Here is a 41125-nt window from a genome sequence, read left to right as displayed (position 1 = left end):
AATGGGACGGAGCGCTTTCCTGAGAAGTACCGGATCACTGGACGCTAAAGTGGACTCCTCGCACATTCACGAGTCCAACTTTTGGGGACCAGTTCAATCGTGGGAGCCGGCCCTTCCGGCATGTTTCGCCCGGCGCTGCTGCTAGGCAAGCAGCGACGGCTTCAGCTGCTGCAGGCGGCCCAGGAGTCCGTTGATGAACTGGGGCGACTCGTCGGTGGACAGCGTCTTGGCAAGCGCCACGGCTTCGCTGACCGCCACGCCATCCGGCACGTCGTCGTTGTAGAGCAGCTCCCAGGTGCCGATCCGCAGGATGGCCCGGTCCACGGACGGCATCCGTTCCAGGCTCCAGCCCTGGGAATAGGTCTCCAGGAACTCATCGATCGCGGCCTGCTGGGACACCACGCCCTCGACGATTTCCACGGTGTACGGATTGACGATCTGGTCCGTCTTTTCCCGGCGCGCCCGCAGGACGTCGAAGGGTGAGACAGAGCGCTGCTCGGCCTCGAAAAGAACATCCAGTGCCCTGCTGCGGGCTTTACCGCGTGCGCTCACTACTCAGTGACCCGGCCGAGGTAGCTGCCGTCGCGGGTGTCCACCTTGACCTTGGTGTTGTTCTCGATGAAGAGCGGGACCTGGATCTCGTAGCCGGTTTCCAGCGTGGCGGGCTTGGTGCCTGCCGAGGAGCGGTCGCCCTGCAGGCCCGGCTCGGTGTAGGTGATTTCCAGCACGACGCTCGGCGGCAGTTCGATGTACAGCGGGGTGCCGTCGTGGATGGCGATGTTGACCATCTGGTTTTCGAGCATGAAGTTGGTGGCGTCGCCCACGGTGGCACCGGAGACCGTGATCTGGTCGTAGTCGGAGGTGTCCATGAACACGAAGTCAGCACCGTCCTGGTAGAGGTACTGGTAATCGCGGCGGTCCACGGTGGCGGTCTCGATCTTGAGGCCGGCGTTGAACGTCTTGTCCACAACCTTGCCGGACATCACGTTCCGCATCTTGGTCCGCACGAAGGCGCCACCCTTGCCCGGCTTGACGTGCTGGAATTCGATGACGTTCCAGAGCTGGCCCTCGAGCTTAAGGACCGTTCCGTTCTTGATGTCGTTAGTGGTTGCCACTGGTTTCCTCTGGTTTCTCTGTCTGGCTGGATGGTCAGACGTTCTATGCCGGCCGGGCAAGCCAGGTGGCCCGCCGGCGCGTGTTTGTCAAAAATCGCGCGGTTCGGAAAAATCCAAGAACCATTCTACCGGTAATCCGCTGGCCGGTTTCCCGGAGCAGGGCGGGGGCAGTTCAGCAGGCCAGTTCCAGGACGTCCCGTGCCCGCTGGAGGGCCACCGTGGACGAGTAGATCAGGGCCGCGTCAGCCGACTCCGCCACCCGCAGGTCGAGTGCACGGGCAAAGGATTCCACCGCCGCGGACGTCTGGCCGGCGCTGTACTGGGTCTTGCCCAGGAACTGCAGCACGAGGGCTTCGCGCGGTGTTCCCTGCACCTCGCTGAGGAGCTGGCGGAAGAGTTCCACCGCACGGTCCGGGCGGTTGGAGACCCGGAGCACTTCAGCTTCGAACGCGCGCAGCCGGAAGGACTCCGGATCCCGGAACCGTGCTTCGGCCAGGAGTTCGGCAGCCTCGGCGGCGTGGCCTTCCACCAGCAGGACGAAGATATGGTCCGCGGGGTCGGTGGACGCGGCCAGTGCTTCGCGGCAGGCATCCTCGTTCACGATGGCAGGCAGCAGTGTTTCCGGATCGATCCTGATCCCCGGAAAGCCGGTCTCCGGCCAGTCGGATGTTCCCGTCATGTCGCCCGCCATCAGGAAGCAATCTCCTGGTAGGCGGCGAACAGGAGGGAGGTATCCGGCACGTCCAGGATCCCCGGCTTCGCCACGCCGTCGAGCACGACGAACCGCAGCAGGTCACCGCGCGATTTCTTGTCCCGGCGCATGCCGTCCAGCAGGCCCTGCCAACGGTCGCGGCGGTAGGTAACGGGCAGGCCCAGCCCTTCCAGGATGGTGCGGTGCCGGTCGGCGTCGGCGTCACTGAGGCGTCCCACGCTGCGGGCCAGTTCGGCGGCGAACATCATGCCCACGGACACGGCCGCGCCGTGCCGCCAGGAGTAGCGTTCCACCAGTTCGATGGCGTGGCCCAGGGTATGCCCGTAGTTGAGGATTTCACGCAGCCCGGACTCCTTCAGGTCCTCCGACACCACTTTTGCCTTGACGGTAATGGCCCGTTCGATCAGTTCCCGGATGGCCTCGGAGTGCGGGTCGGTAACAGCCGCGGTGTCCTTTTCCACCAGATCCAGGATTGCGGGGTCGGCGATGAAACCGCATTTGATGACCTCAGCCATGCCCGAAATGATTTCGTTCCTGGGCAGGGTGTCCAGCGTGTCCAGGTCGGCCAGGACCGCTGCCGGCGGGTGGAAGGCGCCCACCAGGTTCTTGCCTTCCGCGGTGTTGATGCCGGTCTTTCCACCCACGGCGGCGTCCACCATACCCAGCAGGCTGGTGGGCATGTGGATGACCTTCACACCGCGCAGCCAGGTGGCAGCCACAAAGCCGGCCAAGTCCGTCACCGCACCGCCCCCGACGGCGACAATGGCGTCGGAGCGCGTGAAATCGTTCTGCCCAAGGACCTGCCAGCAGAAAGCGGCAACCTGGATGTGCTTGCCCTCTTCCGCGTCCGGGATCTCGGCCGTCAGGGCGGTGAAACCGGCGGCGGCCAGTTCGTCACGCACCGTGTCGCCGGTGAGCCGCAGGGCACGCGGATGGATGACCAGCACGCGGCGGACCCGCTCACCCAGCCGCCCGGGAAGTTCACCGAGCAGGCCCCGCCCCACGACGACGTCGTAATTGTTGGCGGCGGACTCACCGGTGACTTTGATCACTGTTGATGAAGCGTTCACTGTTCAACTTCCTGTTTGGCAGCTGCGTAGTTCCGCAGTGCTGCTTCGAGCCGTTCGCCAAGCTCGGCAACAGTGCCGTGACGAACGTCCAGGGTGATATCTGCAAGCCGTTCGTAAACAGGCTTGCGGGTGGCGAACAGGGCCGTCCAGCGGCCCAGGGCGTCCCCGGCCAGCAGCGGACGCCCGGAGTTTCGGGCAATGCGGCTGGCGACAGTTTCGGCGTCGCACTCGAGGTACACCACGGTGCAGCGGCCGATCAGCTGCTGGGTTCCGGAATCCAGGACTGCACCGCCGCCGAGCGAAATCACCGTTGCGGTCCCTTCCGCCGCTTCTACGGCGGAGGCGACAGTCCGGGCTTCGATTTCCCTGAAGGCATGCTCGCCGCGGCCGGCGAAGATCTCGGCGATGGAGCCGTGCCCGGCAACGATGACGGCGTCGGTGTCGACGAACGGGACATGGAGCTGCTGCGCCAGTTGCTGCCCGATCGCGGATTTGCCCACGGCCATGGGACCGATCAGGACAATCGGCCGGTCGCCGACAGGACCTGTATTGCTACGCTGCGGCACTACTGGCCGATCGAGTCCAGGGACGCCGGAATGCTGTCCAGGTAACCCTTGATGTTGCGGGCGGTCTCAGCAACAGAGTCGCCGCCGAACTTCTCCGTGACGGCTTCAGCGAGGACCAGGGCCACCATGGCCTCGGCCACCACGCCGGCTGCGGGGACGGCACAGACGTCGGAGCGCTGGTGGTGCGCCTTCGCGGGCTCGCCGGTGCTGACGTCGATGGTCTTCAGGGCACGGGGTACGGTTGCAATCGGCTTCATGGCAGCGCGGACGCGCAGGACGTCGCCGATGCTCATGCCGCCCTCAATACCCCCGGCGCGGTTGCTCGCACGGACGATGCGGCCGGCATCGTCGCGGACGATCTCGTCGTGGGCGGCAGAACCGCGGCGCGCAGCGGTGCGGAATCCGTCACCGACCTCCACTCCCTTGATGGCCTGGATGCCCATCAGGGCGGCGGCGAGCCGGGAGTCGAGGCGGCGGTCCCAGTGCACGTAGCTGCCCAGTCCCGGGGGAAGGCCGTAGGCAAGCACCTCCACTACGCCGCCAAGGGTTTCGCCTTCCTTGTGGGCGGCGTCCACCTCGGCCACCATGGCGTCCGACGTTTCGCGGTCGAAGCAGCGCAGCGGATCGGCGTCAAGGGCAATGACGTCGGCGGGGACAGGCAGCGGCCGGCCTTCCGGAACGGTCACGCTGGCGATGGACACGGTGTGGCTGACCAGTTCGATCCCGAGGTGCTTGAGGAACCTTGCGGCCACGGTGCCCATGGCAACACGCGTGGCGGTTTCGCGGGCACTTGCGCGCTCCAGCACGGGACGCGCCTCGTCGAAGCCGTACTTCTGCATGCCGGTGAAGTCGGCGTGCCCCGGGCGGGGGCGGGTGAGGGGGGCGTTGCGGGCCTGGTCGGCGAGCAGTTCGGGGTCCACGGGGTCCGCGGACATGATCTGCTCCCACTTGGGCCATTCGGTGTTCCCCACCTGGATGGCAACGGGACCGCCCTGGGTGATGCCGTGGCGGACGCCGCCGAGGATGGTCACAACGTCCTGCTCGAACTTCATGCGCGCGCCGCGGCCGTAGCCCAGGCGGCGGCGTGCCAAGGAGTCTGCGATGTGCCCGCTGGTGATTTCCACACCGGCGGGGACGCCTTCAATAATTCCCATCAGAGCCGGACCATGGGATTCACCGGCAGTCAACCAACGCAACATATCTTCCATCCTGCCACGGGGGGCGGTTACAAAGCCCGTCGGGGAAGGCCGACTGAGGCGCACATCACATCTATGACGGCCGCATTGACGTCATCGCCGCGGCGGGTGAAAAGGCGTACCTGTTCCACCGCCTGGTACAGCAGCATCTCCAGGCCGGGCACCACAGCGCCGCCGCCCGCCTGCCACACGGAGGCCACCAGGCTGGGCCAGGGGTCGTAGGCAACATCCAGCAGCACGCCGGGGGTGGTTGTTTTCAGCTCCGCTATTTCGGCTGCCAGCCCGTCCGCGGCCCGCGGCGGCAGGGTGGAGATGACGACGTCGGCGGCGGCCGTGGGGTGCGCCGCGTCCGCCAGGCGGCGGATGTCCAGGTCCACGCCCAGGCTTGCGGCGGCGGAGCGGACCTCCCCGGTCCTGGAGGTGTCACGGACGAAGAGCTGGACGTGGTCCGTCCCGAGTTCCTTCAGCGCCGCGATGGCAGAGGCCGCTGTTCCCCCGCCGCCGAGGACGACGGCGGCGGGAGCTGTCCCCGTCCCGGCGTGCCGCAGGGCGTTGACGATCCCGGCAACATCGGTGTTGAATCCCACCATCTTCCGGCCGGCGTCGTGCTCCTCAAAGGACACCGTGTTGACCACGCCGAGCGTCCGGGCCACGCCGCGGACCTCGTCCACCTCGTTGAGCATGGCTGTCTTGAGCGGCATGGTGACCGACAGCCCGCGCCAGCCCGGCTGGTCGCGGATCTGCCGCATCAGCGATGGCAGCAGCTCTTCCGTGACGTCGATGGCCGTGTAGCTGATCCCGATCCCCAGCCGGGTGTAGGCCGCGTGGTGCAGCGCCGGTGATTTCGAGTGGTTGATCGGGTGGCCGAGGACGGCAGCCCGCAGGCTCATGCGCAGCGGCCCACGTTGGCCATGCACCACGCGTTGTACTGCTCAACGAAGACGTTGTGCTCCGCCAGCGTGCGGGAGAACTTGGTCTCCTTGGTGTCCAGGTTGATGGTCACCCAGTACAGGTAGTCATTGGTCTTAGGCTTCGCTGCGGCGTCGATGGCAGTCTTGCCCGGCGAACCGATAGGGCCTGGGGGCAGTCCCGGGTTGGCGTAGGTGTTGTAGGGGTTGGACTTGTCCTGGCGCTGTTCGTCGGTGAAGTTGTAGCTCTTGGTGCCCAGGCCGTAGGTAACGGCGGAGTCCACCTGGAGGTAGCCGTTGGTCTGGTCGTTGGGCTTCAGCCGGTTGTAGATGGCACCGGCCACGTCGCCGTACTCGGCCTGGCCGCCCTCGGCCTGGACGATGCTGGCCACAATCACGGCTTCGTACTGTTTCGCCGGATCGGTGATTCCCTGGGACTTCAGTTCATCGACGGTGATGTTGACGAGCGCCTGGAGGATGTCCTTCGCCGGGGTGCCAAGGGGGAAACGGTGCTCTCCCGGCGCCAGGTAGCCTTCCAGGTTCTTGGCATTGGCGGGGAGGCCGAACTGCGCGGGCTGGTTGCTGAGTGCCTGCAGATCCTGGATAGAGATCCCCGACCCCTCGGAGATCGCCTCCAGGGATTCGTTGACGCGCAGCCCCGCGCTCAGGGCGAAGTAAATGACCTTGGCCTTGTCCTGGCCGAGGAGGACGTCCACGGCGTCGCTGTTCTTCATTTCGGACCTGAAGGTGTAGTCACCGGGCGACAGGGTTCCCCCCGAGGACGCGAACGCCTGCAGGAAGGTGTCTGCGTTGGCCACCACTCCCTTGTTTTCAAGGTCCGCCGCGACGGAGCGGGTGCCTTCGCCGTTCTCCACGGTTACCTGGACTTCTCCCGTTCCCGGGCCAGGGAAGTCGCTGGGCTTGCCGCTGCCGAGGAGCGGTTTGAGGAACTGTGCACCGACAGCCACGGCCGTAACGAAAACGGCAAGGGTGAGGAAGAGTGCCAGCAGCCTGCGCCGGCGCCGGACCTTCTTGGAGGGCCTGGCCACTACCTGCGCCGCCGTGGAGCCGGCCAGGAGTCCATGGTGGCCGCCGTCGTCGTGGTGCGCGTCGTGGTGATGCCCGGCGTCGTGGTGGATTCCGTGGTGGGCGTCGTCGGGGTGGACCCCATGGTGGTAAGCCTCGTCGTGGTAGGCCTGCCCGTGGTCCAGGTCGTCCCGGTAGCCCTGCTCTTCCCGGTAGGTGTGCGCGGGAAGATGGACCTGGTTCAGGTGCTGGGTTGCAGGGGCATGCTGCTGGCCCACCAGCGCGGGCTCCTCATGGACGGCGTGCACCCCGTCCTCGTGCTGAACAGCGTCATTGTGCTCAGCTGGACCGGCATCCTGGATGGACGGGGGCATCATGGGAGGAGCCGGGACCGGCTCGTTAACCGGGGCAGGGTCCGCTGTTTGCACCGGAGCGGCCGGCGCAGGAACCGCGGGCGGCCCGGCGGGTGGTGGCGGAACGTCATGCCCGGTCTCATAAGCCTGCTCGGGAACAATGCCCTGGCCGCCGGTGTTGAGGCTCTTTTCCCGCGCCCGGATTTCCTTGCGCGTCAGGGGCCTCCCCGTCCCGCCGTCAAGCGGGCCGGAAGCATCGTCAATGTTGGCAGGGCTCACTGTTGCCTTCCATTATCTGAAAATCGGGCCGTGTCCCCCGGAGTGCCGGGGACGGACTCGTCCACCCCGCCGGCACTCTGGTCCACGGACAGGGATGGCGCTGTCACGCGTGAGCCGACATCCGCTCCCCTGGCTTTCTGCATGTCGATGGCGTGCTGGAGAATCCCTGCCGCCGCGACCTGATCCACTACTTTACGGTGATTCCTGCTGCTCATGCCAGCTTCGTGCAGGTTGCGGTGGGCCGTCACGCTGCTGAGCCGCTCATCCACGAGGTTGACCGGCACCTCCAGGCTGCGGGCTGCCAGCTCGGCAACCAGCAGTTCCGCGTAGTCGCCGGCCATCCGTGCGGACGAGTGTTCCTCGCCTTTCATGGTCCTGGGCAGCCCGACGATGACCTGGACGGCACCGAGCTCCTCAACCAGCCTGGCGATGAACTTGACGTCGGAGTTCTTTTTCGGGTTCCGGTCCAGCGTCTTGTAGGGCGTGGCGAGGATCGAGTCGCGGTCGCAGATGGCCACCCCGACCCGGACGGTGCCGACGTCCACCCCCAGTTTCACGCCCTGGGGGTAGCCGCCGGCAGCTGCAGGATTGGTCATGGCAGGGTTAGCGCCGTTCGACGGCGTCGACGACGGCTGCCAGGGCGGCACCCACCTTGCCGGCGTCCGTTCCGCCGCCCTGGGCGACGTCGTCCTTGCCGCCGCCGCCACCGCCAAGGATCCCGGCAGCGAGGCGCACCAGGGCACCTGCTTTCACGCCGGCGTCGCGCGCTGCTTCATTGGTGGCCACCAGGATGACGGGGCGGTCGTTGGCCACGCCCGCCACGGCCACGGTGGCCGCTGCGGAGCCCAGGCGGTTCCGCAGGTCCAGGGCCAGGCCGCGCAGGTCGTCCGCGCCGCTGACCGTGCCAGCATCGTGGGCGATCACGCTGACACCGGCGGCGTCCCGGGCGCTGCCGACCAGCTGGGCTGCGGCTGCCGCCAGCTGCTCCTTGCGCAGGCGCTCCAGTTCCTTCTCGGTCGCCTTGAGCTTGGCGAGGGTGGCGGCGATCCGGTCAGCCAGCTGCCCGGAGGGCACCTTCAGCATTTCGGTGAGTTCCGTCACCAGCGCCCGCTCTGCGGCGAGGTGCCGGAACGCGTCCATGCCCACGAAAGCCTCCACGCGGCGGTTTCCCGAACCCACGGACTGTTCGCCGAGCAGGGAGAGGCTGCCAATCAGCGAGGTGTTGGCAACGTGGGTGCCGCCGCAGAGTTCGCGGGACCAGGCGCCGTCGATCTCCACCACGCGGACTTCACTGCCGTAGTTCTCGCCGAAGAGCGCCATGGCACCCATGGCCTTGGCTTCTGCCAGCGCCATCACCTTGGTTTCCACCGCATAGTTGTTGCGGATGGCGAGGTTGGAAACTTCCTCGACTTCGGACCGGGTGGCGGGGCTCAGGCCTTCGCCCCAGGCGAAGTCGAAGCGCAGGTAGCCGGCCTTGTTGAAGGATCCGCGCTGGGTGGCTTCGGGCCCCAGGATCTGGTGCAGGGCGGCGTGCACGATGTGCGTTGCCGTGTGCGCCTGCTCTGCTGCATGGCGGCGTTCACGGTCGACGGCGGCGCGCACCAGCGCGTCAGCCGGAATCTCGCCCTCGCGGACGATCGCCTTGTGCACGCTCAGTCCCTTGACGGGGCGCTGGACATCGAGGACCTCGACGACGAAACCGTCACCGGTGATCAGGCCGGTATCGGCGGCCTGGCCGCCGGCTTCGGCGTAGAAGGGCGTCTCGCTGAGCACGAGCTCGATCTCGTCGCCGGTGGCTGCGTGGGCCACCCGCTGCCCGCCATGGATGATGCCGCGGACCCGGGACTCGCCGTCGAGCTCGGTGTAGCCGGTGAACACCGTTTCGCCTTCGCCCAGCAGTTCCTGGAACGCGGAGATGTCCGCGTGCCCGCCCTTCTTGGCCTTGGCGTCCGCCTGGGCGCGCTTGCGCTGTTCCTGCATGAGGCTGCGGAATTCGGCCTCGTCAACCTTCAGCCCGGCTTCCTCGGCCATTTCCAGCGTCAGGTCGATCGGGAAGCCATAGGTGTCGTGCAGGGTGAAGGCGTCCTCGCCGGACAGCGGCTTGCCGGCGGCCTTGGAAGCCACCACGGCTTCCTCAAGCCGAGCGGTGCCGGAGGCGATGGTGCGCAGGAAGGCCTTCTCTTCGGCGTAAGCGATCCGGCTGATCCGGTCGAAGTCGGTCTCCACCACCGGGTAGACGCCCTTCATCGCGTCGCGGGACGCGGGCAGGAGGTCAGGCAGGCAGGCCTGCTCAACGCCGAGGAGCCGCATGGCACGCACGGCGCGGCGGATGAGACGGCGCAGGACATAGCCGCGTCCCTCGTTGGACGGGACCACGCCGTCGGCGATCAGCATGAGGGCTGACCGGATGTGGTCGGCCACCACGCGCATGCGGACGTCGTCCGTGTGGTGCGGATCGTCGTCGGACTCGGCGGAGGTGTATTCCTTGCCGGACAGCCCGGCAGCCTTGTCGATGACGGGACGGACCTGGTCGGTCTCGTACATGTTCTCGACGCCCTGCAGGATCATCGACAGGCGTTCCATGCCCAGGCCGGTGTCAATGTTCTTCTTCGGCAGGTCGGCAACGATGTCGAAATCCACCTTCGAGCGGACGTTATCGATCTGGTACTGCATGAACACGAGGTTCCAGATCTCGACGTAGCGGTTGTCGTCCGCTTCGGGACCGCCCTCCACCCCGTAGGCGGGGCCGCGGTCGTAGTAGATCTCCGAGCAGGGGCCTGCGGGGCCCGGCTGGCCGGTGTGCCAGTAGTTGTCCGACTTGCCCATCTTCTGGATGCGCTCGGCGGGGACACCCGTGTTCTTCAGCCACAGGTCCTTCGCTTCGTCGTCCTCCTCGTAGACCGTGACCCAGAGACGCTCGGCCTCGAGGCCGTATCCGCCGTCGGCAACGCTGCTGGTGAGCAGTTCCCAGGCGTACTTGATGGCGTCTTCCTTGAAGTAGTCGCCGAAGGAGAAGTTGCCGCACATCTGGAAGAACGTGCCGTGCCGGGCGGTCTTGCCCACTTCCTCGATATCGCCGGTGCGGATGCACTTCTGCACGCTGGTGGCGCGGGAATAGGGGGCTTCTTCCCGGGCAGTGAGGTAGGGAATGAACGGCACCATGCCGGCAACCGTGAACAGCAGCGAGGGGTCGCTGGAGACCAGCGACGCGGAGGGAACCGCCGTGTGGCCCTTGCTGACAAAAAAGTCCACCCAGCGCTTTGTGATCTCCTGCGACTTCATGAGCTGTTTACTTACCCTTCTTGGTCCGCGCACCCGCGCGGATAGTTCGTTCAGTTGGCAGGAGTCCGGGGACGGATCCTGCCGGTGTTGTTCCGGCCGGCAAAGGCTGGGGGCCTGCCGGTCAGTGGCGGGCGGCTTCCGCCTCGACGCCCAGGGCGGCGCGAAGGTCCGTTTCCCGTTCGCGCATGCCGTCCCGGACGGCGTCGGCGAATTCGTACACGCCGTCAGCGAGCCGGCCCACCGCCCGGTTGAGGCCTTCCGGCCCCAGGCTGGACTGCGCCTCGCTTACTTTGCGGAAGGCGATGATTCCGATCGCCACGCCGATTCCCATCCAGACAAGTCGTTTCATTTTGGTTCTTTCGGGACTTAGCGGCTGCGGCGGCCGGCTGCGGGCTTCTTGCGGTTGGCCAGCGCGGTGCGCACGCCGTAGCTGAACGCCGCCACCTTGATGAGCGGTGACCCTACCGTGGCGGCAACCAGGGAGGACAGCGCGGAGAGGTTCGCGGACGCGTCGGAGACGTTGGAGGAAATCCCGTCAACCTTCTTGAGCTGCTGGTTGGTGGTGGAAACCGTGGCGGTGACCTCGTCCATCAGGGGCGTGGCGCCGTCGCTGATGGACCTGATGGCCGTCCGCACCTCGTCAAACACCTTCCCCAGCTTCAGGATGGGCACGGCGAGCAGCAGCACCAGGAGCGCAAATACCCCGGCAGCGATCAGGCCGGCGATATCGCCACCAGACATAGACGTTCATCTCCTCGAATTCTGTGGTTTGGTCCATCCTGCGCGCGCCCAGGAAGCGCGTTCTTGCAGATGTCCCCCAAGTACCTTACATACAAAGAAGCCCGCGGCGCTTGCCACGGGCTTCTTTGGATACGCTGCTGGGATTAGCGTGCGTAGAATTCGACGACGAGCTGCTCTTCGCAGGTCACCGGGATTTCGGAGCGCTTGGGGCGGCGGACCAGGCGGGCCTGCAGTGCCTCGAGCTTGACGTCCAGGTAAGCGGGGACGGCAGGCAGGACGTCGCGGTGGGCGCCGGCTGCTGCAACCTGGAGCGGAACCATGGTTTCGCTGCGGCTGTGGACGTGGACCAGCTGGCCCTCGCCGACGCGGAACGACGGACGGTCCACGCGGATGCCGTCAACCATGATGTGGCGGTGCACAACCAGCTGGCGGGCCTGGGCGATGGTGCGGGCGAAGCCGGCACGCAGGACCAGGGCGTCAAGGCGCATTTCGAGCAGTTCGATGAGGTTCTCACCGGTCAGGCCCTTGGTGCGGCGGGCTTCTTCGAAGGCACGGGTCATCTGTGCTTCGCGGATGCCGTACTGGGCGCGCAGGCGCTGCTTTTCGCGCAGACGTACGGCGTAGTCGGAGTCCTGCTTCTTGCGGGCACGGCCATGCTCACCGGGGCCGTACGGGCGGCGCTCCATGTACTTGGCGGCCTTGGGGGTCAGAGCGATGCCGAGGGACCGCGAGAGGCGGGCCTGACGGCGAGCACGAGTGTTGTTAGCCACTTGTGTCCTTCCAATATCTGCGGTGTGTCAGTGTTACTGGCCTCCACGATGGAGAGCATCGGCCAACCGCTGCCTTTTGCTACTGGGCACAGGGCATAACCAGCTCGAAGGAAATTCAAGGGGATTGTGCGTCCGTGCCTTGCCAGACAAACATCCATCCTACCATGGGGCTACTTCCCCCGGACAATCCTCCGCAGGCGCTCCAGCCGCACCGCGATGTCCCGCTCGGCGCCGTTGCCCGTAGGCCGGTAGTAGTCCTTCCCCACCAGGTCGTCCGGCGGGTACTGCTGGGTTGCTACCGCATGCGGGGCATCATGGGCGTATTTGTAGCCCAGGCCGTGGCCCAGCTGCTTGGAACCGGGGTAGTGCGAGTCGCGCAGGTGCGCCGGGATGCCGTTGCCCATGCCGGCACGGACGTCGGCGATGGCCTGGTTGATGCCCATGTAGGCGGCGTTGGACTTCGGCGCCGTGGCCAGGTGCACCACCGCCTCCGCCAGGATGATCCTGCCTTCGGGCATGCCGATGAGCTGGACCGCCTGCGCCGCGGCGACGGCTGTCTGCAGCGCGGTGGGATCGGCCATGCCCACGTCCTCGGCAGCGGAGATCACGATCCGGCGGGCCACGAAGCGCGGGTCCTCCCCCGCCTCGAGCATCCGGGCCAGGTAGTGCAGCGCGGCGTCGACGTCGGACCCCCTGATGGATTTGATGAAGGCGCTGGCGACGTCGTAGTGCTGGTCCCCGGCACGGTCGTAGCGGACGGCTGCCACGTCCAGGGCCCGCTCGGTGTGCTTGAGTTCCACCCTCACCGGGCCGGCATCGGCACCTGCGGCGTCATCGGCGTCCCCGAAAGCCACGCCTGCAGCCGCTTCCAGGGCGGTCAGTGCGCGCCGGGCGTCGCCGCCGGAAAGCCGGACCAGGTGGGCCAGCGACTCGTCATCGAGTTCGGCCTTGCCGTCGAGGCCGCGCGCATCCTGCACCGCCCGGACCAGGAGCCCTTCGATGTCCGCGTCAGTGAGCGGTTTGAGGGTCAGCAGCAGGGAGCGTGACAGCAGCGGGGACACTACCGAGAACGACGGGTTTTCCGTGGTGGCGGCCACCAGGACCACCCAGCGGTTTTCGACGCCGGGAAGCAGCGCGTCCTGCTGGGCCTTGTTGAAGCGGTGGATCTCGTCCAGGAACAGGACAGTGGTGGTCTTGTAGAGGTCGCGGGCGGTGAGGGCCTCGTCCATCACCCGGCGGACGTCCTTGACTCCGGCGGTGATGGCTGACAGCTCAACGAACTTCCGGCCCGGACCGCGGGCGATGACGTGCGCCAGGGTGGTTTTTCCCGTGCCCGGCGGCCCCCAAAGTATTAATGAACTGGGTCCGGCGGGGCCGGACGTGTCCGCTCCGGCTCCGGCAGCGAGCTGGCGGAGGGGTGAGCCCTGGCCCAGGAGGTGCTGCTGGCCAACCACCTCATCGAGGGTGCGCGGACGCATCCGGACCGCGAGCGGACCGCGCGGGGAGGCACTGCCCGCTCCCCCGGCACTCCGGCGGGCGGCTGGCGCACCGTCGTCGCCGTCGTCGTCATTGCCCGGCCCGTGCCCGAAGAGATCTTCCACATAGATAGGCTACTTGGACTCGTCCGGCTTTCCCGCCGCCAGCCAGCTTCCGAAGGATGCCGCCATGACCCAACCGAAATCCCCCGGCGTCCGGCCACAGTCTGTCCGGACGGCATTCGTGCCGGGCAGCCGCCTTGCCGGCTGGGCCGAGCGGTTTGCTGCCTCGCACGGCGGGTACGGCCTCTCGGATGACGACGACGGGCTGCGGCTGGTCGCCGGCGACGGCGCCTCCGCGCTGCTGCAGGCACCCTGGCCGGCGGACGGGCGGCCCGGCCGGGGCACCGACGCCCTCGAACGGCTGGCCAGCCTCGCGGCCCAGCCGCGGCGGCTTGGCCTGCTCCTGGTCAGGCGCGGCGGCTACGGCATCGGCGTCGCCGCGGAAGGGGAACTGCTGGCCGCCAAGGCGGGAACGCGGTACGTCCAGGGCAAGACGGCCGCCGGGGGCCAGTCCCAGCAGAGGTTTGCCCGGCGCCGGGCCAACCAGGCGGATGCGCTGGTGGAAGCGGTGGCGCATCAGGCGGCGGAGGTGTTCAGCCGGGAAGCCTTCGAGTACGTGGTCCCCGGCGGTGACCGGGCCCTGGCTGACCTGGTCCTCGGGCATCCGGCTTTGAAGGACTATGCGCGCCTGCCCCGGCTGCCCTACCTCGACGTCCCCGAACCGCGGCTGGCTGTACTGAAGAAAGCTGCCGCGGACGCCTGCTCTGTCCGGGTGCAGGTAGCCGACACCCCGTCCTCCTAGCGGATCCCTGCTCAGCAGCCCGTCGGTGCGCGCCGCGGCCGTTCCTGCCGGTACAGGTAGCGGCCGGCCTCCCGGAAACCGGCCCGGGCGTAAAGCTCCTGGGCGGACCGGTTTGCGGCGGTCACCAGCAGCCAGTAGCCATCCAGCCCCTGTGCGGAACCGGCGTTGAGCAGCGCGCGCAGGACGCTGGTGCCATAGCCGCGCCGGCGTGCGTCCGGCAGCGTGGCCATGCAGTAGATGCCGCCCCGCTGCGCTGTGTCCCCGCCCCGCTGCGCTGCGTCCCCGCCGGGAATGGCGAGGCGTCCGACGGCGGCCGGCCGGCCGGCGTCGTCCCTCACCAGCGCGTACAGGGAAGGGCAGCCCTTGAGGATGTCCCTGGCGGTCGCGAGGGCATCCGCGCCGCCCCGTCCGTCCACCGCCCACCACACCTTCAGCCAGTCGGCCGACGGCTCGTTGCGGATCTCCACCGAAGCATCCGCCGTGGCGGCATCGGGCAGGGGACCGCGGGTCATGACCAGCGTCTCGGACTGCCGGGTGAACCCTTCGGAGTCGAGGAGCTCGTTGAGCGTGGCCGTCCGGGCGCCGGCGGGCACCTGGAAGATCACCGGCAGCCGCCGTGAGCGGTACCAGGCGCGCGCGTCCCGCAACAGCACCGGCGGCGCTTCAGTACCGCCAGGATTCCGCGGCCAGATTGAGTTTGCCCGCTGGGTGACCCCGCCGGCGGCACGGAACACCCAGCCGCCGGCCTGGTGCCGTTCCGGGGCAGGCCAGGCGGCGTCCATTGCTGCCTCAACGTCCCAGGCAGCATCACCTACTGCCGGCGCTGGTTTTATGCCGGTCCCGCCAGTGGCCACCGGACCTCCTTCATCAACGGCAGGAGGCTCCCCGGCACGGCCGGGAAGCCTCCTGTCATGCAGCTTGTTCCTGCTTACTTCGCGATTGCTTCGGCCTTCTTGGCCTCAACCGGCTTAACCGCCTCGGGCTTGAAGTCCACGCCGGCTTCCTTGCGCTGCTGCGGCGTGATCGGGGCCGGTGCGTCGGTCAGCGGATCGTGGCCGCCGCCGGACTTCGGGAACGCGATGACGTCGCGGATCGAATCCACGCCCGCCAGGAGGGAGACAACGCGGTCCCAGCCGAAGGCAATGCCGCCGTGCGGAGGGGCGCCGTACTTGAAGCCCTCGAGCAGGAAGCCGAACTTGGTCTGCGCGTCCTCCTTGTCCAGGCCCATCAGTTCGAAGACGCGTTCCTGCACGTCACGCTGGTGGATACGGATGGAACCGCCGCCGATCTCGTTGCCGTTGCACACGATGTCGTACGCGTAGGACAGCGCGGACTCCGGGTCTTTGTCGAAGGTGTCAAGGAACTCGGGCTTGGGCGAGGTGAAGGCGTGGTGCACGGCGGTCCACTGTCCGGCGCCGACTGCCACGTCGCCGGAAGCAACCGCGGCGGCTGCCGGTTCGAACATGGGGGCGTCGACAACCCAGCAGAAGGCCCAGTCGGTGGGGTTGATCAGGCCGGTGCGGTGGCCGATCTCCACCCGTGCCGCGCCGAGGAGCGCGCGGGACGGGGTCTTCTCGCCGGCGGCGAAGAAGATGCAGTCGCCCGGCTTGGCGCCGACGGCGTCGGCCAGGCCGGCGCGCTCGGTGTCCGTCAGGTTCTTGGCCACCGGACCTGCCAGTTCGCCGTCCTCCTTGTACAGGACGTAGGCCAGGCCCTTGGCGCCGCGCTGCTTGGCCCATTCCTGCCAGGCGTCCAGGGCGCGGCGGGCCTGCGAGGCGCCGCCCGGCATGACGACGGCGCCGACGTACGGTGCCTTGAACACGCCGAAGTTGGTGTCCTTGAAGAACTCGGTGAGCTCGGTCAGTTCCTGGCCGAACCGCAGGTCCGGCTTGTCCGAGCCGTACCGGGCCATGGCGTCCGCGTAGGTGATCCGCTGGATGGGCGTGGGGATTTCGACGTCGATGAGGCGCCATACGGCCTGGACGATGTTTTCGCCGAGGGTGATGATGTCGTCCTGGTCAACGAAGCTCGCCTCGATGTCCAGCTGGGTGAACTCCGGCTGGCGGTCGGCGCGGAAGTCCTCGTCCCGGTAGCAGCGGGCAATCTGGTAGTACTTCTCGAAGCCGCCCACCTGCAGCAGCTGCTTGAACAGCTGCGGGGACTGCGGCAGCGCATACCAGGAACCGGGCGCCAGGCGGGCCGGAACCAGGAAGTCGCGGGCGCCTTCCGGCGTCGAACGCGTCAGGGTAGGGGTCTCAATCTCCACGAAGCCGTCCCGGTGGAGCAGTTCGCGGGCCACCCGGTTGGCTTCGGAGCGCAGCCGCAGGTTGCGGCTGGGGCCGGGGCGGCGGAGGTCCAGGTAGCGGTGCTTGAGGCGCGCTTCCTCGCCCACTTCCACGTGCTCGTCGATCTGGAACGGCAGGGGGTCCGAGGTGTTCAGGATGACCACCTTGTCCGCCATGACCTCAATGTCGCCGGTGGCCAGGGCCGGGTTTTCGTTGCCCTCGGGGCGCTTGGAAACAGTGCCGGTGACCTGCAGGACGTACTCATTGCGCAGCCCGTGGAAGACCTCTTCCTCGCGGACTACCACCTGGGCCACGCCGGAGGCGTCGCGCAGGTCCACGAATGCCACGCCACCGTGATCACGGCGGCGGCCCACCCAGCCGGCCAGGGTTACGGTTTGTCCAATGTGCTCGGAACGAAGGGATCCGAGGTCATGTGTGCGCAGCACAGCACGCCTTTCTAGAGAGATCAGGGGGAAAACTGTGGGAGATATAAAAGGACCGTTGCAGGAACAGTCCTGTCCGAGTTTACCCGGTGGACAGGCGCCGCCGCCCCATGGCGGCCCCTGCTGCGGGCAATCCGGCTAAACGGCAGCGGGCTCCGCGCTGGCCACCTGCACCGAAAGGTCCTCCGACGGCGGCATCCAGGTTTCGGGGGCTGCCACAACCTGCTCGCCGGTGCGGATGTCCTTCACCTGGTGGGTGCCGTCGTCGTCCGTGAACCAAACAAAGGGGATGCCGCGCCGGTCGGCGAACTTGATCTGCTTGCCGAACTTCTCGGCCTTGGCCGCCACCTCCGTGGGAATGCCGCGGCTGCGCAGCTGGGCCGCAACATCCTGTGCGGCACCCCAGCTGTCGTCGGAGGTGAGGGCTACAAGGACGGCGGTGGGAACCGAGCGTGAAGCCCTGGCCAGGTCCTGGCTGAGGATGCGCGACACCAGCCGGGTCACGCCGATGGACAGGCCGACGCCGGGGAACTTCCGGTTGCCCTTGGAGGCGAGGGCGTCGTACCGGCCGCCGGAGCAAATGGAACCCAGCTGCTCGTGGCCCACCAGGACGGTCTCCACCACGGTGCCGGTGTAGTAGTCCAGGCCGCGGGCGATGCTCAGGTCTGCCAGCACTTTGCCCGGGGCGCGCTGGACTGCGGCGTCGATGACCTGCTGCAGCTCATCCAGCCCTTCATCCAGCAGCTCATTGGATACGCCGAGGGCACGCACCTGGGCCACGAAGGAGGTGTCCTCCGTCCTGATTGCGGCCAGCTGCAGTGCCTTCCGTGCCTGTTCATCGGTGGCGCCCAGCTCGGACTTGAGCAGCTCGGCCACCTTCTCAGGCCCGATTTTCTCGAGCTTGTCGATGCTGCGGAGGACACCGGCGGTGTCGTCCAGGCCGATGCCGCGGTAGAAGCCTTCAGCCAGCTTCCGGTTGTTGATCCGCAGCCGGAAGTCGGGGATGGGGAGCGCGCTCAATGCTTCAGCGATCACCAGGGCGATCTCGACGTCGTAGCGGAATGGCAGTTCGCCGTCGCCCACCACGTCGATATCAGCCTGCGTGAATTCACGGGCACGTCCCTCCTGCGGACGCTCGCCGCGCCATACCTTTTGGATCTGGTAGCGCCGGAACGGGAAGGCCAGGTAGCCGGCGTTTTCCACCACGTAGCGGGCGAACGGAACAGTGAGGTCGAAGTGCAGGGCCAGGGCGTGCGGATCCGCTTTGCCACCCTTGACGGGGTTGTCGCTGTCGTCCTCCTGGAGGCGGCTGAGGCCGTACACTTCCTTGTCAATCTCGCCCTTGCGCAGCAGCTGCCCCACGGTTTCCACGGCACGGGTCTCAATCGAGGCGAAGCCGTGGAGCTCGAAAACCCGCCGCAGCGTGTCCAGGACATGAAGTTCCACCAGCCGCTCCTCGGGAAGCCACTCGGGGAATCCGGACAGGGAGGCGGTGCGTGCCATGGAAGTTCTCCTCTTAATGCGCCGGATGCTGGCCGCAGGCCACGCGATGCGGGCGCTGTTCGGCGGCAGTCCAGCCAGTCATGCATAAACTATGTGCGGCAGTCAGTTTATGCGTCATCGGTGTGCATCTCTAATGCGCGCGGGCGGCAGGGCCCGGCCGCCAAAAAACCTGCGCTTTCGGCCCTGTTGCCCGGAGCGCAGCAGCCCGACTAAAAGGAGGACCCTTGGCGGCCAGTTCACGCAGCGCCCGCGAAGCCAAACGGCGCATCCAGCAGATGGAAGCCAAGCGCGAGCTGAGGCGGGACCAGGAGAAGCGGCGCAAGCGCGACAACCTCGTGGCCGCCGGTGCCGGAGCCGCCGCCGTGGTCCTCGCCGTCGTACTCCAACTCACGGCCTTTGCCGGCAACCCCACGGAGGATGAATTTGCTGCCGCCGAGGCCGGCCTCACCAGCCCGTCAGCCTCCGCCACTCCATCCGCCCAGGCCACCAACGGCCCCAACATTCCGGCCGCAGATACCGCCGCCGGAAAGACGTTCACCGGCGAGCTGGTGCTTAACGGAAGCCCCCTGGGCGTGGAGCTTGACGGCACCAACGCACCCCAGGCGGCGGCCGTCTTCAAGTCCCTCAGCGATGAGGGCTACTACAGCGGAAAAACCTGCCACCGCCTGACCACCGGAGACGCTTTCGGCGTCATGCAGTGCGGCTCCCCCACCGGCGACGGCAAGGGCGATCCCAACTACACTTGGGGTCCCCTGGAAAACACCCCCGCGGACAATACCTACCCGGCGGGGACCATCGCGGTGGCCCGGACAGGCAACAACGCCTACGGTAACGGGACCCAGTTCTTCATTGTCTACAAGGACACCACCATCCCCGCGGACAGCGCCGGCGGCTACACGGTGGTGGGCAAAGTGACGTCCGGACTGGACGTGGTGTCCAACATTGCCGCCGCCGGGATTACGCCGGTCACCAGCGACACGGACGGCGCACCTGTGCAACCAGTCACGATAGACTCGTTTTCTCTGAAGTAGGAGCCCGGCCCGCGGCCGCGGTGCAGTACGGAAGTATTCCCTCCAAGCGAAAGACTTTTAGCGGTGACAGACAGTCAGAAATCCGACGAAACAGCAGCAGAACTGACCGGGACGGCGGAGGCCGCCACGGACGGCGCAGCCATCACGCCTGCAACGGAAGCAGCCGCAGCAATGAACGGCCAGGAATCCGGCCGGGAGCCTGCAGTGGCTGAGGACCACGCAGCCGGCGCCGCTCCCGCCGCGGAAGCACCCTCCGCTCCGGCGGCCGCAGCTGCACCCGCCCCCGGACCCCGCCCGTCTGCACCGTCCCCCGCGGCTTTCGCCTCCCGCCCCAAGCCGGCGGCAGCCGCCCCCGCCGCTGCGGCGGTCCCGGCTCCGCCCGCCACGTCCCTGGCTGAAGCTTCGAAGTGGGGCCGGGTGGAAGGCGACGGCCATGTCTTCCTCACCATCGACGGCGCCGAGCACCCCGTGGGCCAGTACCCGGGCGTCAGCGATGACGAGGCGCTGGCTTATTTCGCGCGGAAGTACGACGACGTCGTGGCCCAGATTGTCCTGCTTGAACAGCGCGTCAGCTCGAAGGCCCCCAGCACCGACATGCAGAAGACCGTGACGCACCTGCGGGAGCAGCTCGCCGAGCGGAACATGGTGGGCGACCTCCGTGCGGCCGAGGCGCGCCTGGACACCCTCTCCACCCAGATCGCCGAGCTCGAAAAGGCGGAGAAGGCCGAGCACGAGGCCGTCCGAGCGTCCGAACTTGCGGCCCGTGAGGCCATAGTGGCCGAAGCGGAACAGATTTCCGGCCAGGACCCGGCCCAGACGCAGTGGAAGACGTCCAGTGCACGGATGAACGAACTGTTCGAGAGCTGGAAGGCGGCACAGAAGAGCGGTGTCCGCCTGGGCCGCAGCAATGAGGACGCCCTGTGGAAGAGGTTCCGCGCAGCCCGCACCGTCTTCGACCGCCACCGCCGGGCCTACTTCTCCCAGCTGGACAGCAACAACTCCGCAGCCAAGGCCGCGAAGGAAAAGCTGATTGCCGAAGCCGAGGCGCTGTCAACGTCCACCGACTGGGGCTTCGCCGCCGGTGAATACCGCCGCCTCATGGACCAGTGGAAGGCCTCCCCGCGGGCAAGCCGCAAGGACGATGACGCCCTGTGGGCGCGGTTCCGCGCTGCCCAGGATGTCTTCTTCACCAACCGGCAGGCCGCCAACGACGAGATCGACCAGGAGTACGCCTCCAACCTCACCGTCAAGGAAGCCCTCCTGGAGGAAGCCAACGGCATCCTTCCGGTGAAGGACCTCGGTGCCGCCAAGAAGGCCCTGCAGTCCATCCGCGACCGCTGGGAGGAAGCGGGCAAGGTTCCGCGCGCGGACATGGGCCGGATCGAAGCCGGGCTCCGCAAGGTGGAGGACGCTGTCCGCCAGGCCGAGGAAGAGCAGTGGCAGCGGTCCAACCCCGAGCGGAAGGCACGCACCAACAGCGCGCTGTCCCAGCTTGAGTCTGCCATCGCCGGCCTGCAGGAGGACCTGGCCGCAGCCGAAAAGAGCGGCGACGAGCGCAAGATCAAGGCGGCCCGCGAAGCCCTCGAGGCACGCCAAGCCTGGCTCGACCAGATCCAGCGTTCGGCCAGCGAGCTTTCCTGACCCCGCGCTACCCGTAACGGGCAGGCCCGGTTCCGGTTATCCACATAACCGGAACCGGGCCTGCGGCTGTTAACGCCAAGGGGCAGGATGGATGAATGGCGACACCACCGGCTTTCCCTGCTGCCCCAGGCCTTGACCACCCCTTGGGGAGCCAGGCGCCCCGCTTTCCTGAACTGTATGCGCCGGGGATGCCCTTCGCCGGCCCGGAACTGCAGTCCCTCGCCGCGGACGGCCTGCTGGCCCGGCTCCACCACAACGGCTATACGCTGCCGGAAGTACCGGGCTCGCCCCAGCTGCGGGCACGGGCCGCTGCGGGCGGTGTCCCCCAGGCAGTCAGGCAGCGCGTCGTGGCAGGCCGGATGACGGCGGCATGGATCTACGGGTGTGCGGCGGAGCCGGACCGGCTTGCATTGCTGGTGGATGCCAAGCGGCGTGTCTCAAGCCTGCGCAACACGCGCGGCTGCACGCTGCATGAAGTCAAGCTGGGTCCCTTCGACGTCGTCAGCCTGGGCGGGCTCATGGTCTCAAGCCCGCTCCGGACGGCGTTGGACGTGGCACTGCACGTGGACGCGGAACGCGCCATTCCTGCACTTGCGGCGCTGCTGGCGCGTCCCCAGCAGGACGTGCGGCTGCGGCTGCTGGTCCTCGCCATAGAGGCCTCGCCCCGGGTTCCGCACAAGAGGGCGGCGCTGGAGAAGCTCGCCTTCCTAGCTCCTGCGCTTGTTTCCGGTGGTGCGGTAGACGTCGAACACTCCGTCGATCCGGCGGACGGCACTCAGAACATGGCTCAGGTACTTGGGGTCACCCATCTCGAAGGCGAACTTTGAGATGGCCACCCGGTCCGTGGACGTGTGGACGCTGGCTGCCAGGATGTTCACGTGGTTGTCCGACAACACCCGCGTCACGTCGGACAGCAGGGACTTGCGGTCCAAGGCCTCCACCTGGATCTCCACGAGGAACACGCTGGACTGGGTGGGCGCCCAGTCAACGTCCACAATCCTGTCCGGCTGGTCCTTAAGGTCGGAAATGTTGGTGCAGTCCGTGCGGTGTACGGATACCCCGGATCCGCGCGTCACGAAGCCCAGGATGGGGTCTGGCGGAACGGGTGTGCAGCACCGCGCCAGCTTGACCCAGACGTCGCCAACTCCGCGGACCACCACACCCGAGTCCGAGAAACGAGCCTTGGTGACCTGGGTGGGGATGCTGACTTCGGTGATGTCGTCGTCGGCGCTTTCCTTCCCGCCGAGACTTTCGACGAGTTTCTCCATGACCGCCTGCGCGGACGTGTGGCCGTCGCCAACACCGGCGTAGAGCCCGGAGATGTCCACGTACTTGAACTCTTCGGCCACCGCCGCCAATGCCTCGTGGGTCATCAGGCGCTGCAGCGGAAGGTTCTGCTTCCGCATGGCCCGCGTCAGCAGTTCCTTGCCGCGGTCGATCGCTTCTTCGCGGCGTTCCTTGCTGAACCACTGCCGGATCTTGTTCCGGGCCCGGGCGCTTTTAACGAAGTGCTGCCAGTCCTGGCTAGGCCCGGCGCCTTCGGCCTTGGAGGTGAAAATTTCCACCCAGTCGCCGTGGTTGAGCTCGCTGTTGAGCGGCACCAGCTTGCCGTTGACGCGGGCACCGATGGTCCGGTGCCCCACCTCGGTGTGCACCGCGTACGCGAAGTCGACGGGGGTGGAGCCGGCCGGCAGTGCCATGACCTCACCCTTCGGGGTGAACACGAACACTTCGCGGGCGTTGATTTCGAACCGGAGCGAATCCAGGAACTCACCGGGATCCGACGTCTCCTGCTGCCAGTCCACCAGGGACCGCAGCCATCCCATGTCGCCGTCGCGGGGGCTGCCGGGGCCGACGGCGGTGCGGTTGGGCTGGTCCTTGTACTTCCAGTGCGCGGCCACACCGTATTCCGCGCGGCGGTGCATCTCGTGGGTCCTGATCTGGATTTCTACGGGCTTGCCGCCCGGGCCAATCACCGTGGTGTGCAGTGACTGGTACATGTTGAACTTGGGCATCGCGATGTAGTCCTTGAACCTGCCGGGCAGCGGGTTCCAGCGCGAATGCAGGGTGCCAAGAGCTGCGTAGCAGTCCCGGACGGAGTCCACCAGGACCCGGACACCCATGAGGTCGTTGATGTCGTCGAAGTCCTTGTCCCTGACGATCATCTTCTGGTAGATCGAGTAGTAGTGCTTGGGCCGGCCCGTGATGGTGGCCTTGATCCGGGCGGTCCGCAGGTCCTCGGTGATCTGGTCGCGGATAACGCTGAGGCTCTTCTCGCGCTCAGGCGTCCGGTCCCCCACCATCCGCACGATTTCCTCATACACCTTGGGATACAGTGCCGCGAAGGAAAGGTCTTCGAGTTCCCATTTGATGGTGTTCATGCCCAGGCGGTGGGCCAGCGGGGCGAAGATCTCCAGGGTCTCGCGCGCCTTGCGGGCGGAGGACTCGGCGGACACGAAGCGCCAGGTGCGTGCGTTGTGGAGCCGGTCAGCCAGTTTGATCATCAGCACGCGGATGTCCTTGGCCATGGCCACAACCATCTTGCGGACCGTTTCGGACTGCGCAGCCTCGCCGAAGCTCACCTTGTCGAGTTTGGTGACGCCGTCAACCAGCATCGCCACTTCCGGGCCGAAGTCCCGCCTCAGGTCATCGAGGGTGTAGGGCGTGTCCTCCACGGTATCGTGCAGGAGGGCCGCCGCCAGGGTGGTGCCGCTCAGCCCAAGCTCGGCCAGGATGGTCGCCACGGCCACCGGGTGGGTGATGTACGGGTCTCCGCTCTTGCGTTTCTGGCCCCGGTGGCTTCGCTCCGCCACGTCGAACGCACGCTGGATGAGGTCGAAATCCTCTTTGGGATTGTTGGCCCGGACAGTCCTCAGCAGCGGCTCAAGGATGGGCGAATAGGTGGCTGTGCCGCGCCCGGTCAGGCGGGCAAGCCGGGAACGGGTCCGTTCGCGGCGCCCCGGAAACGTGGCACGGGACCCGGAGTTGTCGACGGGCACCAATGAACCAGGGCGCGCTGATGCCGCGAGCCCGGTTTGCACACCGGCAGGATTCTTGTCTCCCTGTGCCGTTGGCGCTGACGCCGAACGTTCTTCCAATGAAGCACTCCTCACCACCGCTTTAATTACTTCAGTCTATTCCCCACGCCCGGCAGTTTTAAAACCGGCCCTTAAATATGCCGGGCCGGACAGCGCGATGGTTCCGCTGTCCGGCCCGGGGCCGTCTTTCAGGCCGTTGACTGGAATGATCCGATCAGGCCTGGGCCGGCTCGGTGGAGGCGGTCCGGCCGGCTGCACCGGCACGGCGGTGCTCCACGCGCTTGGCCTGCCTGACCAGATCCGGCTCGTTCTGCCGGAGCCAGGCATACATGGGTGCAGCCACGAAAATGGTGGCGGCCGTGCCGATGAGGATGCCCACGAACAGGGCCAGCGACAGGTCCCGGAGCGTACCCGCACCCAGCAGTCCGGCGCCGATGAACAGGATGGCGCCTACGGGAAGGATGGCCACCATCATGGTGTTGATGGAACGGACCAGGGTCTGGTTCACGGCGAGGTTGACCTCCTCCGCAAAGGTGCGCCGCGTGGAGGCGTCGATGTCGGCAGTATTCTCCCGGATCTTGTCGAACACCACCACGGTGTCGTACAGCGAGTAGCTGAGGACGGTCAGGAAGCCGATGATGGCTGACGGGGTGACCTCAAAATCGCTGAGCGCGTAGACGCCGGCAGTGATGAACATGGTGACCACCATGCCCGCGATGGCTGAGAGCGACATCTTCCACGTTCGGAAGTACAGCGCCATCAGGACCGCAGCCAGCAGGACGAAGATCACCAGGCCGATCAGCGCCTGCTTGGTGACGTCGGCACCCCAGGTGGGACCCACGAACGTGGACGTCACCTCGTTTTCCGTGACGCCGTAGGCCGCGGTCAGGCCTTCCTTGATGCGGAGGGTCTCATCGTCCGTGAGCTTGTCCGTCTGGATCCTCATGGTGGTCCCGGCGACGTTGGCAACGCGGGGGACACTGCCCGCGACGACATCCGTGACGGCTTTCTCGCCCAGGGCGGCGTCCGTGGTCTGCACGTTGGAAACCGTGAACTCGGAGCCGCCGCGGAACTCGATACCCAGGTTGAACCCGCCCTTGACCGCCGGGATGACGATGGAAAGGGCCATCGCCACGGCAGCGATGAGGAACCAGATTTTCTTGGAACCCACAAAATCGTAGGAACGCTTCCCCGTGTAGAGCTCGTTACCGAAATTGGCGAAGCCTGACATTACTTGTTCTCCTTCGCTGCCGTCTTGGAGGAGCCGGCCAGCTGCTCCTGCTTCTCCGCCAGGCGGCGTTCGGCGATGGTCATCCTGCGTTCGGCTTCGGCAGCGGCGCCGGCGTTCTTGGCGCGGACCACCGCCGGCTTGTCCTCCGGGGTGCGCAGGCGTCCGGCACCGCGGTACAGCGGCACGGCACCCAGCCGCTTGGGATCAAGCCCGGAGAGCGGGTGGCCCTCGCCGAAGAACCTGGTGCGGGCCAGCAGCTGCAGCGTGGGGTGCGTGAACATGAACACCACGATGAGGTCTGCGATGGCGGTGAGGCCCAGGGTGAAGGCGAAGCCGCGGACGTTGCCGACGGCCACGAAGTACAGGACCAGGGCGGCCAGCAGGTTCACGGCCTTCGAGGCCAGGACCGTCCGCTTGGCGCGCTTCCAGCCGTTCTCGACGGCGGACACCAGGCCGCGGCCCTCACGAAGTTCATCACGGATGCGCTCGAAGTAGACGATGAACGAGTCGGCCGTCTGGCCGATCGCCACGATGATGCCCGCGACGCCGGCGAGGGAGAGCCGGTAGTTTTCCGTCCAGCCAAGGATGGCGATGGCAAGGTAGGTGAGGATACCCGCGACCACCAGCGAGGCGATCGTGACGAAACCAAGCGCCCGGTACTGGAAGAGCGAGTAGACCACCACCAGCAGCAGGCCGATCAGGCCTGCGAGGAGGCCCATGCGCAACTGCTCGCCGCCGAGGGTGGCGGAGATCTGCTGCTCGCTCTGGATTTCGAAGCTGATGGGAAGGGCGCCGAAGCGGAGCTGGTCAGACAGCGTCTTGGCCGTCTGCTCCGTGAAGCCGCCGGTGATTTGGGGCCGTCCGTCGGTGATGACGGCCAGCGACCGGGGTGCCGAAATGACCTGGTCGTCCAAGACGATGGCGAACTGGGCTTTGGGATCGGTGCCTGATTCCCCGCCGGCGGCCACATAGAACTGGTTCAGGCGTTCGGTGACCTCTTTGAACTTGGCTGTGCCCTCGTCGTCGAACTGAATGTTCACGGCCCAGTCATTGGTCACGGCGCCCTGGGCGCCCTGCTGCAGCTGGAAGGACGAGGTGACAATGTTGCTGCCCTTGACCTCCACCGGACCGAGGATGTACTTGATGGCCGGCGTGGTGTCCGTGGCAGGCTCGCAGGTTACCAGCGGCTTGGCGGGATCCGAGCGTTCCTGTTCATCCTGGGCGGGGTTGTCACAATCCAGGGACTCGAACTGCCGGTAGATTTCCGGGGTGATCCAGTTGATGTCGCTGCTGTTGGCCGGCTCCGCTGTTGGCTTGGGCAGCTGATCCTCGGGAGCCCGTGACTCCTCGGGGACAGGTGCGCCGGCACCGCTCAGGAGGACCGGACGGAAGTTCATGTCCGCGGAGGCCTGGATGAGGTCGCGGGTCTGGCTGGAGGGGGTTCCCGGAAGGCTGACCACCACATTCCGTCCGGACTGGGTGCTGATTTCCGCTTCGGCCACACCGGAGCCGTCAACCCGCTGGCGGATGATCGCCACGGCCTGGTTGAGCTGTTCCTCGTTGATGTCCGAGCCGCCCTCGACCTTCGGCGCCAGGATCATCTGGGTCCCGCCTTCAAGGTCCAGAGCGAGCTTGGGCGCCCAGCTTGCCTGCCCGCTGAGGGTGCCGCCGGCCAGGACAGCGGTCAGCGCGGCGATGATTACACCGAGCCAGACCAGGACCCTGAGGCCTGGTTTCTTAGGGCCAGTTCGTGCCATTGTCGATCTTTCTCTTGATCACGGAAGAACCGCCGGTGCCTGCTGTGGCCAGCACCGGCGGCGGTCCGCAGCGGTAGAGGGTTATGCGTTCAGCGGGACTAGCTGTCCTTCTTGCCCTCGTCGTTGAGGCGCTTGAGGGTTTCGTCGGGAGTTTCCACCGGCGTGGTGGCGGTGCTGCCGCCCTCACGGCCCGTCAGGGAAGAGGCATCGTCCGGAACGGCCGGCGCAGCGGGCTCCGGCTCAACGGCCGCGGGTTCGACGATCTTGGTGACAGCCTGGCGGTGGACGGTGGCGAGGTTGCCAGGGGAAAGTTCCAGGGTGACCTTGTTTTCGGCGTCGTCCACGGCGACAATCCGGCCGAAAAGGCCGAAGCTGGTCATGACGTCGACGCCGGGGCCGAACTTCGACTGGAGCTCCGCCTGCTGCTGCTGCGTCTTCTTATTGCGCCGGAACATCATGAAGATGAAAACTCCGAGCATGACGAACAGGAGAATTGACATTGGATCCAAGGGGAATTCCGTTCCTTAATTGCCGAACCGATTTTCCGGCGACGTCCGCCCCGTTCCGCCAGTGGCCGGGCTGACAGGCACAAGCCTGACGGAATCCCTTCCCCACCGAGGCGGCCAGTTGAATGGCGCCGGCGAAACATGGGCCCGGACGTGCCGAGCGTCATACCAGTCTAAGGGGAAAAACTGAAGGGAGCCTGTTATTGGCTTTCCGGGGCCCAGTCTTCGGATGCTGCGGCGGCATCGGAGTCGGGATCGAAGAGCTCCAGCTGCTCCTGCGCAAAGACTCCGGTGGGGATGGCGTAGCCGAGGTGCGTCCACGCCGGTGCCATGGCGATCCGGCCGCGTGGCGTACGGCCCAACAGGCCTTCCCTGACCAGGAAAGGCTCAGCCACCGTTTCCACGGTCTCCGTTTCCTCGCCAACGGCGATGGCCAGAGTGGACAGCCCCACCGGCCCGCCGCCGAACTTGGTGATGAGCGCCTCAAGGACTGACCGGTCCAGGCGGTCCAGGCCCTTCTTGTCCACCTCGTACATGTCCAGTGCGGCGGACGCTGCACGGGCATCGATCTGCTCGATTTCATGGACCAGGGCCCAGTCCCGGACCCGCCGCAGCAGGCGGTTGGCGATTCGGGGGGTGCCGCGCGACCGCCCGGCAATTTCCGTGAACCCGGCCGAGTTCACCTTGAGGTCCAGCAGGCCCGCCGAACGGCGGAGGACCAGTTCCAGCTCCTGGACGGAGTAGAACTCCAGATGCCCGGTGAAGCCGAAGCGGTCGCGCAGCGGTCCGGGAAGCAGGCCGGCCCGGGTGGTGGCACCCACCAGGGTGAAGGGCGGGAGTTCCAGCGGAATGGCCGTGGCCCCGGCCCCCTTGCCCACCACGATGTCCACACGGAAGTCCTCCATGGCCATGTAGAGCATTTCTTCGGCTGGCCGGGACATGCGGTGGATTTCGTCGAGGAACAGCACCTCGCCCTCGGACAGCGAGGAGAGGATGGCGGCAAGGTCGCCGGCGTGCTGGATGGCCGGGCCGCTGCTGATGCGCAACGGGGCGTTCATCTCGGACGCGACAATCATGGCGAGGGTGGTCTTGCCCAGGCCGGGCGGGCCGGAGAAGAGCACATGGTCCGCACTGCGGCCGCGCATCCGGGAGGCCTTCAGCACCAGGGACAGCTGCTTGCGCACCCGGTGCTGGCCCACGAAGTCGTCCAGGTTCTTGGGCCGAAGGGCGGCTTCGATGGTACGCTCTTCCGGCTCCTCCCCTGCCGCCACCAATGACGCTTCAGCCACGGCTGCCTACGCGGTTGCCCGCCCTGGCGCCGTCCTGGCCCAGCCAGCGCAGCGTGGTCCGGAGGATTTCGGGGACGTTGCCGCGGAAGGACACCTCCGGCTCATCCGCCAGGGCTTTGTCAATGCTGGATGAGGCGTCTTTTTCGGACCAGCCGAGGCTGGTCATCGCCGCCACCACCTGGGGCTTCCATGATGCCTCTGCGGCCGTGGGGGCGGCTGCGGAACCGGCGGTGCCGTGCGGAACCAGTTTCCCGGCCAGCTCCAGCACGATCCGGCCCGCCACCTTGGGTCCGATGCCGGGCACCTTCGTAAAGGTCTTGCTGTCCCCGGTGTGCGCGGCAACCCGGATCGCTTCGGGATCGTGGACCGCCAGGACGGCAAGGGCAAGCCGCGGCCCGACGCCGCTGACGCTGAGCAGCACGTCGAACACTTCCCGCTCGTCATCAGTGGCAAATCCGAAGAGAGTCAGGGAGTCCTCCCGGACAATCAGGGACGTGAACAGTTTGCCTTCCTCGCCGGTGCGCAGTCCGCTGAGGGTCTGCGGCGTGGCGAACACGCTCATTCCGGCGCCGTTGAGGTCGATGACGGCCGTGGACAGGCCTACGTGCGCTACGGTTCCGCGGAGGAAACTGATCAAGGCCGGGGCTCCTGGTGTAGGCCGGATCCCGCGTGGGACCGGCTATCCGAACATATCTACGAATACCCTAGCAAGGGGCCGAGACATTCAGCGGGCACGCCGCGCCTTCGCCTCGGCGGCTGCCCAAGCCTGCTGCGCAGGTGTCAACGCGGAGCTGCCGGGACCGGTGGTGGCGGCAGTCGCGCCGCTCCCGGCCCGCCAGGCGTGGGTAATGGCGAGGGCCAGGGCGTCGGCGGCGTCGGCCGGACGCGGCGGCGCTTCCAGGCGAAGGATCTTGGTGACCAGCTTGGTCACGGCGTCCTTATTGGACGAGCCGCTGCCCGTCACCGCGGCTTTGACTTCCGACGGCGTATGCAGGGCCACCGGGATCCCCCGGCGGGCTGCTGCGGCGATCACCACCCCGGACGCCTGCGCCACGCCCATCACGGTACTGACGTTCAGTTGCGAAAAAACACGTTCGACGGCGAGGACCTGGGGCTCGTAGCGGTCAAGCCATTCGTCGATTGCCGTGGCGATCACCAGCAGCCGCTGGTCCAGGGTCTCCTCCGGGGAAGTCCCGACCACGCCGACGGCCACCATCGTTGCCCGCCGGTTCCGCTCGACGTCCACGACGCCGATCCCGCAGCGGGTGAGGCCGGGGTCCACCCCCAGCACACGCAGTGTCACGCGTGCGGGAAGCGGGCGGCCGGGCCCTGTTCAGCAGGCAAGGCCGGACGTCACTCTGATTCCAGGGCGGCCTGGACTTCGTCGCTGAGGTCGGCGTTGGTGTAGACGTTCTGGACGTCGTCGAGGTCCTCGAGCGCGTCGGACAGCTTCAGGAACTTGCGGGCTCCGTCCAGGTCCAGGTCCACCTGCATGGAGGGTACGAACTCCACTTCGTCGGTGTCGTATTCGATGCCGGCTTCTTTCAGCGCCTCCCGAATCGCGGGCAGGTCACCCGGCTCCGAGTGGATTTCGAAGCTGTCGCCGTTGTCCTTGACTTCCTCGGCGCCGGCATCCAGCACTGCCATCAGGACGTCGTCCTCGGAGAGGCCGTTCTTGGGCAGCGTCACCACGCCCTTGCGGGTGAACAGGTAGCTGACGGAGCCGGGATCGGCAATGGTGCCGCCGTTGCGGGAAATAGCCAGGCGCACCTCGGAGGCGGCACGGTTCTTGTTGTCAGTGAGGCACTCGATCAGCAGCGCCGAACCCTGGGGCCCGCGTGCCTCATACATGATCTCGGTGTAGTCCACCACTTCACCGGTGAGGCCGGCACCGCGCTTGATGGCACGGTCGATGTTGTCGTTGGGGACCGAGGTCTTCTTCGCCTTGGTGACTGCCAGTTCCAGGCCGGGGTTGCCGGCGAGGTCCGGCCCGCCCATACGGGCTGCAACTTCGATGTTCTTGATCAGCTTGGCGAACGACTTTGCGCGGCGGCTGTCAATGATCGCCTTCTTGTGCTTGGTCGTCGCCCATTTGGAGTGGCCTGACATGCTTTACGCTTCTCCTCTGATCATCCGGATAAAGAGTTCGTGTACGCGTTTCTCCCCAGTCACTTCCGGGTGGAAGGAGGTGGCCAGCAACTGGCCCGAACGCACAGCAACAATTCTAGCTGTCCCCGGCAGGGGGGCGGCGTGGGACGCATGCTCCGGCTCGGCGGGTTCCACCTGCGCCAGCACCTCAACGTCCGGGCCTACCCGCTCCACCCAGGGGCCGCGGATGAACACGGCGTGGACGGGCGGGACGCCCGCATCCGTGGCGCTGAAGTCCAGGCCCTTGAAGTCCAGGTCCGTTTCGAACGAGTCCCGCTGACGGCCGAAGGCGTTGCGGCGCACCGTCATGTCCAGGCCGCCGAAGGTCTGCTGCGGGGCGCCGGAGAGGTCGGTGGCCGGGTCGGCGATGTCCGAGGCGAGCAGGATCATGCCGGCGCAGGAACCATAAACCGGCAGTCCTTCGGCAATGCGCTCCCGCAGGGGTTCGGCCAGGTCGAAGGCCCGCGCCAGCTTGTCGATTGCGGTTGATTCGCCGCCGGGAATGATGAGCCCGTCCAGGCCGTCCAGCTCCTTGGGCCGGCGGATGCCCACGGCTTCGGCGCCGGTGGCCTCAGCGGCCCGGAGGTGCTCCCGGAAGTCACCCTGGAGCGCCAGCACGCCGATCCGCAGGCCTGCACCAACGCGCGCGGAAGCGGCGGAAAGGGAATTTGTCATCCATCCAGCATACGGGCCCGCGCCCTGCCGCCGGGTCCGCCGGGAGCAGCCCGCGGCGGTTGCATGCCGTTGCTGGGATATATTCGAAACATGGTTTCCCTCAGTGTTCCGCTCGGCAAGCTGGTCCGCCGGGCCACCCGGCTCCGGGGCGGCGGCTCCGCCCTGCCGGGCCTGGTGGTCGAAAAAATCGATCCCGGCTTTATGCGGCGGACGCTCAGCACCCTCCCCCATGGCGTTGCGGTGGTGAGCGGCACCAACGGAAAGACCACCACCACCAAGATGGTGGTGGAACTGCTGGAGAGCCAGGGGCTCAGGGTCTTCACCAACCGCACCGGCAGCAATTTCACGCGCGGCGTTGCAGCTGCCCTGCTGGGTGAGGTGGACTGGCGCGGCAGGCTCGACGCCGATATCGCCGTCCTGGAACTCGATGAAGCCCACGCCGTCCACTTCGTCAACAGCGTCCCGCCCCGGTACTGCCTCCTCCTGAATGTCCTGCGGGACCAGTTGGACCGGTTCGGCGAAATCGACAAGACAGCCCAGTTGCTCCAGCAGATTGCCGCCAAGACCACCGGAACGGTGGTCTTGAACCGCGAGGACCCGCGGGTGGCAAGGATCGCCGACACCCTTACCGGGCAGGACGTGAAGTACTTCGGGCTGGACGAGTCACTGCTGGGCACCTTCCCCAACGACGACGACATGCGCGCCGCCCCCGGAAGCCCCGCCCCGGCGGGCCTTTCGGAGAAGCCGGCAGCCGACGTCGTACTCCGCAAGGTGGGTGCGGACACCGCCGAATTCGAGTACGACGGCGGCACGGTCACCACGTCGATGAAGCTTCGGGGCGTCTACAACATTTTCAACGCAGCGGCCGCCCTGACCCTGGCCAGGAGCATCTGCGGCGCCGGCGCCGCCACCGCTGACCACGAAACGCTGCTGGAGGCATTGTCCCAGGTGGCGCCGGCCTTCGGACGCGGCGAGAGCCTCACCGTGGACGGCCAGCCCCTGGACCTGGTACTGGTCAAGAACCCCAGCGGTTTCCGGCTCGGCCTGAAGTCGTTCCCGGCGGGCGGTTACGCCACGATGATTGCCATCAACGACAACTATGCCGACGGCCGGGACATGTCCTGGCTGTGGGACGTGGAGTTCGATTCCCTGCATGCGGAGGGCGTGGACCAGCTCACCGGATCCCGCGCCTACGACATGGCCCTGCGGCTCCAGTATGACGAGGTTCCTTTCGGATCAGTCCAGCCCGAGATCGCACCGGCGCTGGCCTCCTTCATCCGGGAAGCTTCCGGCAAGCCCAAGCGGATCTTCTGCACGTACACCGCCATGCTGGCCATCCGCCGCGAACTGTCCAAGATCACCACCGTGGAGGTTGTCTCGTGAGTTCCGAAACACCCGCCACCGGACCCGTTGAAGGACAGGGCAAGGGGACCCTCCGTGTGGTCCAGCTCTATCCGCGGGACATGAACATCTACGGCGACTGGGGCAACGCGCTGGTCCTGCAGCGGCGCATCAGCTGGCACGGCTACACGCCCGAACTGCTTGAATACAACGTGGGCGACCCCTTCCCGGAAGACGTGGACATCATCGTGGGCGGAGGCGGCCAGGACAGCGGGCAGCTCATCATCCAGGACGACCTCCAGGACCGGGCCCCCGAGCTGAAGGGCCTGGCGGAGGACGGCGCGCCCATGCTGCTGATCTGCGGCCTGTACCAGCTCTTCGGACGGTTCTTCAAGACCCGCACTGGTGCCGTCATCCCCGGCATCGGCGTCCTCGACGTCGAGACCCACGGCACCGATGAGCGGCTGATCGGCAACGTCAAAGTCTCCACACCCGAGTTCGGTGAAGTCCTCGGCTACGAAAACCACAGCGGCCAGACCACGCTGGGAGAGGGTGTCCGTCCCCTGGGCACCACCGCCAAAGGGACCGGAAACAACAGCAGTGACGGGCATGAGGGCGCGCGCTACCGGAACATCGTTGCAAGCTACCTGCACGGTTCGCTGCTGCCGAAAAACCCGGCCATCGCCGATTTCCTGATCCGCACGGCGGCGGAGCGCAGGTATGGAACGTTCGAGCCCGGCCACCCGGACGACAGGTTTGCCGAGCTGGCAAGGGAACACGCAGCCCGGCGTCCCCGCTGAACCGCCTACGGCTCGCGGCTGATGAGCAGCTCGTGGGCTCCGGCAGCCGCTGCCCCCATTGACTCCACCACTGCCTGCGTGCGCTGCCGGGTTGCGGCATCCGCTTCCGGCCCTGCGCAGGGACCCTGCGGCGCGTCCGAAGCCACCGAACACCAGCGGTAGGGATCGCGGACAATGACCGACGGCGCCCACGCGAGATCGGTGACCGTCCACTTACCGGAACCGTCCTGGCCGAACTGTGCCCGGACCAGCAGGCCTTCGTTGTTCACCACGTACCAGGGCGAGAGTTCCGTGACCCCGTTGCCCAGACCGTAGACGATCCAGGTTCCGTTGTAATTTTCGATCGGCAGGACCGAGTGCGTGTGGTGCCCGTACACCAGGTTGAACTGGCCGCTGTCAGCCAGCGCGTGGGCAACCTCCTGCTGCTGTGCGTTCGGTGCGGTGGCGTACTCGTCGCCGGCGTGCATCGCGCCCAGGACGATGTCCGCGCCCAGGGCCCTGGCCTTTTCCGCCTTGGCGATCATGGCCGGCGCGTCCAGCATGTCCACCTGCCACGGGTACTCGGCGGTGAGTCCGTTGAGCCCGTAGGTGGCCTGGATGACAGCCACCTTGGCGGCCGCAGTTTCCAGGATCAGGATCCCCTGCGACTCATTCTCAGTGCGGTACGAGCCTGTGTGCTTGAGACCCGCCGCGTCCAGGGCATCGAGGGTGCGCAGCAGCCCGTCGGTGCCGCGGTCGATGGTGTGGTTGCTCGCCGTCGTACATGCCTGGTAGCCCACCGCCTTTGAAGCCGAGATGATCTGCGGCGGGACGTTGAAGGAGGGATAAGCGGAGAATGGCCCCTCCGGTCCGGCCACCGGCGTTTCCTGGTGGCAGATGGCAAGATCGCTCCTGCTGATGTAGCGGCGCTGGCCCTCCAGCAGCGGCACAAAATCAAGGCCGGGTTTTCCGGCGGCGGCGGCATCCTGCTGCGCCTGCTGCCACAGCTCGGTGTGGACCAGCATATCGCCGGTGACCAGGACCGAGGTGCACCTCAGCACCGGGCACGCCGGCCCATTCCCGGGAGTGGGAGCCGGTGTGGGTGTGGAGTCAGGGGGCGGCGTCCCGGTTTGCTCGGCCGTACCAGGTTGGGCAGTTCCAGCCTGGACCGATTCGGCCGGCTGCGGCGGCGCACCGTTCTGTTCAGCGAGCAGGCCGCAGCCCGCCAGCACACCTGTCAAGCCCAGCGCTCCGGCCAACGACAATGCCACGACGCGGGCGCGCCAGCGCCCGGCCGCCCCGGCGGCTATGGTCCCCATACCCGTCATTGTAGGGATGGCCGCCGTCTGCATACGGCATTGTTGCCACATTGAGAAGCGTGGCTTGCTGTGAAAGGTTTACCCCATGATGAACCCCCTCCTGGCTCCCAGCCTCCTCCCCTACGGACTCCCGCCGTTCAGATCGATCGAGGATTCGCACTACGCCGAAGCCATCGAAGCCGGACTAGCCGAACACCTCGCTGAGATCCAGGTGATCGTGGATAACCCTGAGCCTGCCGATTTCGAGAACACGGTGGTGGCGATGGAACGGTCCGGGCGGTTGCTGGAGCGGGCCGCGGCGCCGTTCTTCACCCTGGTGTCAGCCCACGCGTCCGAACGGATCCGGGAGCTGGAAACCGAATTTTCGCCGCGGTTTTCCGCGCACCAGGACGAGGTCTTCCTGAACCGCGCACTGTTTGAAAGGTTCGCTTCCGTTGATGCCTCCGGACACGATCCCGAGCAGGCGCGCCTGCTGGAGGAGTACCTGAAGGAGTTCCGCCAGTCCGGCATCCAGCTGGACGGGCCTGGGCAGGAGCGGCTCCGGGCAATCAACGCCGAGTTGGCCCGCCTTGGCACGGAGTTTGGCCAAAGGGTCAAGGAAGGCATGAAGTCGGCTGCCCTCCTGCTGGACAGCCCTGCCGAACTTGCGGGCCTGCCGGCAGATGATGTGGCCAGTGCTGCGGAAGCGGCCCGCGATGCGGGACACGATGGCAAGTACCTGCTTACTCTCGTCCAGCCGGTAAACCAGCCTGCCCTTGCCTCGCTGGCGGACCGGAGCGTGCGGCGCCGCCTGTTTGAGGCGTCGGTTGCGCGGGGCAGCAGCGGCGGGGAACTGGATGTCCTTGACCTGGCGCGTCGGATGGCCGGCCTGCGGGCCGAGAAGGCGTCCCTCCTGGGATACGACAACTACGCCGAACTGGTGGTGGACCGGCAGACCGCTCCGGACTTCGGGGCCGTCCAGTCCATGCTTGGCCGGTTGGCGCCGGCAGCCGTCCGGAACGCCGACGCCGAGGCAAAGGCACTGGCCGGCGTCGCGGGCCATCCGCTGGAGGCCTGGGACTGGGCCTACTACTCCGCGAAGGTCCGGAAGGACAGGTACGACGTCGACGAACAGGCGCTCCGGCCGTATTTCGAGCTGGACACCGTGCTGGTGGACGGCGTGTTCCATGCCGCCACCTCCTTGTACGGCATCACCTTCCAGGAACGGACTGACCTTGCCGGCTACCATCCCGACGTCCGGGTCTGGGAGGTCCGCAACGAGGACGGGAGCGGGCTGGGACTGTTCCTGGGCGACTACTACAGCCGGGAGTCCAAGCGCGGCGGCGCGTGGATGAATTCCCTTGTGGACCAGTCAGGCCTGCTGGGCACCCGCCCCGTGGTGATCAACAACCTAAACATTTCCAAGCCGCCGACTGGCGAACCCACGCTGCTGACCCTGGACGAGCTCCGCACGGCGTTCCACGAGTTCGGGCACGCCCTGCACGGGCTCCTGTCCAACGTCACGTACCCCAGGTTCTCCGGCACGTCTGTCCCCCGGGACTTTGTGGAGTATCCCTCGCAGGTCAACGAGATGTGGATCATGTGGCCGGACGTGCTGTCCAACTACGCCCGGCACCATGTCACCGGGGAGCCGCTTCCGCAGGACATCGTGGACCGCCTGGAAGAATCCCGGCTCTGGGGTGAAGGCTTTGCCACCACGGAATACCTCGGCGCGGCGCTGCTGGACCTGGCCTGGCACACGCTGGAGCCGGGCAACGTCCCGGAGGACGCGCTTGAGTTCGAGGCGAAGGCCCTCGCGGCAGCGGGGATGGCCCATCCGCTGATTCCGCCGCGGTACCGGACGGGCTATTTCCAGCACATTTTTGCGGGTGCGGGGTATGCCGCCGGCTACTACTCCTACATCTGGAGTGAAGTGCTGGACGCCGAAACGGTGGACTGGTTCAGCGAGAACGGTGGCCTCACCCGGGCGAACGGTGAACGGTTCCGCCAGGAGCTCCTCTCGCGCGGCAACAGCCGCGACCCCCTGGACTCCTTCCGGGTCCTGCGCGGCCGCGATGCCAGCCTGGAGCCCCTCCTGAAGCGCCGCGGCCTCGAGTAACAACATCCCGAGTTTTTGTCCAGATATGGTGACTTGGGACGCCCAGAAGTCCCCATATCTGGACGAAAACTCCAAGGAAAACGAACGACGCCGGTCCCCCACCGCACAGGGTGGGGAACCGGCGTCGTCAATTAAGGCACCAGGCGACACGCAGCGCCGGACGGTGTGGTCCGGCAGCGTGCGTAAAAGGGGCCCCGCCCCCGGCCATCGCCTGTATGGCGGCAGCGGGAGGCGGGGAATAGCACGCAGAGGATCGCGCCGTCCGGCGCCCCAAAAGCGCTAAGGCAGAATTACCAGCCGCGCTCGGCCAGGCGGTGCGGCTGGGGGATCTCGTCGACGTTGATACCCACCATGGCTTCACCCAGGCCGCGGGAGGCCTTGGCGATGACGTCAGGATCGTCGAAGAAGGTGGTGGCCTTGACGACGGCGGCCGCGCGCTGGGCAGGGTTGCCGGACTTGAAGATGCCGGAGCCGACGAACACACCGTCGGCACCGAGCTGCATCATCATCGCGGCGTCGGCCGGGGTGGCGATACCGCCGGCGGTGAACAGCACCACGGGAAGCTTGCCGGTGGAGGCTACTTCCTTGACCAGTTCGTACGGTGCCTGCAGTTCCTTGGCGGCGACGTAGAGCTCGTCCTCGGGCAGGGCGGCGAGCTTGAGCAACTCGGCACGGATCTGGCGCATGTGCGTGGTGGCGTTGGAGACGTCGCCGGTGCCGGCCTCGCCCTTGGAGCGGATCATGGCCGCGCCCTCGTTGATGCGGCGCAGCGCCTCACCGAGGTTGGTGGCACCGCAGACGAAGGGAACGGTGAAGTTCCACTTGTCGATGTGGTTGGTGTAGTCGGCCGGGGTGAGGACCTCGGACTCGTCAATGTAGTCGACGCCGAGGGACTGCAGGACCTGGGCTTCGACGAAGTGGCCGATCCGGGCCTTGGCCATGACCGGGATGGACACGGCGTCGATGATCTGGTCGATCATGTCGGGATCGGACATGCGGGACACGCCGCCCTGGGCGCGGATGTCGGCCGGCACGCGTTCGAGCGCCATGACAGCAACGGCACCGGCGTCTTCGGCGATGCGGGCCTGTTCGACATTGACGACGTCCATGATGACGCCGCCCTTGAGCATCTCGGCCATGCCACGCTTCACGCGGCTGCTGCCCGTGACGCTGTTCGCGGAGGAACCGGCCTCGCTGCTTACATCAGGTGTAGACACAAAAACCCCTATGGGTAGATAGATGACCTTCGCCGGGCGTGCAGGCGGCAAGTGCCGGACTGTGCACACACGGATAGTGCCGGATCCATTGACCGGGCAGTCCTAATACTAGTCCCACCAGGGCCGGGCGGCTTAATCATGCTTAATCAGCGGGCGTCGGTTCCGCCTGTGCCTGCCGGCGGACGGACAACACGCGCTGCACAACGGTGATGAAGCTGGCCAGGGCGAGCAGCGCGAGGGTGGCCAGGAGCACCACGGGTGGCAGGCCCACGCCGGTCAGGCCGGTAACCACCAGCACTGAAACCAGGCGTTCCGCACGCTCGGCGATTCCCACGTTCGCGGTGAACCCGAGGGACTCCGCCTTGGCCCTGGCATAGGACACCACCATGCCAAGGACCAGGCAGATCATGGCAGCAACTGCTATGGGGGTATCCGCCCCGCCCGTGAAGAACCAGATGGCCAGGCCGGCAAAGAGCGCGCCGTCGGCGATGCGGTCCAGGGTGGAGTCGAGGAAGTTTCCCCACCGGCTTTTCACATCCTGCATCCTGGCCATGATGCCGTCCAGGACGTCGGAGAAGATGAATGCGGTGATGAACAGTGTTCCCCAGAACAGCTGCCCCAGGGGATAGAACACCAGTGCGCCCACAACAACTCCGGCAGTGCCAATGACGGTAACGGCGTCCGGCGAGACGCCCATCCTCAGGAGCCAGCGGGCCAGCGGGGTGAACAGCGCGGTGAAGAATCCGCGCGCGTGCCTATTCAGCATCCGTCTCCCCGGGCCAGGCGTCGGCCACCTGCTGGCGGACCTCGTCGAGGGTCTGCGTGATGGCCTTGGTCTGGGCGATGATCGGGAAGAAGTTCCCGTCCCCGCCCCAGCGTGGAACCACGTGCTGGTGCAGGTGGGCGGCGATGCCGGCACCGCCCACCACGCCCTGGTTCATCCCCAGGTTGAACCCGCCGGGGTTCGCCACTTTCCGCAGCACGCGCATGGCGGTCTGCGTGAGGTCGGCAAACTCAGCGGTTTCCTCAAGGGTCAGGTCCGTGTAATCAGGAATGTGGCGGTAGGGGCACACCAGCAGGTGCCCCGGATTGTAGGGGAAGAGGTTCAACACCACGTAGCAGGTCTTGCCGCGGTGGACGATGAGCGCATCCTCGTCCGTGCGGCCCGGCCCCAGGCAGAAAGGGCAGTCGTTTTCGTTCTTGAACTGGTGCTGGCCGCCCTTGATGTAGGCCATGCGGTGCGGAGTCCACAGGCGCTGGAAGGCGTCGGGGACACCGGCGAGGGCAAAGTCGTCGGTAACGCCGGCATCCCCTGGATACCCTGCGCCTGTGTTCTCCTGCACGCTGCTGGTTCCGTTCCGCTAGCTGGTCCGGTTACGGACGGCTTCCGTGATCCGCTTGATTGCCTCGGCCACCGGAACACCGTTGTCCTGGCTTCCGTCACGGAAGCGGAAGGACACGGCACCTGCCTCGGCGTCGTCCCCGCCGGCAATCAGCACGAACGGGATCTTGTCCTTGCTGGCCGTGCGAATCTTCTTCGGGAAGCGGTCCGACGACGTATCCACCTCGGCGCGGATGCCTGCCGCCTTAAGCTGGTCGACGACGTCGAACATGTACTCGTTGAAGGCTTCCGCAACGGGGATGCCCACCACCTGGACGGGCGCCAGCCAGGCCGGGAACGCGCCGGCGTAGTGTTCGGTCAGCACGCCCATGAACCGCTCCACGGAGCCGAAGAGCGCGCGGTGGATCATCACCGGCCGCTGCCGGCTGCCGTCCGCTGCCTGGAACTCCAGTTCGAAGCGCTCGGGCAGGTTGAAGTCCAGCTGGATGGTGGACATCTGCCAGGTGCGGCCCAGGGCGTCCTTCGCCTGCACGGAGATCTTGGGTCCGTAGAAGGCTGCTCCGCCCGGGTCCGGAACAAGTTCCAGCCCCGACTCCTGCGCAACCTCGGCGAGGGTCCTGGTGGCCTCTTCCCAGGCGGCGTCTTCGCCGACATACTTTTCCGGGTCCTTCGTGGATAGCTCCAGGTAAAAGTCGTTCAGGCCGTAGTCCTTGAGCAGGTCCAGGACGAATGTCAGGGTCTTGGTGAGCTCGTCCTTCATCTGTTCGCGGGTGCAGTAGATGTGGGCGTCGTCCTGTGTCATTCCGCGGACCCGGGTGAGGCCGTGGACAACGCCGGACTTCTCATAGCGGTAAACGGATCCGAATTCGAACAGGCGCAGGGGCAGTTCCCGGTAGGACCGGCCGCGGGACCTGAAGATCAGGTTGTGCATGGGGCAGTTCATCGGCTTCAGGTAGTAGTCCTGGGCCGGCTTGCGCACGGTGCCGTCCTCGTTCAGTTCGGCGTCCACCTGCATGGCCGGGAACATGCCGTCCTTGTACCAGTCGAGGTGGCCGGAAACCTCGTAGAGGTGGCCTTTCGTGATGTGCGGCGTGTAGACGAACTCGTAGCCCGCCTCGACGTGG

38 protein-coding genes (1 of these 38 only partly in view) are annotated in these 41125 nt (G+C 66.7%); 7 read left to right on the top strand and 31 right to left on the bottom strand.

From position 1 onward, the window contains the following. Positions 1-141: 141 nt before the first annotated feature. The 14 genes from nusB to AC5RU7_RS16600 form a co-directional block, all read right to left on the bottom strand. Positions 142-552, bottom strand: a complete 411-nt coding sequence (gene nusB, locus AC5RU7_RS16665) for a transcription antitermination factor NusB (RefSeq protein WP_133347200.1) — start codon at positions 550-552, stop codon at positions 142-144. Beyond that, complete coding sequence (gene efp, locus AC5RU7_RS16660) at positions 552-1115, bottom strand: elongation factor P (protein WP_043454411.1); 564 nt, start codon at positions 1113-1115, stop codon at positions 552-554. Before efp ends, nusB begins: the two co-directional genes overlap by 1 nt. A 172-nt stretch (positions 1116-1287) precedes the next feature. Next, complete coding sequence (locus AC5RU7_RS16655) at positions 1288-1806, bottom strand: tetratricopeptide repeat protein (protein ID WP_494053167.1); 519 nt, start codon at positions 1804-1806, stop codon at positions 1288-1290. After that, complete coding sequence (gene aroB, locus AC5RU7_RS16650; RefSeq protein WP_494053166.1) at positions 1806-2897, bottom strand: 3-dehydroquinate synthase; 1092 nt, start codon at positions 2895-2897, stop codon at positions 1806-1808. The genes AC5RU7_RS16655 and aroB overlap by 1 nt, the downstream gene beginning before the upstream one ends. Beyond that, positions 2894-3463, bottom strand: a complete 570-nt coding sequence (locus AC5RU7_RS16645) for a shikimate kinase (RefSeq protein ID WP_494009259.1) — start codon at positions 3461-3463, stop codon at positions 2894-2896. Before AC5RU7_RS16645 ends, aroB begins: the two co-directional genes overlap by 4 nt. Then, a complete protein-coding gene (aroC, locus tag AC5RU7_RS16640) occupies positions 3463-4662 on the bottom strand; it encodes a chorismate synthase (protein ID WP_494053165.1) in 1200 nt (399 codons plus the stop codon). Before aroC ends, AC5RU7_RS16645 begins: the two co-directional genes overlap by 1 nt. A gap of 26 nt (positions 4663-4688) precedes the next feature. Further along, a complete protein-coding gene (locus tag AC5RU7_RS16635; protein WP_494053164.1) occupies positions 4689-5549 on the bottom strand; it encodes a shikimate dehydrogenase in 861 nt (286 codons plus the stop codon). Then, positions 5546-7225 carry an endolytic transglycosylase MltG gene (gene mltG / locus AC5RU7_RS16630; RefSeq protein WP_494053163.1) on the bottom strand — a complete coding sequence of 560 codons (1680 nt, stop codon included), beginning with the start codon at positions 7223-7225 and terminating at the stop codon, positions 5546-5548. Before mltG ends, AC5RU7_RS16635 begins: the two co-directional genes overlap by 4 nt. After that, complete coding sequence (gene ruvX, locus AC5RU7_RS16625; protein WP_494053162.1) at positions 7222-7821, bottom strand: Holliday junction resolvase RuvX; 600 nt, start codon at positions 7819-7821, stop codon at positions 7222-7224. Before ruvX ends, mltG begins: the two co-directional genes overlap by 4 nt. A 7-nt stretch (positions 7822-7828) precedes the next feature. Continuing rightward, entirely contained in the window at positions 7829-10507 is a 2679-nt protein-coding gene (gene alaS, locus AC5RU7_RS16620; protein ID WP_494053161.1) for an alanine--tRNA ligase, read from the bottom strand. Positions 10508-10628: 121 nt separating this feature from the next. After that, the gene (locus AC5RU7_RS16615; protein WP_235046815.1) at positions 10629-10856 is read right to left on the bottom strand and encodes a DUF6167 family protein; all 228 of its coding nucleotides are present in this window, start codon (positions 10854-10856) and stop codon (positions 10629-10631) included. A gap of 17 nt (positions 10857-10873) precedes the next feature. Further along, positions 10874-11248: a DUF948 domain-containing protein gene (locus AC5RU7_RS16610; RefSeq protein ID WP_079596215.1), complete on the bottom strand. Its 375-nt coding sequence runs from the start codon at positions 11246-11248 to the stop codon at positions 10874-10876. A 143-nt stretch (positions 11249-11391) separates the two neighbouring features. Next, complete coding sequence (gene rpsD, locus AC5RU7_RS16605) at positions 11392-12018, bottom strand: 30S ribosomal protein S4 (RefSeq protein ID WP_043454433.1); 627 nt, start codon at positions 12016-12018, stop codon at positions 11392-11394. Positions 12019-12188: 170 nt separating this feature from the next. After that, positions 12189-13619: a replication-associated recombination protein A gene (locus tag AC5RU7_RS16600; protein WP_494053160.1), complete on the bottom strand. Its 1431-nt coding sequence runs from the start codon at positions 13617-13619 to the stop codon at positions 12189-12191. 64 nt (positions 13620-13683) lie between these two features. Between AC5RU7_RS16600 and AC5RU7_RS16595 the strand changes: the two genes are divergently transcribed. Beyond that, positions 13684-14358, top strand: coding sequence for an acVLRF1 family peptidyl-tRNA hydrolase (locus AC5RU7_RS16595; RefSeq protein WP_494053159.1), 675 nt, complete (start codon positions 13684-13686; stop codon positions 14356-14358). A gap of 11 nt (positions 14359-14369) precedes the next feature. On the opposite strand, the gene AC5RU7_RS16590 is transcribed toward AC5RU7_RS16595, so the two are convergent. From AC5RU7_RS16590 to hisS, 3 genes are all read right to left on the bottom strand, one after another. Then, positions 14370-15140, bottom strand: coding sequence for a GNAT family N-acetyltransferase (locus tag AC5RU7_RS16590; RefSeq protein WP_494053169.1), 771 nt, complete (start codon positions 15138-15140; stop codon positions 14370-14372). 146 nt (positions 15141-15286) lie between these two features. After that, entirely contained in the window at positions 15287-17089 is a 1803-nt protein-coding gene (gene aspS, locus AC5RU7_RS16585; RefSeq protein ID WP_494053158.1) for an aspartate--tRNA ligase, read from the bottom strand. A gap of 135 nt (positions 17090-17224) precedes the next feature. Then, on the bottom strand, positions 17225-18589 hold the full coding sequence (gene hisS, locus AC5RU7_RS16580; protein ID WP_494053157.1) for a histidine--tRNA ligase: 1365 nt from the start codon (positions 18587-18589) through the stop codon (positions 17225-17227). Positions 18590-18813: 224 nt separating this feature from the next. Between hisS and AC5RU7_RS16575 the strand changes: the two genes are divergently transcribed. The 3 genes from AC5RU7_RS16575 to AC5RU7_RS16565 all read left to right on the top strand — a co-directional run bounded on the left by AC5RU7_RS16575 (position 18814) and on the right by AC5RU7_RS16565 (position 22088). After that, positions 18814-19620 (top strand): peptidylprolyl isomerase, encoded by an 807-nt coding sequence (locus tag AC5RU7_RS16575; RefSeq protein ID WP_494053156.1) that lies wholly within the window; start codon positions 18814-18816, stop codon positions 19618-19620. 63 nt (positions 19621-19683) lie between these two features. Next, positions 19684-21261 carry a DUF349 domain-containing protein gene (locus AC5RU7_RS16570; protein WP_494053155.1) on the top strand — a complete coding sequence of 526 codons (1578 nt, stop codon included), beginning with the start codon at positions 19684-19686 and terminating at the stop codon, positions 21259-21261. Between the two features lie 95 nt (positions 21262-21356). Continuing rightward, positions 21357-22088, top strand: a complete 732-nt coding sequence (locus AC5RU7_RS16565; protein ID WP_494053154.1) for a type IV toxin-antitoxin system AbiEi family antitoxin — start codon at positions 21357-21359, stop codon at positions 22086-22088. On the opposite strand, the gene AC5RU7_RS16560 is transcribed toward AC5RU7_RS16565, so the two are convergent. The 9 genes from AC5RU7_RS16560 to pdxT all read right to left on the bottom strand — a co-directional run bounded on the left by AC5RU7_RS16560 (position 21969) and on the right by pdxT (position 31905). Next, positions 21969-24359, bottom strand: coding sequence for a RelA/SpoT family protein (locus AC5RU7_RS16560; protein WP_494053153.1), 2391 nt, complete (start codon positions 24357-24359; stop codon positions 21969-21971). The genes AC5RU7_RS16565 and AC5RU7_RS16560 overlap by 120 nt on opposite strands. A gap of 154 nt (positions 24360-24513) precedes the next feature. After that, positions 24514-25530, bottom strand: a complete 1017-nt coding sequence (gene secF, locus AC5RU7_RS16555) for a protein translocase subunit SecF (protein WP_494009274.1) — start codon at positions 25528-25530, stop codon at positions 24514-24516. Next, positions 25530-27287, bottom strand: coding sequence for a protein translocase subunit SecD (secD, locus tag AC5RU7_RS16550; protein WP_494009275.1), 1758 nt, complete (start codon positions 27285-27287; stop codon positions 25530-25532). The genes secF and secD overlap by 1 nt, the downstream gene beginning before the upstream one ends. A gap of 98 nt (positions 27288-27385) precedes the next feature. Beyond that, the gene (yajC, locus tag AC5RU7_RS16545) at positions 27386-27787 is read right to left on the bottom strand and encodes a preprotein translocase subunit YajC (protein ID WP_494009276.1); all 402 of its coding nucleotides are present in this window, start codon (positions 27785-27787) and stop codon (positions 27386-27388) included. A gap of 206 nt (positions 27788-27993) precedes the next feature. After that, the gene (gene ruvB, locus AC5RU7_RS16540) at positions 27994-29082 is read right to left on the bottom strand and encodes a Holliday junction branch migration DNA helicase RuvB (RefSeq protein WP_494053152.1); all 1089 of its coding nucleotides are present in this window, start codon (positions 29080-29082) and stop codon (positions 27994-27996) included. Further along, on the bottom strand, positions 29075-29719 hold the full coding sequence (gene ruvA / locus AC5RU7_RS16535) for a Holliday junction branch migration protein RuvA (RefSeq protein ID WP_494009278.1): 645 nt from the start codon (positions 29717-29719) through the stop codon (positions 29075-29077). Before ruvA ends, ruvB begins: the two co-directional genes overlap by 8 nt. Before the next feature lie 87 nt (positions 29720-29806). Next, on the bottom strand, positions 29807-30385 hold the full coding sequence (gene ruvC, locus AC5RU7_RS16530) for a crossover junction endodeoxyribonuclease RuvC (RefSeq protein WP_494053151.1): 579 nt from the start codon (positions 30383-30385) through the stop codon (positions 29807-29809). Between the two features lie 50 nt (positions 30386-30435). Continuing rightward, complete coding sequence (locus AC5RU7_RS16525; RefSeq protein ID WP_133347236.1) at positions 30436-31191, bottom strand: YebC/PmpR family DNA-binding transcriptional regulator; 756 nt, start codon at positions 31189-31191, stop codon at positions 30436-30438. Positions 31192-31194: 3 nt separating this feature from the next. Continuing rightward, positions 31195-31905 carry a pyridoxal 5'-phosphate synthase glutaminase subunit PdxT gene (gene pdxT, locus AC5RU7_RS16520; protein ID WP_494053150.1) on the bottom strand — a complete coding sequence of 237 codons (711 nt, stop codon included), beginning with the start codon at positions 31903-31905 and terminating at the stop codon, positions 31195-31197. A gap of 90 nt (positions 31906-31995) precedes the next feature. Between pdxT and AC5RU7_RS16515 the strand changes: the two genes are divergently transcribed. After that, on the top strand, positions 31996-33288 hold the full coding sequence (locus AC5RU7_RS16515; protein ID WP_494053149.1) for a MurT ligase domain-containing protein: 1293 nt from the start codon (positions 31996-31998) through the stop codon (positions 33286-33288). Further along, positions 33285-34046 carry a type 1 glutamine amidotransferase gene (locus AC5RU7_RS16510; RefSeq protein ID WP_494053148.1) on the top strand — a complete coding sequence of 254 codons (762 nt, stop codon included), beginning with the start codon at positions 33285-33287 and terminating at the stop codon, positions 34044-34046. Before AC5RU7_RS16515 ends, AC5RU7_RS16510 begins: the two co-directional genes overlap by 4 nt. 5 nt (positions 34047-34051) lie before the next feature. Here the strand turns inward: AC5RU7_RS16510 and AC5RU7_RS16505 are convergent, their stop codons facing one another. Next, positions 34052-35344 (bottom strand): CapA family protein, encoded by a 1293-nt coding sequence (locus AC5RU7_RS16505; protein ID WP_494053147.1) that lies wholly within the window; start codon positions 35342-35344, stop codon positions 34052-34054. A gap of 85 nt (positions 35345-35429) precedes the next feature. On the opposite strand from AC5RU7_RS16505, the gene AC5RU7_RS16500 reads away from it, so the two are divergent. Continuing rightward, a complete protein-coding gene (locus tag AC5RU7_RS16500; protein WP_494053146.1) occupies positions 35430-37442 on the top strand; it encodes a M3 family metallopeptidase in 2013 nt (670 codons plus the stop codon). A gap of 290 nt (positions 37443-37732) precedes the next feature. Here the strand turns inward: AC5RU7_RS16500 and pdxS are convergent, their stop codons facing one another. From pdxS to thrS, 4 genes are all read right to left on the bottom strand, one after another. Then, a complete protein-coding gene (pdxS, locus tag AC5RU7_RS16495; protein WP_494009285.1) occupies positions 37733-38659 on the bottom strand; it encodes a pyridoxal 5'-phosphate synthase lyase subunit PdxS in 927 nt (308 codons plus the stop codon). 142 nt (positions 38660-38801) lie between these two features. Continuing rightward, entirely contained in the window at positions 38802-39425 is a 624-nt protein-coding gene (pgsA, locus tag AC5RU7_RS16490; protein WP_494053145.1) for a phosphatidylinositol phosphate synthase, read from the bottom strand. Next, on the bottom strand, positions 39415-40002 hold the full coding sequence (locus tag AC5RU7_RS16485) for an HIT family protein (protein ID WP_494009287.1): 588 nt from the start codon (positions 40000-40002) through the stop codon (positions 39415-39417). The genes pgsA and AC5RU7_RS16485 overlap by 11 nt, the downstream gene beginning before the upstream one ends. Positions 40003-40020: 18 nt before the next feature. Next, positions 40021-41125 carry the 3' portion of a threonine--tRNA ligase gene (gene thrS, locus AC5RU7_RS16480; protein ID WP_494009288.1) on the bottom strand. Its footprint extends 905 nt past the window's final position, so the window shows 1105 of its 2010 coding nt (coding positions 906-2010); its start codon lies off the right edge, out of view; the stop codon is at positions 40021-40023.

The sequence above is a fragment of the Arthrobacter sp. K410C genome (genome assembly GCF_059090105.1).
Note: the sequence above shows the minus strand (reverse complement) of the source record. Positions and strands in the feature narration are given on the sequence as shown.

Excerpts from the sequence above, each read along its gene's own strand:
- yajC (WP_494009276.1), bottom strand. The coding sequence starts at position 27,787 with ATGTCAATTCTCCTGTTCGTCATGCTCGGAGTTTTCATCTTCATGATG.
- AC5RU7_RS16615 (WP_235046815.1), bottom strand. The coding sequence starts at position 10,856 with ATGAAACGACTTGTCTGGATGGGAATCGGCGTGGCGATCGGAATCATC.
- AC5RU7_RS16595 (WP_494053159.1), top strand. The coding sequence starts at position 13,684 with ATGACCCAACCGAAATCCCCCGGCGTCCGGCCACAGTCTGTCCGGACG.
- AC5RU7_RS16590 (WP_494053169.1), bottom strand. The coding sequence starts at position 15,140 with ATGGACGCCGCCTGGCCTGCCCCGGAACGGCACCAGGCCGGCGGCTGG.
- AC5RU7_RS16500 (WP_494053146.1), top strand. The coding sequence starts at position 35,430 with ATGATGAACCCCCTCCTGGCTCCCAGCCTCCTCCCCTACGGACTCCCG.
- AC5RU7_RS16565 (WP_494053154.1), top strand. The coding sequence starts at position 21,357 with ATGGCGACACCACCGGCTTTCCCTGCTGCCCCAGGCCTTGACCACCCC.
- hisS (WP_494053157.1), bottom strand. The coding sequence starts at position 18,589 with ATGGCACGCACCGCCTCCCTGTCCGGATTCCCCGAGTGGCTTCCCGAG.
- AC5RU7_RS16515 (WP_494053149.1), top strand. The coding sequence starts at position 31,996 with ATGGTTTCCCTCAGTGTTCCGCTCGGCAAGCTGGTCCGCCGGGCCACC.
- AC5RU7_RS16635 (WP_494053164.1), bottom strand. The coding sequence starts at position 5,549 with ATGAGCCTGCGGGCTGCCGTCCTCGGCCACCCGATCAACCACTCGAAA.
- AC5RU7_RS16525 (WP_133347236.1), bottom strand. The coding sequence starts at position 31,191 with ATGTCAGGCCACTCCAAATGGGCGACGACCAAGCACAAGAAGGCGATC.
- ruvX (WP_494053162.1), bottom strand. The coding sequence starts at position 7,821 with ATGACCAATCCTGCAGCTGCCGGCGGCTACCCCCAGGGCGTGAAACTG.
- AC5RU7_RS16655 (WP_494053167.1), bottom strand. The coding sequence starts at position 1,806 with ATGGCGGGCGACATGACGGGAACATCCGACTGGCCGGAGACCGGCTTT.
- aroC (WP_494053165.1), bottom strand. The coding sequence starts at position 4,662 with ATGTTGCGTTGGTTGACTGCCGGTGAATCCCATGGTCCGGCTCTGATG.
- alaS (WP_494053161.1), bottom strand. The coding sequence starts at position 10,507 with ATGAAGTCGCAGGAGATCACAAAGCGCTGGGTGGACTTTTTTGTCAGC.
- pdxT (WP_494053150.1), bottom strand. The coding sequence starts at position 31,905 with ATGACAAATTCCCTTTCCGCCGCTTCCGCGCGCGTTGGTGCAGGCCTG.
- secD (WP_494009275.1), bottom strand. The coding sequence starts at position 27,287 with ATGGCACGAACTGGCCCTAAGAAACCAGGCCTCAGGGTCCTGGTCTGG.
- AC5RU7_RS16610 (WP_079596215.1), bottom strand. The coding sequence starts at position 11,248 with ATGTCTGGTGGCGATATCGCCGGCCTGATCGCTGCCGGGGTATTTGCG.
- pgsA (WP_494053145.1), bottom strand. The coding sequence starts at position 39,425 with ATGCTGAATAGGCACGCGCGCGGATTCTTCACCGCGCTGTTCACCCCG.
- AC5RU7_RS16505 (WP_494053147.1), bottom strand. The coding sequence starts at position 35,344 with ATGGGGACCATAGCCGCCGGGGCGGCCGGGCGCTGGCGCGCCCGCGTC.
- secF (WP_494009274.1), bottom strand. The coding sequence starts at position 25,530 with ATGTCAGGCTTCGCCAATTTCGGTAACGAGCTCTACACGGGGAAGCGT.